This is a genomic window from Actinoplanes aureus, assembly GCF_015704865.1.
GTDB classification, from domain to species: Bacteria; Actinomycetota; Actinomycetes; order Mycobacteriales; family Micromonosporaceae; genus Actinoplanes; species Actinoplanes aureus.
Window position 1 is genome coordinate 225,164 of the sequence record NZ_JADQTO010000006.1, and the last position, 56,186, is coordinate 281,349.

Annotated in this window: 53 protein-coding genes (1 of these 53 cut by a window edge); 28 read left to right on the top strand and 25 right to left on the bottom strand. The window is 72.0% G+C overall.

All coding sequences use genetic code 11. The annotated features are described in order from the left end of the window. Window positions 1–832 carry the 3' portion of an acetyl-CoA C-acetyltransferase gene (locus I4J89_RS15075; RefSeq protein ID WP_196414573.1) on the top strand. It extends 446 nt beyond the left edge of the window, so 832 of the gene's 1,278 nt are visible here — the last part of the coding sequence; the start codon falls outside the window, past its left edge; its stop codon occupies window positions 830–832. Between the two features lie 133 nt (window positions 833–965). Here the strand turns inward: I4J89_RS15075 and I4J89_RS15080 are convergent, their stop codons facing one another. The 3 genes from I4J89_RS15080 to dhaM form a co-directional block, all read right to left on the bottom strand. After that, entirely contained in the window at window positions 966–2,342 is a 1,377-nt protein-coding gene (locus tag I4J89_RS15080) for a glycoside hydrolase family 10 protein (protein WP_196414574.1), read from the bottom strand. A 172-nt stretch (window positions 2,343–2,514) separates the two neighbouring features. Further along, window positions 2,515–2,775, bottom strand: coding sequence for an HPr family phosphocarrier protein (locus I4J89_RS15085; protein ID WP_196414575.1), 261 nt, complete (start codon window positions 2,773–2,775; stop codon window positions 2,515–2,517). Continuing rightward, window positions 2,759–3,145 carry a dihydroxyacetone kinase phosphoryl donor subunit DhaM gene (gene dhaM / locus I4J89_RS15090; RefSeq protein WP_196414576.1) on the bottom strand — a complete coding sequence of 129 codons (387 nt, stop codon included), beginning with the start codon at window positions 3,143–3,145 and terminating at the stop codon, window positions 2,759–2,761. Before dhaM ends, I4J89_RS15085 begins: the two co-directional genes overlap by 17 nt. A 138-nt stretch (window positions 3,146–3,283) precedes the next feature. Between dhaM and dhaK the strand changes: the two genes are divergently transcribed. The 5 genes from dhaK to I4J89_RS15115 all read left to right on the top strand — a co-directional run bounded on the left by dhaK (window position 3,284) and on the right by I4J89_RS15115 (window position 8,687). After that, window positions 3,284–4,285, top strand: a complete 1,002-nt coding sequence (dhaK, locus tag I4J89_RS15095) for a dihydroxyacetone kinase subunit DhaK (RefSeq protein ID WP_196414577.1) — start codon at window positions 3,284–3,286, stop codon at window positions 4,283–4,285. A gap of 1 nt (window position 4,286) precedes the next feature. Further along, window positions 4,287–4,910, top strand: coding sequence for a dihydroxyacetone kinase subunit DhaL (dhaL, locus tag I4J89_RS15100; RefSeq protein WP_196414578.1), 624 nt, complete (start codon window positions 4,287–4,289; stop codon window positions 4,908–4,910). Between the two features lie 195 nt (window positions 4,911–5,105). Continuing rightward, window positions 5,106–6,677: a methyl-accepting chemotaxis protein gene (locus I4J89_RS15105; protein ID WP_196414579.1), complete on the top strand. Its 1,572-nt coding sequence runs from the start codon at window positions 5,106–5,108 to the stop codon at window positions 6,675–6,677. A gap of 68 nt (window positions 6,678–6,745) precedes the next feature. Beyond that, window positions 6,746–7,426: an acetoacetate decarboxylase family protein gene (locus I4J89_RS15110; RefSeq protein ID WP_196414580.1), complete on the top strand. Its 681-nt coding sequence runs from the start codon at window positions 6,746–6,748 to the stop codon at window positions 7,424–7,426. A gap of 16 nt (window positions 7,427–7,442) precedes the next feature. After that, window positions 7,443–8,687 carry a YibE/F family protein gene (locus tag I4J89_RS15115; RefSeq protein WP_196414581.1) on the top strand — a complete coding sequence of 415 codons (1,245 nt, stop codon included), beginning with the start codon at window positions 7,443–7,445 and terminating at the stop codon, window positions 8,685–8,687. 4 nt (window positions 8,688–8,691) lie between these two features. On the opposite strand, the gene I4J89_RS15120 is transcribed toward I4J89_RS15115, so the two are convergent. Both I4J89_RS15120 and recD2 read right to left on the bottom strand, forming a co-directional pair. After that, window positions 8,692–9,336 (bottom strand): DUF4360 domain-containing protein, encoded by a 645-nt coding sequence (locus I4J89_RS15120; protein WP_196414582.1) that lies wholly within the window; start codon window positions 9,334–9,336, stop codon window positions 8,692–8,694. 205 nt (window positions 9,337–9,541) lie between these two features. Then, a complete protein-coding gene (recD2, locus tag I4J89_RS15125; protein WP_230858967.1) occupies window positions 9,542–11,788 on the bottom strand; it encodes an SF1B family DNA helicase RecD2 in 2,247 nt (748 codons plus the stop codon). On the opposite strand from recD2, the gene I4J89_RS15130 reads away from it, so the two are divergent. Next, window positions 11,787–12,761: an acetylxylan esterase gene (locus I4J89_RS15130; protein ID WP_196414584.1), complete on the top strand. Its 975-nt coding sequence runs from the start codon at window positions 11,787–11,789 to the stop codon at window positions 12,759–12,761. The genes recD2 and I4J89_RS15130 overlap by 2 nt on opposite strands. A gap of 40 nt (window positions 12,762–12,801) precedes the next feature. Here I4J89_RS15130 and I4J89_RS15135 read toward each other — a convergent pair whose 3' ends face one another. From I4J89_RS15135 to I4J89_RS15155, 5 genes are all read right to left on the bottom strand, one after another. Next, window positions 12,802–13,074 (bottom strand): YggT family protein, encoded by a 273-nt coding sequence (locus I4J89_RS15135; RefSeq protein WP_196414585.1) that lies wholly within the window; start codon window positions 13,072–13,074, stop codon window positions 12,802–12,804. A gap of 69 nt (window positions 13,075–13,143) precedes the next feature. Beyond that, a complete protein-coding gene (locus tag I4J89_RS15140; RefSeq protein WP_196414586.1) occupies window positions 13,144–13,968 on the bottom strand; it encodes an aldo/keto reductase in 825 nt (274 codons plus the stop codon). 875 nt (window positions 13,969–14,843) lie between these two features. After that, window positions 14,844–15,149, bottom strand: a complete 306-nt coding sequence (locus I4J89_RS15145; protein ID WP_196414587.1) for a hypothetical protein — start codon at window positions 15,147–15,149, stop codon at window positions 14,844–14,846. Between the two features lie 75 nt (window positions 15,150–15,224). Further along, window positions 15,225–16,685, bottom strand: coding sequence for a benzaldehyde dehydrogenase (locus I4J89_RS15150; RefSeq protein WP_196414588.1), 1,461 nt, complete (start codon window positions 16,683–16,685; stop codon window positions 15,225–15,227). A gap of 108 nt (window positions 16,686–16,793) precedes the next feature. Next, on the bottom strand, window positions 16,794–17,600 hold the full coding sequence (locus I4J89_RS15155) for an IclR family transcriptional regulator (protein ID WP_196414589.1): 807 nt from the start codon (window positions 17,598–17,600) through the stop codon (window positions 16,794–16,796). 55 nt (window positions 17,601–17,655) lie between these two features. Between I4J89_RS15155 and I4J89_RS15160 the strand changes: the two genes are divergently transcribed. Continuing rightward, window positions 17,656–19,122: an aldehyde dehydrogenase family protein gene (locus I4J89_RS15160; protein WP_196414590.1), complete on the top strand. Its 1,467-nt coding sequence runs from the start codon at window positions 17,656–17,658 to the stop codon at window positions 19,120–19,122. A gap of 13 nt (window positions 19,123–19,135) precedes the next feature. Here I4J89_RS15160 and I4J89_RS15165 read toward each other — a convergent pair whose 3' ends face one another. Both I4J89_RS15165 and I4J89_RS15170 read right to left on the bottom strand, forming a co-directional pair. After that, on the bottom strand, window positions 19,136–19,591 hold the full coding sequence (locus I4J89_RS15165; RefSeq protein WP_196414591.1) for a hypothetical protein: 456 nt from the start codon (window positions 19,589–19,591) through the stop codon (window positions 19,136–19,138). Next, complete coding sequence (locus tag I4J89_RS15170) at window positions 19,585–20,643, bottom strand: Glu/Leu/Phe/Val dehydrogenase family protein (protein ID WP_196414592.1); 1,059 nt, start codon at window positions 20,641–20,643, stop codon at window positions 19,585–19,587. Before I4J89_RS15170 ends, I4J89_RS15165 begins: the two co-directional genes overlap by 7 nt. A gap of 100 nt (window positions 20,644–20,743) precedes the next feature. On the opposite strand from I4J89_RS15170, the gene I4J89_RS15175 reads away from it, so the two are divergent. Continuing rightward, a complete protein-coding gene (locus I4J89_RS15175) occupies window positions 20,744–21,208 on the top strand; it encodes an Lrp/AsnC family transcriptional regulator (protein ID WP_230858968.1) in 465 nt (154 codons plus the stop codon). Window positions 21,209–21,211: 3 nt separating this feature from the next. On the opposite strand, the gene I4J89_RS15180 is transcribed toward I4J89_RS15175, so the two are convergent. Then, a complete protein-coding gene (locus I4J89_RS15180) occupies window positions 21,212–21,802 on the bottom strand; it encodes an HAD family hydrolase (protein WP_196414594.1) in 591 nt (196 codons plus the stop codon). Window positions 21,803–21,900: 98 nt separating this feature from the next. Here I4J89_RS15180 and I4J89_RS15185 point away from each other — a divergent pair, with 98 nt between their 5' ends. Next, window positions 21,901–22,524: a maleylpyruvate isomerase N-terminal domain-containing protein gene (locus I4J89_RS15185; protein ID WP_196414595.1), complete on the top strand. Its 624-nt coding sequence runs from the start codon at window positions 21,901–21,903 to the stop codon at window positions 22,522–22,524. 203 nt (window positions 22,525–22,727) lie between these two features. Here the strand turns inward: I4J89_RS15185 and I4J89_RS15190 are convergent, their stop codons facing one another. After that, window positions 22,728–26,078 (bottom strand): bifunctional proline dehydrogenase/L-glutamate gamma-semialdehyde dehydrogenase, encoded by a 3,351-nt coding sequence (locus I4J89_RS15190; RefSeq protein WP_196414596.1) that lies wholly within the window; start codon window positions 26,076–26,078, stop codon window positions 22,728–22,730. Between the two features lie 105 nt (window positions 26,079–26,183). On the opposite strand from I4J89_RS15190, the gene I4J89_RS15195 reads away from it, so the two are divergent. Beyond that, a complete protein-coding gene (locus I4J89_RS15195; RefSeq protein WP_196414597.1) occupies window positions 26,184–27,098 on the top strand; it encodes a LysR family transcriptional regulator in 915 nt (304 codons plus the stop codon). A 90-nt stretch (window positions 27,099–27,188) separates the two neighbouring features. Here I4J89_RS15195 and I4J89_RS15200 read toward each other — a convergent pair whose 3' ends face one another. Next, window positions 27,189–27,944, bottom strand: a complete 756-nt coding sequence (locus tag I4J89_RS15200; RefSeq protein WP_196414598.1) for a DeoR/GlpR family DNA-binding transcription regulator — start codon at window positions 27,942–27,944, stop codon at window positions 27,189–27,191. 58 nt (window positions 27,945–28,002) lie between these two features. Here I4J89_RS15200 and I4J89_RS15205 point away from each other — a divergent pair, with 58 nt between their 5' ends. From I4J89_RS15205 to I4J89_RS15220, 4 genes are all read left to right on the top strand, one after another. Then, window positions 28,003–28,689 carry an NUDIX domain-containing protein gene (locus I4J89_RS15205; protein ID WP_309238327.1) on the top strand — a complete coding sequence of 229 codons (687 nt, stop codon included), beginning with the start codon at window positions 28,003–28,005 and terminating at the stop codon, window positions 28,687–28,689. A 33-nt stretch (window positions 28,690–28,722) separates the two neighbouring features. Beyond that, window positions 28,723–30,081, top strand: a complete 1,359-nt coding sequence (locus I4J89_RS15210; protein ID WP_230858969.1) for an alpha/beta hydrolase family protein — start codon at window positions 28,723–28,725, stop codon at window positions 30,079–30,081. A 95-nt stretch (window positions 30,082–30,176) separates the two neighbouring features. After that, on the top strand, window positions 30,177–31,505 hold the full coding sequence (locus I4J89_RS15215) for a jacalin-like lectin (protein ID WP_196414600.1): 1,329 nt from the start codon (window positions 30,177–30,179) through the stop codon (window positions 31,503–31,505). 99 nt (window positions 31,506–31,604) lie between these two features. Beyond that, window positions 31,605–32,438 (top strand): DUF4394 domain-containing protein, encoded by an 834-nt coding sequence (locus tag I4J89_RS15220; RefSeq protein WP_196414601.1) that lies wholly within the window; start codon window positions 31,605–31,607, stop codon window positions 32,436–32,438. A gap of 77 nt (window positions 32,439–32,515) precedes the next feature. Here the strand turns inward: I4J89_RS15220 and I4J89_RS15225 are convergent, their stop codons facing one another. Next, window positions 32,516–32,911, bottom strand: a complete 396-nt coding sequence (locus tag I4J89_RS15225) for a hypothetical protein (RefSeq protein ID WP_196414602.1) — start codon at window positions 32,909–32,911, stop codon at window positions 32,516–32,518. Between the two features lie 154 nt (window positions 32,912–33,065). Here I4J89_RS15225 and I4J89_RS15230 point away from each other — a divergent pair, with 154 nt between their 5' ends. The 7 genes from I4J89_RS15230 (at window position 33,066) to I4J89_RS15260 (ending at window position 37,735) form a co-directional block, all read left to right on the top strand. Beyond that, window positions 33,066–33,740 (top strand): dienelactone hydrolase family protein, encoded by a 675-nt coding sequence (locus I4J89_RS15230; protein ID WP_196414603.1) that lies wholly within the window; start codon window positions 33,066–33,068, stop codon window positions 33,738–33,740. A gap of 5 nt (window positions 33,741–33,745) precedes the next feature. Then, window positions 33,746–34,402, top strand: coding sequence for a phosphoribosyltransferase (locus tag I4J89_RS15235; RefSeq protein ID WP_196414604.1), 657 nt, complete (start codon window positions 33,746–33,748; stop codon window positions 34,400–34,402). 90 nt (window positions 34,403–34,492) lie between these two features. After that, window positions 34,493–35,212: an ABC transporter ATP-binding protein gene (locus I4J89_RS15240; protein ID WP_196414605.1), complete on the top strand. Its 720-nt coding sequence runs from the start codon at window positions 34,493–34,495 to the stop codon at window positions 35,210–35,212. Next, complete coding sequence (locus I4J89_RS15245; protein ID WP_196414606.1) at window positions 35,209–35,937, top strand: ABC transporter permease; 729 nt, start codon at window positions 35,209–35,211, stop codon at window positions 35,935–35,937. Before I4J89_RS15240 ends, I4J89_RS15245 begins: the two co-directional genes overlap by 4 nt. An 18-nt stretch (window positions 35,938–35,955) precedes the next feature. Further along, window positions 35,956–36,567, top strand: a complete 612-nt coding sequence (locus I4J89_RS15250; protein ID WP_196414607.1) for a TetR/AcrR family transcriptional regulator — start codon at window positions 35,956–35,958, stop codon at window positions 36,565–36,567. Between the two features lie 30 nt (window positions 36,568–36,597). Then, on the top strand, window positions 36,598–36,975 hold the full coding sequence (locus tag I4J89_RS15255) for a hypothetical protein (RefSeq protein ID WP_309238328.1): 378 nt from the start codon (window positions 36,598–36,600) through the stop codon (window positions 36,973–36,975). 85 nt (window positions 36,976–37,060) lie between these two features. Further along, window positions 37,061–37,735, top strand: coding sequence for a DUF6766 family protein (locus I4J89_RS15260; protein ID WP_196414608.1), 675 nt, complete (start codon window positions 37,061–37,063; stop codon window positions 37,733–37,735). A 4-nt stretch (window positions 37,736–37,739) separates the two neighbouring features. On the opposite strand, the gene I4J89_RS15265 is transcribed toward I4J89_RS15260, so the two are convergent. The 3 genes from I4J89_RS15265 to I4J89_RS15275 form a co-directional block, all read right to left on the bottom strand. Beyond that, window positions 37,740–38,888: a methyl-accepting chemotaxis protein gene (locus I4J89_RS15265; protein WP_309238329.1), complete on the bottom strand. Its 1,149-nt coding sequence runs from the start codon at window positions 38,886–38,888 to the stop codon at window positions 37,740–37,742. Between the two features lie 108 nt (window positions 38,889–38,996). Further along, window positions 38,997–39,482: an SRPBCC family protein gene (locus I4J89_RS15270; protein ID WP_196414610.1), complete on the bottom strand. Its 486-nt coding sequence runs from the start codon at window positions 39,480–39,482 to the stop codon at window positions 38,997–38,999. Between the two features lie 3 nt (window positions 39,483–39,485). Next, complete coding sequence (locus tag I4J89_RS15275) at window positions 39,486–39,818, bottom strand: ArsR/SmtB family transcription factor (RefSeq protein ID WP_196414611.1); 333 nt, start codon at window positions 39,816–39,818, stop codon at window positions 39,486–39,488. 128 nt (window positions 39,819–39,946) lie between these two features. Here I4J89_RS15275 and I4J89_RS15280 point away from each other — a divergent pair, with 128 nt between their 5' ends. Next, window positions 39,947–40,102, top strand: coding sequence for a hypothetical protein (locus I4J89_RS15280; RefSeq protein WP_196414612.1), 156 nt, complete (start codon window positions 39,947–39,949; stop codon window positions 40,100–40,102). A gap of 7 nt (window positions 40,103–40,109) precedes the next feature. On the opposite strand, the gene I4J89_RS15285 is transcribed toward I4J89_RS15280, so the two are convergent. Both I4J89_RS15285 and I4J89_RS15290 read right to left on the bottom strand, forming a co-directional pair. Beyond that, window positions 40,110–40,883, bottom strand: coding sequence for an NADPH-dependent F420 reductase (locus I4J89_RS15285; RefSeq protein ID WP_196414613.1), 774 nt, complete (start codon window positions 40,881–40,883; stop codon window positions 40,110–40,112). Between the two features lie 21 nt (window positions 40,884–40,904). Then, window positions 40,905–41,522 carry a TetR/AcrR family transcriptional regulator gene (locus tag I4J89_RS15290; RefSeq protein ID WP_196414614.1) on the bottom strand — a complete coding sequence of 206 codons (618 nt, stop codon included), beginning with the start codon at window positions 41,520–41,522 and terminating at the stop codon, window positions 40,905–40,907. Between the two features lie 102 nt (window positions 41,523–41,624). On the opposite strand from I4J89_RS15290, the gene I4J89_RS15295 reads away from it, so the two are divergent. From I4J89_RS15295 to araD, 5 genes are all read left to right on the top strand, one after another. After that, window positions 41,625–42,620 (top strand): NADP-dependent oxidoreductase, encoded by a 996-nt coding sequence (locus I4J89_RS15295; RefSeq protein ID WP_196414615.1) that lies wholly within the window; start codon window positions 41,625–41,627, stop codon window positions 42,618–42,620. Between the two features lie 147 nt (window positions 42,621–42,767). After that, the gene (locus I4J89_RS15300; protein WP_196414616.1) at window positions 42,768–44,636 is read left to right on the top strand and encodes a hypothetical protein; all 1,869 of its coding nucleotides are present in this window, start codon (window positions 42,768–42,770) and stop codon (window positions 44,634–44,636) included. A 121-nt stretch (window positions 44,637–44,757) separates the two neighbouring features. Further along, window positions 44,758–50,718 (top strand): PDDEXK-like endonuclease domain-containing protein, encoded by a 5,961-nt coding sequence (locus I4J89_RS15305; protein WP_196414617.1) that lies wholly within the window; start codon window positions 44,758–44,760, stop codon window positions 50,716–50,718. 58 nt (window positions 50,719–50,776) lie between these two features. Next, entirely contained in the window at window positions 50,777–51,955 is a 1,179-nt protein-coding gene (locus I4J89_RS15310; RefSeq protein ID WP_196414618.1) for an esterase-like activity of phytase family protein, read from the top strand. A 96-nt stretch (window positions 51,956–52,051) separates the two neighbouring features. Then, window positions 52,052–52,759 carry an L-ribulose-5-phosphate 4-epimerase AraD gene (gene araD / locus I4J89_RS15315; RefSeq protein ID WP_196414619.1) on the top strand — a complete coding sequence of 236 codons (708 nt, stop codon included), beginning with the start codon at window positions 52,052–52,054 and terminating at the stop codon, window positions 52,757–52,759. Here the strand turns inward: araD and I4J89_RS15320 are convergent. From I4J89_RS15320 to I4J89_RS15335, 4 genes are all read right to left on the bottom strand, one after another. Further along, window positions 52,738–53,256: a DinB family protein gene (locus I4J89_RS15320; RefSeq protein WP_196414620.1), complete on the bottom strand. Its 519-nt coding sequence runs from the start codon at window positions 53,254–53,256 to the stop codon at window positions 52,738–52,740. The genes araD and I4J89_RS15320 overlap by 22 nt on opposite strands. 212 nt (window positions 53,257–53,468) lie before the next feature. Continuing rightward, window positions 53,469–53,954, bottom strand: coding sequence for a hypothetical protein (locus I4J89_RS15325; protein ID WP_196414621.1), 486 nt, complete (start codon window positions 53,952–53,954; stop codon window positions 53,469–53,471). Window positions 53,955–54,072: 118 nt separating this feature from the next. Continuing rightward, complete coding sequence (locus I4J89_RS15330) at window positions 54,073–54,945, bottom strand: alpha/beta fold hydrolase (protein WP_196414622.1); 873 nt, start codon at window positions 54,943–54,945, stop codon at window positions 54,073–54,075. 54 nt (window positions 54,946–54,999) lie between these two features. Further along, complete coding sequence (locus tag I4J89_RS15335) at window positions 55,000–56,001, bottom strand: LacI family DNA-binding transcriptional regulator (protein ID WP_196414783.1); 1,002 nt, start codon at window positions 55,999–56,001, stop codon at window positions 55,000–55,002. Between the last annotated feature and the right edge of the window lie 185 nt (window positions 56,002–56,186).

Consider the following 56,186-nt stretch of genomic DNA (forward strand, 5'->3'; position numbering starts at 1 on the left):
GAAGGCCGTCGCGAGACTGCGCCCGCAGCAGGCGTTCAAGCCGGAGCTGCCGCGCAACGCCGAGCCGCGGACCGGCCTGTCGATGGGCGAGCACGCGGCGGTCACCGCGCTGCGCTGGCACATCGACCGGGCGGCACAGGACGGGCTGGCCCTCACGTCGCACCAGCGGCTCGCGGCGGCGTACGAAAGCGGGTTCTTCGACGATCTCCTGACCCCCTACCTGGGGCTGACCCGCGACCAGAACCTGCGCGCCGACTCCAGCCTGGAGAAACTCGCCAAGCTCAAGCCGGTGTACGGCACGGAGAACGCGACGATGACCGCGGGCAACTCCACCCCGCTTACCGACGGCGCCTCCACCGTGCTGCTGGCCTCCGACGAGTGGGCCGAGGCGCGTTCGCTGCCGGTGCTGGCCTACTTCGCCGACTCGGAGACCGCCGCCGTCGACTACGTGCACGGCGACGAGGGTCTGCTGATGGCCCCGGCGTACGCGGTGCCGCGGATGCTCGCCCGCAACGGCCTGACGTTGCAGGACTTCGACTACTACGAGATCCACGAGGCGTTCGCGTCGCAGGTGCTGTCCACCCTGGCCGCCTGGGAGTCGCCGGAGTTCTGCAAGGAGAAGCTGGGCCTGGACGCCCCGCTCGGCTCGATCGACCGCGCCAAGCTCAACGTCAACGGCTCGTCCCTGGCGGCCGGCCACCCGTTCGCCGCGACCGGCGGCCGGATCGTGGCCTCGCTGGCCAAGCTGCTCGCCCAGAAGGGCGCGGGCCGCGGCCTGATCTCCATCTGCGCCGCCGGCGGCCAGGGCGTAGTGGCCATCCTGGAGCGCTAGCCAGCCCAGCGCCGTTGCTGCCTCACCGCCCCCGAGGCAGCACCCGTGTTGGACCCAAGCATGTTGGCCCAACGCGGGTGCTGGCTCGCTGGGGCTGAGGCAGCGCCCGCGTTGGGCCTGAGCGCGGCGCGGGTCAGGCGGCGGCGCAGGTGGGCGTACCGGAAGGGGCTGTGCCGGTGCCCTGGAAGCCGAACTCCGTGCTCTGCCCGGCCGCGACGCGGCCGTTGTAGCTCACGTTGCTGAAGGTGACCGCACCGCTGGTGCCGCTCGCCGACGCGTTCCAGGTGTTGGTGACCGCGCCGGGCACCGTGACGCTGACCCGCCAGCCGGTCAGCGCGGACGAGCCCGCGGTGACCTTCACGGTGGTGACGAAGCCGCCGGTCCAGGCGTTCACGCTGGTCGTCGCGGAGCAGGAGCCCGGGGTGGTCGGGCCGCTCGGCGACGGCGAAGAAGGCGAGGACGGCGACGGTGACGAGGGCGACGGCGAGGACGGCGACGACGGGGTGGTGCCGCCGTTGAGGGCGCTCAGCACCGCGTTGTACGCCGGCTTCGGGTTGCCGCTGCCGTCGAAGAGCAGCGGGGTACCGCTGGCCCGCCAGGAGTCGGTGTCCCGGATGCCCCACACGGTGATGCCGTTGCAGCGGGCGACGGCGAGGCAGTCCTTGACCACGTTGCCGTACGTGGTGGCCTGGGTGGTGCCGGAGCCTTCGATGTCGAGCTCGGTGATCTGCACGTCGACGCCGAGGGCGGCGAAGTTCTCCAGCGTGGTGCGGTAGTTGCTCGGGTACGGCGAGCCGCTGTTGAAGTGCGACTGCAGACCGACGCAGTCGATCGGCACGCCACGCGCCTTGAAGTCCCGGACCATGTTGTAGACGGCCTGCGTCTTGGCCCAGCTCCAGTTGTCGGTGTTGTAGTCGTTGTAGCAGAGCTTGGCGGCCGGGTCGGCGGTACGCGCGGTCCGGAACGCGTCCTCGATCCAGTCGTTGCCGGTGCGCTGCAGGTTGGAGTCGCGGCGGCCGCCGTTGCTGTCGTCGAACGCCTCGTTCACCACGTCCCAGGCGTAGATCTTGCCCTTGTAGTGGGTCATGACCTGGGTGATGTGGTTCTTCATCGCGTTGCGCAGTGCGGTGCCGCTGAGGTTCTGCATCCAGCCGGGCTGCTGCGAGTGCCAGGCCAGCGTGTGGCCGCGGACCTTGGCGCCGATCTCGTTGGCGCGGGTGATCAGCCGGTCGGCGGTGGTGAAGTTGAACTGGTTCTGCTGCGGCTCGAGAGCGTCGATCTTCATCTCGTTCTCGGCCGTGAGCATGTTGAACTCGCGGTTGAGGATGCTCGAATAGGTCGAGTCGCTCAGCTTGTTGATCGCCACCGCGGTGCCGAAGTAACGGCCCTTCTCGGCAGCGGCCGCGCCGAGGGTCGACGCCGCGCTCGCGGATGGGGACAGGACGAGGAACGAACCTGCCGCGACGAGGCCGGCGGCCAGCGCGACGAGGACGGTACGGGGACGGGTCATGACGGTCTGCCTTCGGTCCAGTCGACTCGGGGCATCGACGGATGGCTCTGGACGGCCGAAACTTTAGTAATCCGTCCCGTGATCCACCAAGGTCAAATTGTCCTTTCTCCCCGGTAATGATGAGGATGGGAGCGCGCCCATATCGCCAGGCGGCTCCGAAAGTTTCGGAATCTCACTCGGCGGAAGCCAAAGCCTCGGCGATCGCGGTGACCGCGGCGGAGGCGTCGTCGCCCTCCGCGTGCACGGTGACCGTGCTGCCGGCATCGGCGCCGAGCGACATCAGCCGCAGGGCGCTGCGGGCGCTCGCTGACTTCTCGCCGTACCGGATCTCGATCGTCGCGGTGAAGCCGGCGGCGGCCCGCACCACCTCGCCCGCCGGCCGGGCGTGCAGGGCCGCGGGGAGGACGACGGTGGCCTCAGAATTTGGGGACATCGCGGGCCTCCCGGGCGGCGCCGGCGACGGTCGCCAGGTCGGCGCCGGTCGAGGCGAGCACCGCGGCGGCGACCGCGCCCTCTACGAACGGCGCGTCCACCAGGAGCGGGCCGGGCGGCAGATCCTCCAGGACGGTCCTCGCGGTCAGCACCGCACTGCCCAGGTCGGCCAGCACGAGCACGCCCGCACCGGCGTCGGCCCGGCGCACGGCGGCCTCGATGAGAGCGGCGCTGGTGCCGAGATCACCGTCCTCGGTGCCGGCGGCCGGCTCTATCCGTACCTCCTCGGTCGCGACCTGCCGCAGCAGGTCGCGCAGGCCGAGGGCCAGTTTCTCGCTGTGCGACACCAGCACGATCCCTACGAGTGCCATGACTGTGGATGTTAGTCAGTTGCGGGCGGGTCACATGGTCTCCACCGTCGCGAACAAGGTTCACAGAAAGTCTTGGCCGAATCGCCCAGCGCGACAATGCTGGGGTCGAGGCACCGTCGCCCCTGGAAGGAGCCGGTCGTGAAGAAGTTCATCAACGATCCCGCCGATGTGGTGGCCGAGGCGCTCGCCGGGCTGGCCGCCGCCCACCCCGACGATCTGCGCGTGGACGTCTCGGAGCAGTACATCGCCCGGGCCGACGCGCCCCGCGGTGGCAAGGTCGCACTGGTGTCCGGTGGCGGTTCCGGTCACGAGCCGCTGCACGGCGGCTTCGTCGGCACCGGGATGCTCGACGCCGCCTGTCCCGGCGAGGTCTTCACCTCCCCGGTGCCGGACCAGATTCTCGCCGCGACCAAGGCCGTCGACGGTGGCGCCGGCGTGGTGCACGTGGTGAAGAACTACACCGGCGACGTGATGAACTTCCAGCTCGCCGCGGAGCTCGCCGCCGACGAGGGTATCGCCGTGGAGACGGTGCTGGTCGACGACGACGTGGCGGTGGAGAACTCGACGTGGACGGCGGGCCGGCGCGGCACCGGCGCCACCCTGCTGGTGGAGAAGATCGCCGGCGCGCGCGCCGAGGAGGGCGGCAAGCTCGCCGAGGTCGCGGCGATCGGGCGCGAGGTCAACACCGCTTCCGCCTCTTTCGCGTACGCGCTGACCGCCGGCACCACCCCCGCCGCGGGCCGTCCCGGGTTCGACCTGCCGGAGGACGAGATCGAGGTCGGCGTCGGCATCCACGGCGAACCGGGCCGCCGCCGGGAGAAGCTGCGCCCGGCGAGGGAACTGGTCCGCTCCGCCCTCGACGCCATCCTCGAGGCCAAGCCGGTGAACGACGGTGACCAGGTGATCGTGCTGGTGAACGGCCTGGGCGGCACCCCGCTGCTGGAGCTCTACCTGGTCTACGGTGAGGTCGCCACGGTGCTGGCCGAGCGCGGCGTGCGGGTCGCCCGCCGGCTGGTCGGCAACTACGTGACAAGCCTGGACATGGCCGGGATGTCGCTGACCGTCACCCGGGTCACCGACGAGATGATCCGGCTCTGGGACGCCCCGGTGCGTACCCCCGGCCTGCGCTGGGGCGCGTGACGTGGACGTCGCGCTCGCCCTCGCCTGGCTGCGCGCCTCGGCCGGTGCCGTCGCCGCCGAGTCCGACCGGCTCACCCGGCTGGACTCGGCGATCGGCGACGGCGACCACGGGGTGAACATGAACCGGGGCTTCGCCGCCGTCGTGGCCGCTCTGGACGCCACCCCGCCGGACGCGGTGGGCGCCCTGTTCGTCAAGGCCGGCGGGACACTGATCTCCAAAGTGGGCGGCGCGTCGGGCCCGCTCTACGGCAGCGCACTGCGAGCCCTCGGCAAGGCGTTGCCGCCCGGGCCGGAGGTGGAGCTCGCGGCGCTGGCCGGTGGGCTCGAGGCGGGCCTGGAGGCGGTGCGCAAACTGGGCGGGGCGGAACCGGGAGACAAGACCATCGTGGACGCGTACCGTCCGGCGCTCGACGCCTTCGAGGAAGCGGTGGCCGGCGGCGCGGATCTCGCCGGGGCCGCCGCGGCGGCCGCCCGGGCGGCGGACGAGGGCGCCCGCGCCACCACGGCGATGCAGGCCCGCAAGGGCCGCGCCTCCTACCTGGGCGAGCGCAGTATCGGCCACCAGGACCCCGGCGCCACCTCCACCGCGTTGATCTTCAAGGCGCTCGCCGACGTCACCGCATGACGAAAATGTGACGGCGAAGCACTGGTGGGGCCAACGAGCCTCCCGAGTCTCGCCGAGCCTGCCCTCCAGAGGGTGTCACCGGCCGACAATCACCTAGAGAGGCTCAGTCCCGCATCACCGGTTCCTCAAGCTCGCCGACGCGGTGCCGATCCTGCGGCCGTAGCGAGCGAACTCGGTGTAGAGGAGAGCATGGGAATGGGCTTCAGTGGGTTGTTCGACAACCGGTCCCTGCGGACGAAGATCGGTGCGGCCGCGATGACGGCGACGGTGAGCGGTCTGCTCGTCGGCGGTCTGGCCATCAACACGGTTGACAACCTCAACGAGGAGTCCGCCACGGCCCAGCGCCAATCGCTGGCGATCGAAGGGGCGGTCGGCGCGTACAGCACGAACATCGAGGCGTTCAGCGGCGGCATCTCCTCGCAACAGCTCTACCCGGCCATCAGCGGCCAGATCCAGCAGGGCATGGCGGCGAACCAGAAGGCGATCACCGAGGCGCTCACCACCCTGGCGAACACCCTGCCGGGCGACGCCACCGTGGCCAAGGCGAAGAAGGACTGGGAGGCGTACCTCGCGTTCATCGGCGCGACCAAGGGCTCCTCGGCCTCGCCCGAGGAGCTCGCCGAGGGACTGAAGACGTACACCGCGTTGCGCGCCGAGCTCACCGAGGACCAGGCGGCCCTCAAGGCGCGCGCCATGCAGCTCGCCGAGCAGAGCATCACCGATGCCGAGGAGGCCGGTACCCGGGCCACCTGGACCATCGGCCTGCTGCTCGGCGCCGGCGTGCTGCTCAGCCTGCTCATCGGCTTCCGGGTGGCGTCGCGGGTCGGCGAGACCGTGCGCGCCGTGTCGCACATCGCCGAAGGACTGGCCGAGGGCGACCTGACCCGTTCCTCCGGGGTGACCACCCAGGACGAGATCGGCCGGATGGCCGCCGCGATGGACCGGGGCATCTCCCGGCTGCGCGAGGACGTCGTGCAACTGGCCGGCAGCGTGACCACCCTGCAGACCGCGGCCGGCCAGCTCAGCTCGGTCTCGGTCTCGGTCGACGACGCCGCCAACCAGGCCTCCGCGCAGGCCGGCACGGTCGCGGCCGCCGCCGACGTGGTCTCCAACAACCTCCAGATCGTCTCGGCCGGCTCGCAGGAGATGGGCTCGGCGATCCGCGACATCAGCGTCTCGACCTCCGAGGCGACCGAGGTCGCCGCCCAGGCCGTGCGGGTCGCCGAGGCGACCAACGCGATCGTGTCCCGGCTCGGCGACTCCTCCGCGGAGATCGCCACCGTGGTCAAGGTGATCACCAGCATCGCGGAGCAGACCAACCTGCTGGCGCTCAACGCCACCATCGAGGCGGCCCGGGCCGGCGAGCTCGGCAAGGGCTTCGCGGTCGTCGCCGGCGAGGTCAAGGACCTGGCCCAGGAGACCGCCAAGGCGACCGAGGACATCTCCCAGCGGGTCCAGGCCATCCAGGCCGACACCAGCGGCGCGGTCACCGCGATCGGCGAGATCTCGACGATCATCGAGCGGATCAACGGCCTCCAGCTGACCATCGCCTCCGCGGTGGAGGAGCAGACCGCCACCACGCAGGAGATGAACCGTACGCTCACCGAGGCGGCCAGCGGCGCCGGCAACATCGCCGCGACGATCACCTCGGTCTCGGACGCCACCCGCCGGACCACCGACACGGTCGGCGACACCCGGCACGCGGCCGAGGACCTGACCGCCACCGCCGCGCAGCTCCAGACCGTGGTCTCCCGCTTCCGGTACTGACGTTCTGGTGCCTGCCGTCGACAACTGCCAATGTGTAGCTAGAGACGGCAGCATCGGAGGTCAGTGACATGTACCCGCCCGAGCCGTGGCATTTGCGCGGTCAGATGTTCCTGTCGGTCTTCCTGCTTCCCCGGAGGCGGCTCCCGCAGCTGCCCCCGGTCCTCGACGCCTCGGTCCGCCCGCTCACCATCGGCGGCCGGGGCGTCGTCGGCGCCGCCTGGGTCAAGTACGAGCCCGGCGGCGTCCTGCATTACCAGGAGCTGCTCAGCGCCGTGCTGGTGCACGAGCGTGGCCGTCCCCGGGTGAGCATCACCGACATCTGGGTGGACAGCGTCGCCTCGCTCCAGGGCGGCCGGCGGCTCTGGGGCATCCCCAAGGAGCTGGCCGAGTTCCAGATCGAGGCGGACGACGACCTGGTCGACGCGAACGCCAGCGCCACCGAGCCGCCGGGTGCGCCGATCTCCTCGGCCCTGATCCGCCTGAAGGGGCGGCTGCCGGGCCGGTTCCCGATCGGCTTCAAGGTGGCTCAGGCCTTCGGCGAGCAGGTACGGCGTACCCCGGTGCGCGGCCGCGCCGGAGTGCGTACGGCCAACGCGGCGTGGCGCCCCGACCCGGCCGGACCGCTCGGCTATCTCGCCGGCCGGCGTCCCGTGCTGAGCCTCGCGATCACCGACTTCTGGCTGGTCTTCGGCCGTTCCGCCACCGACCGGGCCCGGTCCGCCCCGCAGAAGGGCCGCGCCGGCATGTGAAGGTACCGTTCCGCGGGTGAACCACCATCACCATCACCACGCGCCCGGTGGCGGCCCGGTGCCGCCCGCGGCCCGCCGGCTCACCCTGCTCGTGCTGATCCCGGCGGTGCTGATCACCGTCGTGGGGATGCTGCTGCTCTGGCCACGGGACGCGCCGCAGGTGGACGGGGGCGAGGGCCCGGCACGTGTCTTCGGCGAGATCGTCGCGGTCGCCCCGGCGCAGTGCCCGCCCGTTCCGGAGGGGGAGACGCCGCTGGAGAACTGCGGCACCGTCACGGTACGGCTGGACGACGGCACCGAGATCACCACCGACATGCCCGGTGGCCCCGGTGCGCCGGAGGTGAGTGCCGGCGATCAGGTGGTCCTGCTGGCGCTCAACGATCAGGACGGCGCGGTCAGCTACTCCATCTCCGACCATCAGCGCTCCACCCAGCTCTGGCTGCTCGGGGCGGCGTTCGCCCTCGCCGTGATCGCGTTCGGACGCTGGCGGGGGGTCACCGCGCTGGCCGGCCTCGCGGTCACCTTCGGCATCCTGCTCTGGTTCATCGTCCCGGCGATCCTGGACGGGCGCTCGCCGGTGGCGGTCGCGGTGGTCGGTGCGGCCGCGATCATGCTGATCGTGCTGTACCTGACGCACGGGTTCTCCACCACGACGACCATCGCGGTGGCCGGCACCCTGGCCAGCCTCGCGATCACGGCGGTGCTGGCGGCGGTGGCGACCTCCGCGGTGAGCCTGTCCGGCGTGGCCGACGAGACGTCGAACTTCCTGACCATCACCCAGGGCGACGTGAACATGCGGGGCCTGCTGCTGGCCGGCATCGTGATCGGTTCGCTCGGTGTGCTCGACGACGTCACGGTCACCCAGTCGGCGACCGTGACCGAGCTGGCCGTGGCCAATCCCGCGTACGGCTTCCGGCAGCTCTACGGTGCCGCCACCCGGATCGGCCGGGCACACATCGCCTCGGTGATCAACACGATCGTGCTGGCGTACGCCGGCGCCTCGCTGCCGCTCATGCTGCTCTTCGCGGCCGGCGACACACCGGTCAGCGAACTGCTCACCTCCCAGCTGATCGCGCAGGAGCTGGTGCGCAGCGCGGTCGGCACGATCGGCCTGGTGGCGGCGGTGCCGATCACCACGGCCCTGGCCGCGTTCCTGGCCGCGCGCTCGCCGCGACCGGATCCGGGTGGCGGCGCCGCACCCACCGTGGAAGAGGTACGGCGCCCGCCGGAGGACCCCTGGGCCGCGTTCGTCGAGCGGTGAGGTGCTACTGCTTGGGGCACTTCTTCCAGGCGACCCGGTAGATGGTGTTGATGGCGGCGTCGGTGGAGTCCATCGAGATGAAACTCGTGTGCCTCTTCGCGTTCGAGCTGCCGCGGTTCACCCGCAATTCGGTGTTGATGTTAAGAAAGCGCCGTTCCCCGCAGGGCAGGAAGCTCAGCGACGCTACTCCGACCTTGTCGGTGCGCTGCCAGACATCGTCCATCGGGCCTTTGAAATCGTGCCGGATCCGGGTGCTCTGGGAATGGCCCTGGAAGTAATAGTTGGCCGCCTCCTGCGCTACCGCACCCTTCTGCAGGTTCGCGTATCCCCGGTAGTCGGCGCTGGCGATCGCGAAGGTGAAACCGGACGGCACCTTGATGTCCAGGGCGAGCTGACAGTTCTTCCGGAAGTCGAGCGGCGTCGCCTCCGGGCCGACCTGGGCGGTGTACTTGGAGTACGTCACGGTGAACGCGGTGTTGTCCGGCGAGACCGCGACTTCCGCGCTCTTCGGCGGGCAACCCGAGCCGTTGACGGTCACCACGTCGATGATCATCATCTCGTCCGGCGCGGGCGCCGGCGCCGCCTGGACCGGAGCGGCCACGGCCAGCGCGCAGAGGAGAGCCGCACCGGCAGTCATGGATCGCAACATGAGAAATACCCCCATTGGGTTCTGCATTCCATCAACCGAATCGGAGAAAGGTTCGGAAATGGTGCTCCCTAATCTTTTCCATTGCCTACCCTAGCGATATCGTGAAGGGCCGCGACCGGCGCTGTGAACAGCAGTACGGGAGTTTGGGAATGGCGGCCATTCGGCCCGAATTCCGGAATGGCCGCCCTGCCCGAAGTGATTTGTGCTATTCGGTCAGTCGCCGGGTCAGCCCGGTGTGCCGGCGGCCCGCGCCGACCGTGCGCACCGCGGCGGCCAGGGCGCGGCGGGAGCCGACGAGCACGACCAGCTTCTTCGCCCGGGTGATCGCGGTGTAAAGCAGGTTGCGTTGCAGCATCATCCAGGCGCTGGTGGTCAGCGGGATGACTACCGCCGGATACTCCGAGCCCTGTGAGCGGTGGATCGTGATCGCATAGGCGTGGACCAGTTCGTCAAGCTCGTCGAAGTCGTAGTCGATCAGTTCGTCTTCGTCCGTGCGTACGCTCAAGGTCTGCTCCTCGGGCGACAGCCCGGTCACGACGCCCACCGTGCCGTTGAAGACTCCCGCAACCCCCTTGTCGTAGTTGTTCCGGATCTGCGTGACCTTGTCGCCGACCCGGAACACCCGCCCGCCCACCCGCCGCTCCGGCAGGCCCTCGCGGCCCGGGGTGAGCTGTTGCTGGAGCAGCGTGTTGAGCGCGCCCGAGCCGGCCGGGCCGCGGTGCATCGGGGTGAGGATCTGGATGTCGCGGCGCGGGTCGAGGCCGAACTTGCGGGGGATCCGGGTGCACGCCACGTCCACGGTGAGTCCGGCCGTCGCCTCGGTGTCGTCGCACGGGAAGAGGAAGAAGTCGGCCAGGCCCTGCAGCAGCGGGGGTTTGCCCTGGTTGACGCGGTGCGCGTTGGTGACGACGCCGCTCTCCGCGGCCTGCCGGAAGATCTGGGTGAGCCGCACCCGCGGGATGACGTCGGCGGCCAGCAGGTCACGCAGCACCTCGCCCGCGCCGACCGACGGCAGCTGGTCGACGTCGCCGACGAGCAGCAGGTGCGCGCCCGGCGGGATGGCCTTGACCAGCTTGTTCGCCAGGATCAGGTCGAGCATCGAGGCCTCGTCGGCGACCACCAGATCGGCGTCGAGCGGGTTGTCCCGGTCGAACGTGGCGTCGCCGCCGGGCTGGAGTTTGAGCAGGCGGTGAACGGTGGCGGCCGGGTGGCCGGTCAGCTCGGCGAGCCGCTTCGCGGCCCGGCCGGTCGGCGCCACCAGCTGGATCTTGGCCCGTTTGGCGGCGGCGAGTTCGACGATCGAGCGTACGGTGAAGCTCTTGCCGCAGCCCGGCCCGCCGGTGAGGACCGCGACCTTCTCGGTGAGCGCGATCCTCACCGCCTGTTCCTGCTCTTTGGCCAGCGTCGAGCCGGTCCGCTTGTGCAGCCATGCCAGCGCTTTGCCCCAGTCCACGTCGGCGAAGTGCGGCATCCGGTCTGATCTATCCGACAAAAGTCGTATGAGCGTCGAGGCGAGAGACTGCTCGGCGCGGTGGAACGGGACCAGATAGACCGCGTCCTCTTCACGGACCACTCCCTCCTCCTCGACCAGCGCGTCGAGGCAGGCCGGAACGAGCCCGCCCGGCACGTCGAGGATCTTGGCGGCCTCAGCGATCAGGTGATCGGCGGGGAGGAAGCAGTGCCCGTTGTCGGTGGCCTGCGACAGCGTGTACTGCAGGCCGGCCTTCACCCGTTCGGGACTGTCGTGCGGGATGCCGACCGCCTGCGCGATCGTGTCAGCCGTCTTGAAGCCGATGCCCCACACGTCCGCAGCGAGTTTATAGGGCGAGTTCTTGACGATGCTGATCGAAGAATCCCCGTATTTCTTGTAAATCCGCACGGCGATCGACGTGGACACGCCGACCCCCTGGAGAAAGACCATCACCTCCTTGATCGCCTTCTGCTCGGCCCACGCCGAGGTGATCTTCTTGGTGCGTTTCGGGCCGAGCCCGGCCACCTCGATCAGCCGCTCCGGCGCCGTCTCGATGATCTCCAGGGTGTCCAGTCCGAAGTGGTCCACGATCCGTTCGGCGAAGACCGGCCCGATGCCCTTGACCAGCCCGGACCCCAGATAGCGGCGGATGCCCTGCACGGTCGCCGGTAGCACGGTCGTGTACGAGACCACCTCGAACTGCCGCCCGTACTGCGGATGCGACGACCACCAGCCACTCAGCCGCAGGCTCTCCCCGGGCTGGGCGCCGAGCAGCGCGCCGACCACCGTGAGCAGGTCGGAACTTCGGCCGACGGCGACCCGGGCCACGGTGTAGCCGGTCTCCTCGTTCACGTACGTCAGTCGTTCCAGCACCGCCTCGAGGACGTGCGGCGCCGGTCGTTGCTTGGCATCCGGAGACACGCGCCCATCGTGCCCGGCGCCTTTCCAAGCCGCGGCGGCAGGGCCTAGCGTGATCAACATGGCGCTCTTCGACCTCCCGCTGCCCGAGTTGCGTAGCTACCGCTCCCCGACCCCGGAGCCGCCCGGCTTCGACGCCTTCTGGTCCGGCACGCTGGCCTCGGCGCGCCGGGCCGCCACCCCGGCTAAGGTCACCGAGGTGAGCACGCCGCTGCGCGGGATCACCAGCTACGACGTCACGTTTTCCGGGTACGCAGGACAGCCGGTCAAGGCCTGGCTGAACCGTCCCGCCGGAGCGACCGGCCCGCTCCCCGTCGTCGTCGAGTTCATCGGCTACGGCGGCGGCCGCGGCCTGCCGATCGACTGGCTGCTCTGGGCCAGCGCCGGGTACGCCCACCTGGTGATGGACACCCGCGGACAGGGCGGCAGCTGGCGCGGCGGCGACACCCCCGATCCCGACGAGTCCGGCGCCGGCCCCTCCTCGCCCGGCTTCCTCACCCGTGGCGTGCTCGCCCCGGAGACGATGTACTACCGCCGGCTCTACACCGACGCGGCCCGGGCCGTCGAGGTCGCGGCCGAACTGCCCGGGGTCGACGCGTCCCGGCTCGTGGTGGCCGGCAAGAGCCAGGGCGGCGCGCTGTCGCTGGCGGCGGCCGGTCTGGTGCCCGAGAAGGTGTCGGCGGTGGCCTCCGGCGTACCGTTCCTCTGCGACATCCGCCGGTCCGTCACGATCACCGACAGCGACCCGTTCCATGAGGTGGTGCGTTTCCTGCGGGCCAACCCGCACCAGGCGTCGCGGGTCCTGGCGACGCTTGACCACATCGACGTGGTGCACTTCGCGAAGCGGATCACCGCGCCGGCCATCGTGTCGGTGGCGCTGATGGACGCGGTCTGCCCGCCGTCCGGGGTGTTCGCCGCCTACAACGCGATCCCGGCGGCGAAACAGATCGAGGTCTTCGAGTGGGACGGCCACGAGGGCGGCCGCGGGTTCTTCGACACCGCGGCGCTCGAGTTCGTCGACGACCGCCTGAGCTGAGAATGACGAGGGCCCCGGGTTTCCCCGGGGCCCTTCGAAATCAGATCAGTGCGCGCAGCACGCTGATGCCGAGGAAGAGCACGATGAAGGCCAGGTCGATCGAGACGCCGCCGACCCGCAGCGGCGGCAGCACCTTACGGACCGGAGCCAGGATCGGCTCGGTCACCGCGGTCACGCCGCTCGTCGCCCGCGACCGGAACGACCCCGGCATCGCCGGACCGGCCAAGGCCACGCTCCAGTCGAGGACCGCACGTGCGACCAGCAGCAGCTGAACGACGAGCAGAACCAGGTTGACCAGGGCGAGTAGACCCATCAGTACCTCCAGCTGGGGGATGTTCCTCAACTATGCGATGGGTTCCTGTGGGCTTGCTGAGCAGCGGTTTCAGTTGAAGTGATCCGGGTGCGGCCCGGTGCGGCCGTCACTCTCCAAGCCGTCGATCGCGACCATCTCATCGGCCGACAACTCGAAGTCGAACAGCGCCAGATTCTGCCGGATCCGGTCCGGCGTCACCGACTTCGGGATGATCACCCGGCCCTGCTGCACGTGCCAGCGCAGCACCACCTGCGCCGGGGTGCGGTCGTGGGCGGTGGCGATCCGGGTCACCGCCGGGTCGTCGAGCACCCCGGCCTGCGCCAGCGGGCTCCAGGCCTCGGTCACCACACCGAGCTCGGCGTTCGCCTCCTGCGCGGTCCGCTGCTGCAGTCGCGGGTGCACCTCGATCTGGTTTACCGCCGGGACGGTGCCGCCCAGGCCGGCGACGGCCCGCAGGTGCTCCGGCAGGAAGTTGGAGACGCCGATCGCGCGTATCCGGCCCTGCTGGTAGAGGTTCTCCATCGCCCGCCAGGTGTCCAGGTACTTGCCGTGCTTCGGGGTCGGCCAGTGGATCAGGTACAGATCGAGCACGTCCAGCCCGAGCCGGGCCACACTGGCGTCGAACGCGCGCAGCGTCTCGTCGTACCCCTGATCGCTGTTCCACAGCTTGGTGGTGATGAACAGTTCGTCCCGCGGGATCCCGGACGCCTTCAGCGCGGTGCCGACGCCGGTCTCGTTCCCGTAGGCCGACGCCGTGTCGATGCTGCGATACCCGGCCTCCAACGCGGTGGCGACGGCGGCGGTGGTCTCCGTCTCCGGGATCTGGAAGACGCCGAAGCCGACCTGCGGCATCGAGATGCCGTTGTTGAGCGTGATGTCTGGCGTGGCCGCCATGCGGGCCCTCCCGAATTGGTCGCGGGCGCACCCTCCAGGCGCGCGAACGCCTCTACTTCTACCCCTTTTGGGTACGCGCTACCGCCGTCCCGCCCGCACGGCCCCGTCCCGCCGAGCCGCGCGACCCGGCAGGTGAGCCGGGCCGCACCGCGACCGCCGGGCCCATGCAGCGGGTCCGGCTCGCGGCGCCGCAGGCGGCCGGCCCGCCAGCGCGGCCGCCGGGTTTCCGGGCCGGGGTGGTGGGCGGCCGGCGTGGCCGGCGGGTGCGGGGGGTGTCGCGGTGCGCGGCCCGCGCCAGGTGCGGAGGGGGAACGCGAGTGCGAGCGGCGCCCGGGATCCGCCGTGCGGGCGCTCGGGGGAGGCGATCCCGGTGGGGCGGCGGCCGGTCGTGTCACCGGGGGCCGCAGCGGGCTGGTCGCCGGGGTGGTGCGCGGCGCGATCTGGTTGACCGCCGGGTTCGTCGGTCGCGGGACTTTCGGTGCTGCCGGGCAGGGGTGGTCGGACACGCCGCGTCAGGCTGTGTGCGTGAGCGCTCAGCAGACGCTCGGCCGGCCGTGGTGGCCCGCCGCGCCCTCTGCGGGAGATGAGCCCGCGCCGGAGCCCGCATGACGCGGTTGCGCCTGGCGGCAGCGGACCGGGAATCAGGCTCCGCGCGTGCCGGCTGGTGGCGGCGGCGGATCGCGGGAGTGATCGGGGGATGGGGCCGCGCGCGGTGGGGTGTGCCGCGGGGGCCGGGGGGATGGTGCCGCGCGCGGTGGGGTGTGCCGCGGGAGCCGGGGGGATGGTGCCGCGCGCCGTGGGGAGTGGCGGGGCGGCTGGGGGGATGGGGGATAGGCGGTCCGCCGGTGCGAGAGCCGGTGGCCGCGCCGGTGGGCTCACAGCCCGACCAGTCTGCGCGTCGGGGGCTGTCTCCGGCGGCCGGGCCGGTCCACTTCGCGGGACCGGACCTCCAGGTCGTGCGTCCGGCCGTCCGGTCCGGAGCGGACCTCCAGGTCGCGGGTGCGGCCGTCCGGACCGGGTGCGGGCGGTCGGATCGGTGCGGGTAGGCCACCGCCACCGGCGGTGACCTGCGGATTCAGGGGGCGGCCGGCCTCCCCGGAAGCCCCCGGCGGAGCGCCTTCGCCGGGGGTCGCGGTCGTGCTCCGGGATCCGTCAACCGGCATCGCCTCGGCTCGATTCATGGCGCTCATTATTGAGGAACGTCCATTTAACGCAAGGGCCTCATGGGGGCGTTTACGGCGCGGAAACAACTTTCCTCAGAACGGGTACGCCGGCGGCTTGTCCCGGACGGTGACCCAGCGGGTCTCGGTGAACGCCTCCACGTTGGCCGCCGCGCCACCGAAACGGGAACCGGTTCCGGAGGCCGAGACGCCGCCGAACGGGCTGTTCGCCTCGTCGCTGACGGTCTGGTCGTTGATGTGCACGATGCCGGTCGGGATCTGGTCGGCCAGGGCCAGGCCGCGCATCACGTCGCGGGTCACGATGCCGAGCGAGAGGCCGTACTCGCTGGCGGTGGCGAGCCGGACCGCCTCCTCGGTGTCGCGGAACCGCAGCACCGGCGCGACCGGCCCGAAGATCTCCTCGGTGAAGGCCGGGGTGTCGTCGGCGACGTCGGCGAGCACCGTGGGGGAGTAGAAGAGATCCTCGTACCGGCCGCCGGCCGCGACCCGGGCGCCGCGTTCGCCGGAACGGGTCACCACACTGTGGATCTTGTCGCGCTGCCCGGCGTCGATGATCGGGCCGAGCACCACGGTCTCCCGGTTCGGGTCGCCGACCGGCAGGGCCTCCGCCTTCGCCGCCAGCCGGGCCACGAACTCGTCGTAGATCCGCTCGTGGACCAGGTGCCGGCCGGTCGTCATGCAGATCTGGCCCTGATGGAACCAGGAACCGAAGGCCGCCGCGTCCACGGCCGCGCCGACGTCCGCGTCGTCCAGCACGACGAGCGCCGAGTTGCCGCCCAGTTCCAGGTGGGCTCGCTTGAGGTGCTGACCGGCCAGCGCGCCGACCCGGCGACCGGCCGCGGTGGAACCGGTGAACGAGATGACCCGTACCAGCGGGTGGGTGACCAGGGCCTCGCCGACGTCGGCGGCGCCGGGCAGCATCTGGAGGACGCCCTCCGGCAGGCCGGCCTCCTCGAAGATGCGGGCCAGGGTGACGCCGCCGGTCACCGCGGTCCGCGGATCCGGCTTGAGCAGCACCGCGTTGCCCAGCGCGAGGGCCGGCGCCACGGACCGGATGGCCAGGATGATCGGCACGTTGAACGGGGCGATCACGGCGACCACGCCGGCCGGGACCCGCCGGGACATCGAGAGGCGCGGCTCCTCGCTGGGCAGCAGCTCGCCGTACGGCCGGCTGGGCAGCCCGGCCGCCTCGTAGCACTCCTGCTCGGCGACGTGCAGCGCGAACCCGGCCATCGGCGGGATGGCGCCGACCTCGCGGACGTTCCACCGGGAGATCTCCTCGGCGTGCTCGGTCCACAGCCGGGCGGCCCGCCGGAGCACCGCCGCGCGGGCCGGGTGCGGGGTGGCGGCCCAGCTCTTCTGCGCCTCGGCGGCGCGCCGGGCGGCCTCGTCGACGTCTTCGGGCGTGGCCCGCCCGATCCGCCCGAGCACGTCGCCGGTCGCGGGTTCGACGACGTCGTACGCGTCACCTCGCCCCGGCTTCCACTCGCCGCCGATGAAGATGTTGCCGGTCCAGATTTTCTCGTCGAGGAGCATGGTCGCTCGCCTCCCGGTGCGCAGGGTGCGCTGACGGTAAGCCCATGTTTCCGGCAGATCAACGAGTTGTTCGGCTGATCCGAACGCGGATTCGGAGAATCAGAACCATCAGCGGTGACCGAGCCGGGTGGAGATCTCCGCGGCGGTGTGCCGCAGCGGCCGCTCCAGACGGGCGACCACGGTGTCCGCGGTGGTCGACCAGACGGTCAGGTGCACCGCGATGTTGACCGCGGCGACCACCTGCCCGGTCCGGTCGCGGACCGGTGCGGCGACCGAGCGCAGTCCCGACGCCAGCTCCTCGTCGTTCACCGCCACCCCGGACTGCCGGATCCTCGCCAGCGCGGCGGTGAGCTGCTCCCGGTTGGTGAGCGTCTTCGGCCCGCGGCGCGCGAAGTCGGTACGGTCCAGCAGCCCTCGCAGCACGCCCGGCTCCTGGTACGCCAGCAGCACCTTCCCCATCGACGTGCAGTACGCCGGCAGCCGCGACCCGACGTGCAGGTTCAGCCCCATCGCGAACCCGCCGGCCCGGCAGCTGCGCCGCCGCTCCACGTAGATGATGTCGGTGCCGTCGAGCACCGCCATGCTCACCGTGTACCCGGTCTCGTCCGCGAGCGCCTGCAGATACGGCGCCGCCACCCGGTTGATCTCCAGGGAGTTGACCGCGGCGAACCCGAGGTCGACCACCCGTGGCCCCAGCGAGTACTTCTTGGTCTCCGGGTCCTGCTCCAGGTAACCGAGCCGGGCCAGGGTGGCCACGTACCGGTGGGTGGTGCTCTTGTTCAGCGAGACGGCGCGGGACAGGTCGGCGATGCCGAGCACCGGCCGGGACTCGCTGAACGACGACAGGATCGTCAGGCCGCGCTCCAGGGACTGGGAGAACGCGGCGCTGGAGGTGGCTTCCTCGTCGGCGGTCATGCCGCATGGTAGCCACGCGTTCGGACAGCCGGAACGCGCTACCATCGCGAACGCTATGGACGGGGAGATCAGATCGCTGCGGCATCACCTGGATGGTCGCTGGGCGGCGGGCGCCAACGGGCGCACCTACGACAAGCGGAACCCGTGGACCGGCGAGGTCTTCGCCCAGGTCGCGGCGGGTGACGCCGACGACGCGACGGCGGCCGTCGAGGCCGCCCAGCGGGCCTTTCCGGCCTGGGCGGAAACCCCGCCGGTCCAGCGGCAGCAGATCATGTTGCGCGCGGCCGAGGCCCTGGACCGGCGGCGTGCCGAGGTACGCGCGCTGCTCGCCGCCGAGACCGGATGCGGCGTGCACTTCGCCACGATCCAGCTCGACTTCTGCGTCAACATGCTGCGGCAGGCGGCCGGTCTGGCGTACGCGCCGGCCGGCCAGATCCTCCCGTCGGACCTGGCCGGCACCCGCGCCCTCGCGATGCGCCGCCCGGTCGGCGTGGTCGCCGCGATCGCGCCGTGGAACGCCTCGCTGGTGCTGGCCGGCCGTGCCGTGGTGGCCCCGATCGCGGTCGGCAACACCGTCGTGCTGAAACCCTCCGAGGAGGCGCCGCTGACCGGCGGCACCCTCTGGGCCGAGCTGCTCGCCGAGGCCGGGCTGCCGGCCGGCGTACTCAACGTGGTCACCCACGCGCCCGGTGAGGCCGGCGCGATCGCCGACGTCCTGATCGCCGACCCGCGGGTACGCCGGATCAGCTTCACCGGCTCCACGGTCACCGGCCGGCGGCTCGCCGAGCAGGCCGGGCGCCACCTCAAGCGGGTGGTGCTCCAGCTCGGCGGCCACAACCCGCTGCTGGTGCTCGCCGACGCGGACCTGGCGTACGCCGTCGACGCCGCCACCTACGGCGCCTTCGTGCACACCGGCCAGACCTGCATGTGTGCCCGCCGGATCATCGTGGACTCCTCGATCGCCGCCGAGTTCACTGAACGGTTCGTCGAGCGGGCCGCCGCGCTGCCGGTCGGCGACCCGTCCGACCCCGGCACGGTGATCGGGCCGGTGATCAACGAATGGGCGTTGTCGCTGCTGGAACGCCGGGTCCACGAGGCCGTCGCGATGGGCGCCCGACTGCTCACCGGCGGTGTGCCGTCCGGTCGCTGCTTCCCGCCGACCGTGCTGACCGGTGTGCCGGCCACCGCCGAGCTGGCCTTCGACGAGACGTTCGGGCCGGTCGTGCTCCTGGAGGGGGCGGACGGTGCGGACGACGCGGTACGCCGGGCCAACGCCACCGACTTCGGGCTGACCGCGGGTGTCATCACCGGCGACACGTACCGGGGTCTCGACCTGGCCCGGCACCTGCAGGCCGGGATCGTGCACGTCAACGACCAGCCGGTCAACGACGAGCCGCAGATGCCGTTCGGCGGGGTGAAGGACAGCGGCGCGGGCCGGTTCGGGATGGGCTTCGCCGCCGAGGAGTTCACCCAGGTGCAGTGGGTGACCGCCCGTCAGGACCGGCGTACGTTCCCCTTCTAGGTGATCGAGCGGGCTAGGCGGCGGCCGCGGCCTGGTTGTTCCAGTTGGTGACCACGACGCCGAGCACGAAGATCTGCACCGGCAGCGGCAGGCCGGGCAGTTCGGCGGCGACGTCGCCGCGCCAGGCGCTGGTCCGCTTGATCCGGCCGATCACGGTTTCGCCGTCCATCAGCTGCTCGTCGCTGCCGCGCCACAGCGAGTCGCGCTTGAACTCGTAGGTCCGCCCACCGGCGTGCACCCGCCACTGCTTACGGCCGACCCGCTCGGCCTCGGCGAGCACCGCGTCCCGTGAGTCGGTCATCGTGTACCGCGTGCCCCAGCCGTTGGCGCCGATCCGGTAGGCGTGCCCGTCGAGTTCGAACCGTCCGCCGCTGGTCCAGGAGTTGCCGTCCCAGACCGCGATCGGGGTGGCGTCGTTGCTGATCTCGTACCGGTTCCGCCACATGCTCGTACGTCGCGCCTTCAGCATGCCGCCAGCATAGAAGCCGTTCGCTCGCTGGCGAGGAACTCGGCGAGCCGGGTGGCCGCGGCGGCCGGGGTGGACGAGGTCTCCCGGGCGGCGTGCAGGATCTTCGCCAGGGTGTCGCCGATCCCGTCGATCCGGGCGCTGATCTGTGCTTCGGTCTCGTGGTGCAGTTCGGCGGCGACGGCGTGCACGATGCCGCCGGCGCTGACCACCACGTCCGGCGCCCAGAGGATGCCCCGCTCGTGCAGCAGATCGGCGGTCGACAGGACGTCGAGCTGGTTGTTGGCCGGACCGGCGATCGCCGAGCAGCTCAGCCGCGGCACGGTGTCCGGGGTGAGCAGCCCGCCGAGCGCGGCGGGGATCAGCACGTCGACCTCGGCGGTCAGGCAGTCGTGCGGGTCGGTCCAGGTGGCACCGTACTCGGCGGCCACCTCGCGCCGGGACGGGTCGACGTCGGCGGCCACCAGGTGGGCCGCGCCGGCCGACGCGAGCAGCCGGAGCACATGCGTGCCGACGCGGCCCAGCCCGAGCACGGCGAAGCTGCGGCCGGTCAGGTCCGGCGAGCCGAACCGCTCGACGGCGACGGCGCGCAGGGCGGCCAGGACACCGGCGGCGGTGTGCGGGGAGGAGTCGCCGCTGCCGCCGGCCTCCGCCGGGCGGCAGAAGACGTGCTGGGTACGCTCGCCGATCGTCACCATGTCGGCGGGCCCGGTGCCCACGTCCGGGCCGGTGGCGTACGTCCCGTGCAGCCCGGCGATCACGTCCCCGGCGTCGAGCAGCGCGTCCCGCCGCCGGGCCGGGGTGAGAATATGCCCGGCCGGCAGCGCGATCACGGTCTTCCCGCCGCCGTGTGGCAGCCCGGCGAGGGCCGCTTTCCCGGTCATCGCGGCGGACAGGCGCAACGCGTCGTCGAGCCCGTCCCGCCAGTCCGGGTAGGCGGCCAGCCGGCATCCGCCGATCGCCTGCCCGAGGACCGTGGAGTGGACCGCGACGACGATCGGCACGCCGGACCGGTGGCCCCGCTCGACGACGACACGCTGGGGCTGGAACGACATGGCGGCCTCCCGTACATCTGCTGCTCGGTCGGCGTCGACGCTAGGACGTTGCCCGGACCCGGAACGAAGTCGCCGAACGAAATTCGGCTTGAGTGCGAAGATGGCGGCCGTGGACGACATTGATTCGGCGCTGGTACGAGAACTCCAGACGAACGCCCGGCAGACCAACCGGGACCTGGCGAGCGCGGTCGGCATCGCGCCGTCGACCTGCCTGGAACGGGTGCGGCTGCTGCGCGACCGGGGTGTGATCACCGGCTACCACGCGGAGGTGAGCCTGACCGCGCTCGGCCGGGAGGTCCAGGCGCTGCTGCATGTGCAGGTCCGGCCGCTGACCCGGGCGGTGATCGAGGGCTTCAAGTCGTACGCGGCCGGCCTGCCCGAGGTGCTGAGCGTCTTCGTGCTGGCCGGCGGCGACGACTTCCTGGTGCACGTCGCGGTGCCCAGTGTGGACAGCCTGCACGCGTTCCTGATGGACCGGTTCTCCGACCGCCGGGAGATCGTCGGGTTCCGCAGCTCGATCATCTACCAGCACGCCCGGAACCGGGTGATGGAGCCGCTCGACTAGATCTCAGCGCAACCAGGGCGGCGGGACCCGCACCGAGGCCATCCCCGCCGCCGTCGCCGCCTGCACGCCGAGGTCGGTGTCCTCGAAGACCAGGCACGCCTCCGGCGGCACGCCGATCAGCCGGGCGCCGAGCAGGTACGCCTCCGGGTCCGGCTTCGGGGTCACGTAGTCGCCCGCACAGACCAGCACCTCGAACCGATCCAGCAGCCCGAGCGCCTCGAGGGAGGCGACCACGGCCGGCCGGGTGCTGCCGGACACCACCCCGAACGGCACCCGCCGGTACGCGTCCTCGATGTGCCAGAGCACCCCCGGCACGGCTCGCATGTCGGCCAGCCCCGCCTGGAACACCTCTTCCTGCCGGGCGGCGACCGCCGCGACCGGCATCCGCAGGCCCTGCCGCTCGTTCAGTTCGGCGATGATGTCCGCCACCGGCCGGCCGCCCCACGCGTAGAACTGTTCCTCGGGAAAGTCGCACCCCCACTCGCCGAGCACGGTCTGCCAGGCGCGGTAGTGCACCGGCATCGAGTCGGTGATGGTGCCGTCGCAGTCGAAGAGGTAGGCCCGGAACTCGCCCGGAGGCAGGGGAAGCAGCACCGGCGCAGGGTAGCGGGCAGCGTCGATACCGCCCGGCGCGACGCTTCGGACAGTGGCGCGGCTTACCCGCGGCCCCGCGGCGTGGCAGGTTTGACGGCATGGACTATCGCCGAACGTACCGGTCCGCGGCCATCGCCTTCGCCGACCTGGTCTCCCGCATCCCGCCGGACCGCCTGGACGGCCCGGGTCTCGGCGACTGGACGCTGCGGGACCTGCTCGGGCACACCGTCAGCTCGGCGCTGCGCCAGGTGCCGGTGGTGCTGTCCGAGAAGGCACCCACGCTGCTGGTCGGTTCCCCGGAGGGCTACTTCGCGGTGGCCCGCAGCGCCCCGCCGGAACTCGTAGCGGCCGCCCGGTCGGCGTCCACCGACGACGCCCGGGACACCGGAAAGGCGCTCGGCGACCAGCCGTCGACCCTCATCAGCGACTACATCGGCCGCGCCACGTCGGCCCTGGCCGGCGCCGGCGACGACGACCTGGTGGCCACGCCGGCCGGCGGCATGCGGGTCCGCGACTGGTTGCCGACCCGCACGTTCGAGCTGGTCGTGCACGGCACCGACATAGCGGCGGCGGCCTCCGAGCCGATCTCCTTCGACGCCGGCACCCTCGCCGAGGCCGCATCACTCGCGGCCCGCATGGCCGTCGCCGCCGGCGACGGCCCCGAGCTCCTGCGCGCCCTCACCGGCCGCACATCCCTCCCGGCGGGCTTCTCCGTGATCTAAAACATCCTCGGTACGCGTGACCGCCCGTCCGGTGAAACCGGGACCGTCCCGCCCTACCACCAGCCGACCGCAACCGGCCCTGCAAACCGCAAGCGAACGGCTCCACCCGGCCCGGCGGTCGCGGTAAGGCCGTGCGGCTGCGGCTGGTCGCGTGGCTCGGCGGGACGGTGCGGAGCGGCCGGGACGGCCGCTCCGCGTACCCCTCAAAGAACCTGCTCAGCCAACGGCAGAGGGTTACCGAACCGGTGTGCGGTGATGCTGACCGCCTGCTCGCGCAGGAACGGCAGCAGCTCCACCCGCCCGGCCTCGGTCACCGGGCCGGACCAGACCGCCAGGTCGGGCCGTCCGGCGGTGGCCTCGGCCAGCGCGGCGGCGTCGCCGCCGATCAGCCGGAGCCGGCCCGCGCCGAGCTTCGCGGTGAAGGTCGCGTCGTCCTCGACCACCGCGTCGCGCAGCTTCGCGGCGAGCACGGCGGGCAGCGGCTCCGCGGTGGAGACGTGCGGGTCGGCGCCGGCCAGGGTGCCAGCGGCCAGGACACGGATCAGGTCGGCGATCGAGCCGCCGGCGGCCAGCCGGACCGTCACCGGGCAGGGCAGGTAGCGCAGGACGTTGCGTTCCGACTGGAGCCCGGAGACGTCGGCGGCCGCGATCGGGAAGGCCGCGTCGCTGCGGGCGGCGCGCTGGAGGGCGGCGAACTCGTCGGCGGTGACCAGCGGCTCGGCCGCGGCGAGCAGTTCCCGCACGCCGGGGTGGTCGATCGAGGCGGTGGCGGTGGCCGGGCGGGACTCCCAGCCGGTGAGGCCGACCAGGTAGTTCGGGCCGCCGGCCTTGGTGCCGGGGCCGACCGCCGAGCGCTTCCAGCCGCCGAACGGCTGCCGCTGGACGATGGCGCCGGTGATGCCCCGGTTGACGTAGAGGTTGCCCGCCTGCACCCGGTCCAGCCAGGTGCGGATCTCCGTCTCGTCGAGCGAGTGCAGGCCCGACGTGAGACCGAAGTCCACGTCGTTGACCAGGTCGATCGCCTCATCCAGCGTGTCGGCCGTCATGATGCCGAGGATCGGTCCGAAGTACTCGGTCCGGTGGTACTCCGAACCGCGCCGCACCCCGTCCCGGACACCCGGGCTCCACAGCTTGCCGGTGTCGTCCAGCTTGCGCGGCTCGAGCAGCCACTTCTCGCCGGGGCCGAGCGTAGTGAGGCCGTCCAGGAGTTTGCCGGCGGCCGGTTCCACGACCGGGCCGACCTGGCTGCGCGGGTTCGCGGGGTAGCCGACCTCCAGCGACGACACCGCGTCGAGGAGCTGGGTGCGGAACCGCGCGGAGCGGGCCACCGAACCGACCAGCACGACCAGGGAGGCGGCCGAGCACTTCTGGCCGGCGTGGCCGAACGCGGACGACACCACGTCCTTGACGGCCAGGTCAAGGTCGGCGCTCGGGGTCACGATTATCGCGTTCTTGCCGCTGGTCTCGGCGAGCAGCGGCAGGTCGCGGCGGAACGAGCGGAACAGTTCGGCGGTCTCGTACGCGCCGGTCAGGATCACCCGGTCGACGAGCGGGTGGGCGATCAGTTCCCGGCCCAGCGTGGCCTCGTCGACCTGGACCAGCGTGACCATGTCCGGGTCGGCGCCGGCGGCGGAGAGCGCGTCACGCACGATGCCGGCCAGGACGGTGCCGCAGCGTTCGGCCGGGCCGGCCGGCTTGAGCACCACCGAGGAGCCGGCGGCGAGGGCGGCCAGCACCGAACCGGCCGGAATGGCGACCGGGAAGTTCCACGGCGGCGTGACCAGGGTGAGCCGGACCGGGACCGGGACGGCGCCGTCGGTCCGCTGCAACTCGGCGGAGAGCTCGGCGTAGTAGTGGGCGAAGTCGATCGCCTCGGAGATCTCCGGGTCGGCCTGGTCGACGGTCTTGCCGGCCTCGGCGGCCATCACCTCCAGCAGCGTGTCCCGCTGCTTCTCCAGGGCGTCACCGATGAGGTGCAGCACGGCACGGCGGTCGGCGCCACCCCAGTTCGCCGCGGCGGCCTTCTCCAGGGTCTCGTCGAGGTGCTCACGGCTGGTGATCCGGGGGACCGCCAGGCCGAGGGTGGACTCCTCGACGCGGCCCAGGATCGCGCGGAACTGGTCCCGGTTGACGGCCACGGCCGGGTCGGTGTCCGGTGAGTTGACGAACCTGCCGGGCTCGCTGCGCGGGACGGCGGCGTAGCGTTCGGCGACCCGCTTCGGCGCGGGCACCGTCTCGTCCAGGTCACGCAGTGAGGCGAGGAACCGCTCCTGCTCGCGGGCGAAGAGCTGCTCGTTCTGGTGCAGCTCGAACACGGCGGACATGAAGTTGTCCGAGCTGGCGCCCTCTTCGAGACGGCGGATCAGGTAGGCGATGGCTACGTCGAACTGCTCCGGGCGTACCACCGGGGTGTAAAGCAGCAGCCCGCCCACCTCGCGCCGGACCGCCTCGGCCTGGCCTTCGGCCATGCCGAGCAGCATCTCGAACTCGATGCCGGCACGCACGTCGCGCTCACCCGCCAGAACCCAGGCGTACGCGACATCGAACAGGTTGTGCCCGGCCACACCGAGCCGCACGTTGCGGATCCGGTCCGGGTGCAGCGCGTAGTTCAGGACCCGCTTGTAGTTGGTGTCGGTGGCCTGCTTGCTGTCGCAGGTCGCCACCGGCCAGCCGTGCAGTTCCGCCTCCACCCGCTCCATCGGCAGGTTGGCGCCCTTGACCAGGCGTACCTTGATCCCGGCGCCACCACGCTCGCGCCGCGCCGCGGACCAGGCCTGCAGGCGCATCATGGCGCTCAGCGCGTCCGGCAGATACGCCTGGAGCACGATCCCGGCCTCCAGGCCGAGCATGTCCGGCCGGTCGAGCAGCCGGGTGAAGACCGCGATCGTCAGGTCGAGATCCTTGTACTCCTCCATGTCCAGGTTGACGAACTTGCCGGTCCGCGCGGCCAGGGTGAACAGCGGAGTCAGTTCCTCGACGATGTCCGTGACGGACTCGTCGAACGCCCACGGGTTGTGCGGTGCGACCGTCGACGACACCTTGATCGACACGTAGTCGACGTCGTCGCGGGCCAGCAGGCGCTCGGTGCTCTTCAGCCGCTGGGCGGCTTCCCGGCGGCCGAGGACGGCTTCGCCGAGCAGGTTGACGTTGAGCCGGACGTCGCGCTTCTTGATGCGCTTGATGGCTCTGCCCAGGCGCGCGTCGGTGGCGTCGACGATCAGGTGGCCGACCATGTGCCGGAGCACGCGGCGGGCGATCGGGACCACCACGCCGGGCAGCACCGGCGCGAGCCGGCCGCCGAGCTTCACCGCGGCGCGCTGGTACGCCGGCAGGAACGTGGGGATGTCCTTGGCCAGCGTATTGAGGGCGCGGGCGCTGACCCGCAGATCCTCCGGGCGGACCACACCGTCGACGAAGCCGACGGTGAACGCCAGCCCCTTCGGGTCGCGCAGCACGCCGGCGAGCTGCGCTGCCGAACCGCCGACGGGGACGTCCGCCGCCTCGCGCAGCCAGCGCCGGACCAGGGCGATCGTCTCTTCGGCGATCTCAGACATCGGGATGCTCCTTCCGGTTTCCGCCACAGTGTGTTCCCTGTTCTCCGGTTAGGAAAAGCGATGCTTTATGACCGGTGTTCTTAAGTTCAGCTAACCTATGGGCTCATGCTGGAGATTCGCCGCCTCGTGCTGCTCCGCGAGCTCGCCATCCGCGGCACCATCGCCGCCGTCGCCGAGGCGCTGAACTTCACCCCGTCCGCGGTGAGCCAGCAGCTCAGCCAGCTGGAGAAGGAGACCGGCACCCAGCTGTTGCGCAAAGCCGGCCGCCGGGTCCAGCTCACCCCGCAGGCCGAGGTGCTCGTCGCCTCCGTCGGCGAGGTCCTGGACACCCTCGAACGGGCCGAGGCCCGCCTGCAGGCCGCCGCCACCCGGGTCACCGGCCGGGTCCGGGTCGCGGTCTTCCAGTCCGCGGCCCTGGCCTTCATGCCGGCCACCCTGCGCGCCATGGCCCTGCGCCACCCCGACGTACGCGTGGAGATGGTCCAGCGCGAACCCGAGGAAGCCCTCCGGGAAACCTGGGCGCGCGACTTCGACATGGTCGTGGCTGAGCAGTACCCGGCACACGCCGCGCCACACCACCCCGGCCTGGACCGCCGCGACCTCACCACCGACGCGATCCGGCTGGCCCTGCCGTCGGTCGCGTCCTCCCTGCACCCGGTCGACTCGCTCTCCTCCGCGCGGCACATGCCCTGGGTGATGGAACCGCGTGGCGCCGCCTCCCGGCACTTCGCCGAACAGGCCTGCCGCCGCGCCGGTTTCGAACCGGACGTGCGCTACGAGACCGCGGACCTGCAGGCCCACATGCGCCTGGTCGAGTCCGGCAACGCGGTGGCGCTGATCCCGGACCTGGTGTGGGCGGGCCGCTCGACCTCCTGCCGCCTGCTGGAGCTGGCGGAGCAGCCACGCCGCACCATCTTCACCGCCCAGCGCCTGGCCGGTGCGGCCTCGCCGGCCGCCCGCGCCTTCCGCGACACCCTGCAACAGGTGGTCCGGGAGGCCCAGCCGGCCGGCCCGGCCTAGCGGTGATCTCGGCCCAACCTCAATGCTGTCTCAACGGCCTCAAGACAACACTCAGGTTGGGCCCGAGAAGATCCGGCCGGCAGGCCGTGCTCAGGCCGGGATGATGGCGACGCCGGCGGTGCGCAGGGCGCGCAGCACCGGATGGTCCGCCGGAGCGTCGGTGATGACGCCGCTCACCGCGTCGGGGGTCAGCACGGTGAAGGGTGAGGCGGCGCCGATCTTCTCGCTGGAGGCCAGCACGTACGTGTCGGCGGCCCGGCCGGCGAGGGTGCGTTTCATGGCGGCCTCGTCGGCGTCGCCGGTGGTGAGGCCGGCCTCGTGGTGGACGCCGGTGACGCCGAGCAGGAACAGGTCGGCGGAGATCCGCTGGGCGGCTTCGGCGGCGGCCGCTCCGCAGGTGACCGCGGAGTGCTTGAAGAGCCGGCCGCCCAGGACGTAGACGTCGACGGCGGCGTGGGTGACCAGTGCGGCGGCGACGGTGGGGCTGTGGGTGACCACGGTGGCGTGCAGGTCGGCGGGCAGGGCGGCGGTGACGGCGAGAGCGGTGGTGCCGCCGTCGAGCAGGACCGTGCTGCCGGGCCGGATCAGGGCGGCGGCCGCGGCGGCGACCCGGTCCTTGCTGGAGGTGGCGACGGTGGTCCGGGCCGCGTAGTCGGCGACTGCCGGCGAGACGGGCAGGGCACCGCCGTAGACGCGCTGGCACAGGCCGGCGGCGGCGAGCTCGCGCAGGTCGCGCCGGATGCTGTCCTCGGCCACGCCGAGCTCGGCGGCGATCTCCTTGGCCACCAGCTTGCCGTCGGTGTGCAGCCGGGCCAGGAGGAAGTCACGTCGTTCCGCCGCCAGCATCCGTGATTCTCCTTATTGTTGTCGACTGTTGCGCGTTTTGCAGTGTAGGTTCCCGGTCGTGACGAAGCCAATGCCGAACCATCCCGGCCTCGACGTGCCGGACGCCCGCGGTCGTACCGGGCTGGATCAAGTAGGCCGGGATCTGGCCGGCAACCCGGACGTGGTGATCCGCGATGTGGAATTGCTGGCGGCGGCCTGGCATGTGCTGCGCCGGACCACGTACGACTACCGGCGGCGGGACGGGAGCTGGAGCCGTGAGCAGCGGGAGACCTACGACCGTGGGGACGGCGCGACCGTGCTGCTCTACGACCCGCACCGGGAGACCGTGCTGCTGACCAGGCAGTTCCGGTTCCCGGTGTACGTGAACGGCCACCCTGACGGGATGTTCCTGGAGACCGCGGCCGGCCTGCTCGACGGCGACGACCCGGCCGCGGCGATCCGGCGGGAGGCGAGCGAGGAGCTGGGCGTCGAGGTGGGCGCGCTGGAGCCGGTCTTCGCCGTGTGGACCAGTCCGGGCTCGGTGACCGAGCGGGTGCACTGCTTCGCGGCGGCGTACAGCGCGGAGTCGCGGGTCGGTGCCGGCGGTGGGCTGGCCGGCGACGGCGAGGACATCGAGGCGGTGGAGTTGCCGTTCGCCGAGGCGCTGAGGCGGATCGACTCCGGAGAGATCGCCGACGCCAAGACGATCATGCTGGTGCAGTGGGCCGCGCTGCGTGGGCCGTTTCGCCACTTGACATCGATCTGAACGAATCATTGGATGTTACCGGGAGGTAACGCGATGATCGTTCGTGCCGCCGCAGTCGTGGTTTCCCTGATCGCCGGGATGTTGTTCGGCGTACCGGCAGCCGCCGCCGAGGTCTGTACCGCACCGACACCGAGCACTACACAGCCCGGCTATCTGGTGGCCGATCCGGACTGCGATGTGGACGGTACGCCGTTCACCGCACTGCCCGGAGCGCGTACGCGTACCGGGATCCGGGACGGCGCCGCCTACCGGATCGAGATACCGGAGCGCTGGAACGGCCGGCTGGTGCTGTACGCGCACGGCTACCGGGGTACCGGCACCACGGTGTACGTCGGCAGCCCGGACCTGCGCCAGCACTACGTGAGCAACGGGTACGCCTGGGCCGCGTCCAGCTACGCCACCAACGGTTACGACGTGGGGCAGGGCGTCCGCGACTCGTACGCGTTGATCGGCCTCTTCAAGGAGGTGACCGGCCACTCGGCACGCAAGGTCTACATGACCGGCGACTCGATGGGCGGTCACATCACCGCGGTGGCGATCGAGGAGTATCCGCGGGCGTTCGCCGGTGCCATGCCGACCTGCGGGGTGCTCGGCGACGTGGAGCTCTTCGACTACTTCCTGGACGCCAGCGTGACGGCCGCCGCGCTCGCCGGGGTGCCGACCTCCTTCCCGGTGGAGCCGGCCGCGTGGGCCGCGCAGGTCGCACAGATCAAGCCCGCGCTCGGCCTCCCGGCACCGCTGACCGGCGCCGGGCAGGTCTGGTCCGACGTGGTGGAGCGGCGCAGCGGCGGCGAGCGGCCGGGATTCGAGTCGTCGTTCCGGTACTGGAACACCGCACAGCAGGGTGGGCTGCCGTTCCTGTTCAGCGTGAACCCGGCCACCTCCGGCGGCACGGCGGGCATCGCGCCCGGCAACCTCACCGACAACCGGCACACGTTCTACCGGGCCACCGACAAGGCCTGGCCGACCGCCGTGGAGTGGCAGCTCAACCGGGACGTGCTGCGGGTACGGCGTACCGCGGTGGCGGATCCGGGTCTGGCCGGCGTGCCCCGGATCGACGGCCGGCCGCCGGTGCCGGTGCTGTCCCTGCACGGCATCGGCGACCTGTTCGTGCCGTTCTCGATGGAGCAGGAGTACGCCCGGGAGGCGCGCCGCAACGGGCGGTCGCATCTGTTCGTCTCGCGGGCGATCCGTGACGTGGCGCACTGCGGGTTCGCCCTGGCCGAGCGGCAGCGCGGCTTCGACGACCTGGTCCGCTGGGTGGAGACCGGCCGCCGGCCGGCCGGGGACGCGATCCTGGACCGGCGCGCGGTGGCGAGCGCGAGCTTCGGCTGCCGGTTCACCGAGGCGGTACGCCCGCTGTTCGTCGCACCCGCCTGCCCGGCCCGCTGACGCCGGCGCGCCGGCCGGGCTCCTCCGGCCGGCGCGCTGTGCGGGTCGATCAGGCGGCGCGTGCGTAACTCGATGCCGGTGGATACCTTCCGGTCATGCTTCGTCAGGGAATCCTCGCGACCGGCGTCCTCGCCGCCGCCCTGCTCGTCGTCCCCGCTCCCGCCCGGGCCGCCACCGGCGGCTCCTTCGATCTGCTCACCTACAACATCGCCGGGCTGCCCGAGCTGATCTCCAGCGCGGAGACCGACCGGAAGACCGCCACCACCGCGATCGGCCAGCGGCTCGCGCCCTACGAGATCGTGCAGGTTCAGGAGGACTTCAACTACCACGCGTACCTCTACGCGGCCGACACGGCGCACGCACACCGGACCCCGACCAGTGGTGGCGCCGGGATCGGATCCGGGCTCAACACCCTTTCCGCGTACGCCTACGACACCGGTGACTTCGAGCGCGGCGACTGGAACGCCTGCCAGTTCGACTCCGGTGACTGCCTCACCCCGAAGGGCTTCACCTTCCAGCGGATCCGGCTCGCCGAGGGCGTCTACGCCGACTTCTACAACCTGCACACCAACGCCGGCACCAGCACGGGCGACCAGCAGGCCCGGGCCGACAACCTGAATCAGCTCGGCGCGTTCATCGCCACCCACTCGGCCGGCAACGCGGTCGTCGTCGCGGGCGACACCAACACCCGCTACACCCGGGCGGCCGACACGATCCGGGACTTCGTCGCGGCCAACGGGCTGACCGACGCCTGGGTGCAACTGGAACGCGGCGGCGTCGCCCCGCCGGCCGGTTCCGGGGCGCTGCTCTGCGACGCGGCGGCGATCACCGACACCTGCGAGGTGGTCGACAAGGTCCTCTACCGGAGCAGCCGGTTCGTCACGCTCGAGGCGACCGGTTACCACAACGAGCATCTCGGGTTCCGCACCGCGGACGGGCTGATGCTGTCCGACCACTTCCCGATCAGCACCGCGTTCAGCTGGTCGGTGAACCCGGCGTACCAGTTCAGCGAGCAGTTCGGCGGGCCGCACGGCGCGTACTACAACGACATCACCGCGGTGCCGGCCGGCGCGCGGGCCACCACGGTCGGACTGCGGGCCGGGTCGCGCCTGGACCAGCTGTCGCTGACTCTCGCCGGTGGCACCACGCTGAACCACGGCGGGACCGGCGGCACGGCCCGGTCGCTGACGCTGGGCAGCGCGGAGTACCTGACCAGCGCCTACCTGTGCCAGGGCAAGTACAGCGGGCACACCCGGATCTTCTACGCCAGGTTCACCACGAACCTGGGCAACAGCATCGCGGGTGGCACCACGACCGCGGACTGCGTGACCCGGACCGCCCCGGACGGCTGGCAGATCGCCGGATTCCACGGCAGGTCGGGCACCGCGGTCGACAAGATCGGGCTCATCTACACGCGTCGCTGACTCGGGCGAGCATGTGTCGTCTGGCCGACGCTTCCCATCCGCTGCCCCGCGGGCCGCGAATCGCCTGCGATGTCCCAACGGAGCAAGCGGAGGCACAAGATGAACCGATGGATCACCGCCGGCCTGGGTACCGCGGCCGCGGTCGCCCTGACGCTCGGGGCGGCCGGGGCCGCGTTCGCGGGTAGCGATGACGACGACCGGCGCCTGCAGGCTGTCGGGCTGACCGCCGACCAGCAGCTGGTCACGTTCGCCGTGGACAAGCCGGGCCGGGTCCGTACGGCCGGGAAGGTCACCGGTCTACAGAGCGACACCCGGCTGGTCGGCGTCGACTACCGGGTACAGGACGGCAAGCTGTACGGCGTCGGTGACGCGGGTGGCGTCTACACCCTGGTGGTGCGCGGGGCGAAGGCCACCAAGGTCAGCCAGTTGGCGGTGGCGCTGAACGGCACGAGCTTCGGCGTCGACTTCAACCCGGCCGCCGACCGGCTGCGGATCGTCAGCGACACCGGCCAGAACCTGCGGCACGACGTCAACGCCGGCGGCACCACGGTCGCCGACGCCACCCTGACGATTCCGCCGGCCACCACGCCCGCGACCGGTGTGACGGCGGTCGCGTACACCAACAACGACCTGAGCCCGGACACCGCCACCACGTTGTTCGACCTGGACACCACCCTGGACCAGATCGCCGTTCAAGCGCCGGCCAACGCGGGCCTGCTCAGCCCGACCGGCAAGCTCGGCGTCGACGCCGGTGCGGAGGCCGGCTTCGACATCTACACCGATGCCGACGCCACCGGTTTCGCCGCTCTCCAGGTGGGCGGTCGCAACGTCCTGTACCGGATCTCGCTGCTCAGCGGCCGGGCCGACCAGCTGGGCCGGTTCCCCGCCACGGTCACGGTGACCGACCTCGCGCTGCCGCTCGGCCAGAGCTGAGGTCCCGTTGATCCCGGGCCGGGGTGGTGCACCCAGGCGGCACTCCGGCCCGGCGCCAGCACACCGACGAGGAGCGGTCAGGCGGTCACGTCGAGCCGGCCGCCACCGCCGCCCTGCTGGGACAGGTGGCGCAGCGCCGGCTCCAGATAGCCGGTGACCGGGTTCCGGCCGGTCGGGTTCTGGTCGTACCGGCGGGCCAGGTCCTTGAGGTAGACCGCGGTCACCTCCTGGCCCGGGGCCAGCTTCCCGGCCGCCCGGTCGGCGGCGATCGCCGCGGCCAGCGCGTTGATCCACCCCGGGTTGGGCTCGCCGGGCCGGATCCGCTGGCCGGTGGCCTGATAGATGAGCTCCCGGTCGCGATCGGTCAGCGACTCCGCGTCCTGGCGGGCGTGCTGGTTGCGTTCCCGGGCGGCGGTCCGGACCGGGGTGGCCGGCAGTGGTTGCGAGCTGCGATTCAGCCGGGACACGGACATGGCAGACCCCCGAAGGCCGTGGTGCCTCTTCCTCCTCCTGATCGGCAACCGGTCGCCGAACCTGAGAGCTTTTCCGGCCCCTCCGGCTTACCGTGGTGGTGAGGCCCCTGTCCCTCCGGACTCCGACCGATGAAACGGACCGAGAGGACGGACGATGACCACCTGGACAACCCAAGAACGGATCGATGCCGGCACGGTACGCCTCGACGGCGACCTGACCCTGCCGGAGCATCCGGCCGGCGTGGTCCTCTTCGCGCACGGCAGCGGCAGTTCCCGGCACAGCCCGCGTAACCGGGCGGTGGCGCAGGAGCTGAACCGGCGCGGGCTGGCCACGTTGCTCGCCGATCTGCTGACCCGGGAGGAAGAGGCCGCCGACTCGCGTACCGGTGATCTGCGCTTCGACATCGGCCTGCTCGCCGACCGGCTAGTCGCCATGATCGACTGGACGCGGAACCAGCCGCCCACCGCGTCGCTGCCGATCGGCCTGTTCGGCGCCAGCACCGGCGGGGGAGCGGCGCTGGTCGCCGCCGCGGCCCGGCCCGAGGCGGTACGCGCGGTGGTGTCCCGCGGTGGCCGCCCCGACCTGGCCGGACCGGCCCTGGTCGAGGTGCGGGCCCCGACGCTGCTGATCGTCGGCGAGCGGGATCAGCGCGTGGTCGACATGAACGAGCAGGCACGCAACACCATGCGGATCCGCGCCGAGTTGCGGATCATCCCGAGCGCCACGCACCTGTTCGAGGAGCCCGGCGCCCTGGAGCAGGTGGCGGAGGAGGCCGGGGACTGGTTCAGCATGCATCTGGCGGCCGCGTCCCGGGAGCCGGTGAGGTGAGTCTGATGATCTTCGCGAATCGCACCGAGGCCGGGCGGGCCCTGGCCGGCCGTGTCGCCGAGGTGATCGGCGCGGCGGGGGAGGGCCGGCCGCTGGTCCTGGCTCTGCCGCGGGGCGGCCTGCCGGTCGCCGCGCCGGTCGCTGAGCGGATCGGTGGCGACCTGGACATCGTGGTGGCCCGCAAGATCGGCGCTCCGGGGCATGCCGAGTTCGGCGTCGGTGCGGTGGCCGAGGACGGCCCGCCGGTGTACGACCGGCAGAACCTGCGGTACGCCGGGATCACCGAAAAGGACGTCGCCGCCACCCTGGCCGGCGAGCGCGCCGAGCTGAGCCGCCGGATCCGGCGGTACCGGGGCGACCGCCCGCCGCCGCCGGTCCGGGGCCGGACGGTGGTGCTGATCGACGACGGTCTGGCCACCGGGGTGACCGCGCACGCCGCGCTGCGCTGGGTACGCGAGCACGACCCGCAGCGGCTGATCCTGGCCGTGCCGGTGTGCGCGCCGCAGGCCCGGGACGCGCTCGCGCCGGAGACCGACGCGCTCGTCTACCTGAGTGCGCCGGAGCAGTTCCTCGCGGTGGGCCGCTGGTACGCGGACTTCACCCAGCTCACCGACGAGGACGTGGACGAGGTGCTGTCCCGCTTCCACCCCGCCGGGGTCTAATTCTTCATCTGTTGAAATCGGCACTTGTGTGTGCCCGGGAAATTCATCTAGCGTTGAGTTCAACACCTGATGAGTTTCCGGGGAGGAAATATGGACACCGCGATCGAGGTCACCGACCTCGTCGTCAAACGCGGGAAGCGGGTCGTGCTCGACGGCTTCTCCTGCGTCATCCCGCGCGGCAGCGTCACCGGCCTGCTGGGCCCCAGCGGCAGCGGCAAGACCACCCTGATGCGCGCGATCGTCGGCGTGCAGGTCGTCGAGTCCGGCGGGGTGACCGTCCTCGGCCACCCCGCCGGCTCCACCCCGCTGCGCCGCAAGATCGGTTACCTGACCCAGGCGCCCAGCGTCTACGCCGACCTCACCGTGCGGGAGAACACCCGCTACTTCGCCAGCCTCTACCGCCTCAAGGCGGCGGTGGCCGACGAGGCGATCGCGGCGGTCGGGCTGACCGGCGCGGCCGGCCAGCTGGTGGCCGACCTCTCCGGCGGGCAGCGCAGCCGCGCCTCCCTCGCCTGCGCGATCGTCGGCCGGCCCGAGGTCCTGGTCCTGGACGAGCCGACCGTCGGGCAGGACCCGGTGCTGCGCGACGAGCTGTGGGACCACTTCCGCCGCCTCGCCGCGGACGGCACCACCGTGCTGGTCTCCAGCCACGTGATGGACGAGGCGAACCGGTGTGACCGGCTGCTGCTGATCCGCGAGGGCGCGCTGATCGCCGACGACACCCCCGCGGGGGTCAAACACGCGGCCGGTGCCGACGACCTGGACCAGGCCTTCCTGCAATTGATCAAGCGACAGGCGGTGGCGGCGTGATTCTCTCCAGCACGATCAAGCGGATCCTCACCCAGCTGCGGCACGACCCGCGCACCATCGCGCTGATCATCGTGGTGCCGACGCTGCTGATCACCCTGATCTACTTCATGTACGACGAGCAGCCCGCGGTCTTCGACCGGATCGCGCTGACCATGCTCGGCGTCTTCCCGTTCATCGTGATGTTCCTGATCACCAGCATCGCGATGCTGCGCGAGCGCACCACCGGCACGCTGGAGCGGCTCTTCACCACCCCGGTCGGCAAGCTCGACCTGCTCTTCGGTTACGGGGTGGCGTTCGGTCTGGCGGCGGCGGCGCAGGCCACCGTCGCGGCCGGCTTCGCGTACTGGGTGCTGGACATGACGACCGCGGGCAGTCTCTCGCTGGTCATCCTGATCGCCGTGGCCAACGCCGTGCTCGGGGTGGCCCTCGGGCTGCTGTGCAGCGCGTTCGCGCGTACCGAGTTCCAGGCGGTGCAGTTCATGCCGCTCGTCGTGGCGCCGCAGCTGCTGCTCTGCGGTCTGTTCGTGCCGCGCGCCGCGATGGCCGGCTGGTTGCAGGCGATCAGCGACGTGCTGCCGATGTCCTACTCAGTGGAGGCGCTGACCGAGGTGGGCGCCAACGCCGAGCCGACCGGCATCATGTGGCGAGACCTCGCCGTCGTGGTGGGGGCGGTCGTGGTGGCGCTCACCCTGGGTGCGGCCACCCTCCGGCGCAGGACGCCTTGAGCGGTACGAAGGAGAACGATGGTGCGACGGACCGGACGCCGGCCCGGAAACCCGGACACGCGCGAGGCGATCCTGGCGGCGGCGCGCAGCGCGTTCGCCGAGAAGGGGTACGACGGCGCCTCGATCCGTGCCATCGCGACCGGCGCCGGGGTCGACCCGGCGCTGGTTCATCACTACTTCGGCACCAAGGACAAGCTCTTCCTGGCCACCATGAACTCGCCGATCGACCCGATCGACATCATCACCGAGGCGACCGACGGTGACCGCGACGAGATCGGCGTCCGGTTCGTGCGCGCGTTCCTGCGCATGTGGGACGGGCCGCGCGGCGCGGCCGCGGTGGCGCTGCTGCGGTCGGTGGTCGGCACCGAGTGGACCACCAAGCTGTTCCGCGAGTTCATCATCACCCAGGTCCTGCGCCGGGCCGTACCCAGGCTCGGTCTCGACCCGGCCGAGGCCAGCCTGCGGGTCACCCTCGCGGCCAGCCACCTGGTCGGCCTGGCCATGGCCCGCTATGTGATCAAGGTGGAACCGCTGGCCTCCGTGCCGTCGGAGACTCTGGTCGCCGCGATCGGCCCGACCGTCCAGCGCTACCTCACCGAAGATCTTCCGGGAGTCTTTCCCGAGGCATGAAACGTGGCCCTTCGGGGCAAGCCGCGTGTCGTGCGACTTGCGATGGTGCTGGTGCCGGCCCTGTTGCTGGCCGGATGCGGATCGGTCCAGGAGCGGGCCTCGGCCGCCGGAGACACCGCTACGCGGTTCCTCGAGGCGGTGGCCGGCGGTGACGGCGAGGCCGCCTGCGCCCTGCTGGCACCGGAGACCGAGGCGGAGATCGACGCGCCCTGCGCGGAGAGCATTCTGAGCGAGGCGCTTCCGGCGCCGGCGCCGGTCACCGATTCCGAGGTGTACGGCCAGCGCGCGCTGGTCCGGCTCGGCGGTGAGACGGTGTTCCTCGCCGTCTTCCCGGACGGCTGGCGGGTCGTGGCCGCCGGATGCACCCCGCGCGGTGAGCGTCCCTACGACTGCGAGATCGAGGGGTGACGCCGATGCGAGCCCAATACGTGCTGCTCCTGCTGGTGGTCACCACCGGCCTTCTCTACTTCGCGACGCTCGGGGTGCTGCACCGATGAGCAGGGCACTGAGGGACAACTCGCTCGGCCTGGTCTTCGGCAGCCTCTTCCTGATCGTGCTGGTCGGGCAGGCGTTCGCCGGGCACGCCGACTTCAACCACCAGCAGCTCGCCGCGGGCATGGAGCCGATCTCGCTCGGCCGCTACCTGACCTCGGCGTCGTTCGCCGCCGACGTGGCGGAGAACTGGCAGTCCGAGTACCTCCAGTTCTTCCTCTACATCTTCCTGACGGTCTGGCTGGTGCAGAAGGGCTCGCCCGAGTCGAAGAAGCCGGGCGACGAGGGCCGGGAGTCGGACCGCGAGCAGAAGGTCGGCCGGTACGCCACCGAGGACTCGCCGAGCTGGGCGCGGGCCGGCGGGCTGCGCCGGACACTGTTGTCCAACTCGCTCGGTCTGGTGATGGGCCTGCTCTTCGTCGCGTCCTGGCTCACCCAGTCGATCGCCGGGATGGCCGCCTTCAACGAGGAGCAGCTGCGCGACCTCCAGGAACCGGTCTCCTGGGCGCGGTACCTGACCGAGCCGGACTTCTGGAACCGCACCCTGCAGAACTGGCAGTCCGAGCTGCTCGCCGTCGCGTCGATGGTGATCCTCTCGATCTACCTGCGGCAGCGCGGCTCCCCGGAGTCGAAGCCGGTGGGCAGCCCGCACGACTCGACCGGCGTCGAGGGGTGACCGGTCAGGTGTGCTGGGCGCTGAGACTGGCCAGGTAGGCGTCGACCTTGTCGCGCAGCGCGTCCGGCAACTCGTCGAAGTGCAGGCCGATCTCGATGGCGTCGTCCCGGACCAGCCGGCGCACCACCCGCGCGTCGAGCGTCCCGCGGAAGCCGTCGAAGGTGCAGTCGGCGCGTACCGGATCGCCGACCTTGAGGGCCGTGCCCGGCGGGACCGTGCAGCCCAGGCCGTCGGCACTCAGGTCCGTCATCCGTGCGGTGATGGTCTGACCGGACACCGTCTGCAGCATCGCCGTGCCCGGCACCGGGATCCGGTCGTGGCGCCGGCGTTCCAGGCGTTCGGCCACGTCGGACAGATCGCCGATCTGGTGCATCGTGGCGTCCACGCTCTGGTGCAGCTGCATGACGATGCCGTGCTGCTGGTCGGCGATCCCGCCGAGCTGGCGCAGCGCGTCCTCGATGTCACCGACGTCCCGGACGATCGCGTTCAGCGTCTGGCCCATCTGCGCGACGTCCGCCTCCAGGGTCGCGATCGTGCTGGTGATCTGCTCGGTGGAGTCGGCCGTGGTGTCGGCCAGGCTCTTCACCTCGTCGGCCACCACGGCGAACCCGCTGCCGGCGGCACCGGCCCGGACCGCCTCGATGGTGGCGTTCAGCGCGAGCAGCCGGGTCTGCGAGGCGATCCCGGAGATCACGCTGGCGATGCCGGCCACCTGGCGGAGACTGGCGTTCAGCGCGGTGGCCGCCTCGTCGGCGCTGTGCGCGCGCTGGACCAGGGCCTCCGCGGCGTCGTTGGTGAGGGTCACCCGCTCGTGCGTGGCGGTCGCCGCGTTGCGGGCCGCGTCCACCTGGAGCACGACGTCCTCCAGCTTGCCGCCGATCACGGCCGCGGTGCTGTCGATCGCCTCCTTGGCGCGGCGGCGGAGCCGGTGGTTGAGCTGGCGCTGCTCCACCTGGGCGGCCTCGGCGCTGGCGTCCTGATCGGCCCGCAACCGCTCCAGTTCGGCGTCACGCTCGCGCAGCGCCTCGGCGAGCGAGGCGATCTCCCGCTGGGCGCCGGCGTCCCCGGCCGTGGTGATCCGGCGGCTCCTCAGGATCAGCCAGATGCCGGTGGCCAGCACCAGCAGGGCGGCGGCCAGGACGGACCACACCACGGTCCTCCTCCCGTCCCGGCACATTGTGGGTGAACCGACGCTACCGTGCCGCGGTGTCCGGCGTAGGTGGTTCGGCCCGCCCCGCCGGTCAGCGGGGCGGGCCGTCGATCACTCCTTGAGCAGCGCGTCGATCTGGCCCATGCCCTCGCGCATGCCCTCCTCCATGCCCATCGCGGCCATCCGCTCCAGCTGCTCGGCACTGACGAACGTCGAGACCGTGGTCATCCGCGTCCCGCTGCCGGTCGCCTCGAGGGTGACCACGCCGTGCGTGATGTCCTTCGGGTCGACCGGCTCGCCCTTGTCGTCGGCGAAACCGTCGTCGAACTCCAGGCGGTGCGGCGCCTCGACCGCGGTGATCGTCCACCAGCCGTGCGCCTTCTCCCCGTCCGGGCCGGTCATGAAGTACCGCACCTGGCCGCCGGGCTGGAACTCGTACCGCTCGAAGGTGGCCGGCCAGGTCGGCGGACCCCACCAGCGCTCCAGCTTGCGCGGGTCGGACCAGACCCGCCAGACCCGCTCCACGGGGGCGTCGAACTCGGCCACGAAGGTCAGAGTGAGTTTGTCCACGTCCTTGGTCGAACTGATCACGGTCATTTCCTACTCCTCGTCCAGGATGGCGGAGATCTGCTCGACCCGCTGACGCCAGATCTCCTCGTACGCGTCGAGCAGCAGCGACACCCGCCGCAGTGCCCCGACCTCACCGTTCACGATCTGCTCCCGCCCTCGCCGCGTCTTGCTGACCAGGGCCGCCCGCTCCAGCACCGCGACGTGTTTCTGCACCGCCGCGAAGCTCATCGGATAGAGCCGCGCCAGCTCCGACACGGACTGCCCGGAACGGATCACCCGGATCAGGATGTCCCGCCGGGTCGCGTCCGCGAGCGCGTGGAAAACGCGGTCCGTGTCGGCGCCGGAAAGCGAACCTACAACCATGTGGTTGTACGTTAGGCGCGACCGCGGGACACCGCAACCCCTTCGATACCTAACGGGTGACTCGAATTCCTGGTGTGACCCGGGCCGGCGCCGATAGGCGGTGCACTCGTCGTGAACAGGAGCCCGCCATGACCATCGCCATCGGTACGTCCACCCCGTCCACCGTCCGGGAGACGCACGCCGCCTGGCTGCGTCGCCGTGAGGACAGCCGGCCGCACCCGTGGCGGCTGATGACCGAGCCCGCAGCGCGGGACGAGCAGGCCGCCGGCGCGGAGCAGGACTGAGAGGCGCTCAGCGCAGCGCGGTCAGCGCCTCGGCGAGGACGTCCGTGGCGTCCTGGACGTCGACCTCGCGGCTCTGCAACGGGCCGCCGGTCTCGGTGAGCCGCGCCGCCTTGGCGCCGCCGGCGTAGAACGGGGCGAAGCCCAGCTCGCGGATGATCCGCGAGGCGGCCGCCCGGGCGTCCGGCTGGTCGGTGCAGACGAACTCGGCCAGCAGCGGGTCGTGCCCGCGGCGGCGGTTGAGCACCTCGGCCGGGATGGTGTTGAACGCCTTCACCCAGTGCGCCTCGGGCGCCCACTCGATGAGCGTCTCCAGGCCGCTCTTGCCGCCGGCCCGGGCCAGCATCCGGTCGGCCGCCTCACCCGGCGGACCGGTGACCGCGGCCGCCACCTCGACCGAGCTCTTGCTGCTGGCGCCCTCGTCGGTGAAGCCGCCCCCGCCGGAGAAGACCCCGGGCATCCCGGCGAGCCCGCCGGGACCGGGCGCGCCCGGCACCGGATCGGCCGGATTGGTGGCGTCGATGACCACCTTGCCCTCGATGCCGCCCAGCGTCAGGTCGACCGCTTCCTTCGCGGAGGCCCAGTTCGGCGCGAAGATCACCATCTCGCCGAAGGAGGCCGCCTCGGGGACCGGCATCACCCGCATCCGCCAGTTCATCCGGTCCACCAGCTCGCGCAGCTGCTCCGGATGCCGGGAGGTGACCGCCACGTCGTGGCCGCTTTCGGCGCACCAAGCCGCGAGAGTGCCGCCGAGCCGGCCTGCTCCGATCACACCGATCCGCATGATTTCAGGGTGCCTGGCCGGTCACCCGGGCGAGTGGAGAACGCGCAAATCCCCGTACAGCATCCGCAGCTCGACGGTGACCAGGTCGTCCACCAGGCGTTCCGGGTCGGTGGCACCGGCGAAGGCCGCCGTCCGCAGATCGTCGATCATCCCGGCCAGCACGTGCGGCTCCGGCCCGTCCGGTGCCAGTCCGGCGGCGCGCTCCCGCTCGATGCGTGCGGCGAGCCGGGACACGTGCGCCGCACGCAGGCTGTTCCGCCACTCGCCGATCGGTGGGCAGCCGGGCGCCGCGGCCAGGGCGCCGGCGAGCAGGCGGCCGTGCGTACGCCAGATCGCGGCCAGAGCGGTGAGTGACCGGCGCAGGGCCGGCTCGTCCGGGCCGGTGCCGTCCAGCCAGGGGCCGGCATCGGCATCCAGCTCGCCGGCGAGGCCGTGCAGCAGCGCCACCACGACGGCGAGCTTGGAGTCGAAGTAGAAGTAGAAGCTGGACCGGGAGATCTCCGCCCCGGCGGCCAGCTCGTCGATGGTGATCTCGGCGAGCGGCTTGCGGGCCAGCAGGGTGCGGGCGGTGTCCAGGATCGCCTGCTCGCGCCGATCGCCCTTGCTGGGGCCGCGCCGCCGGCCGGGGGGAGGGCTCATGCGATCAACCGTAACCCTTCCCACAGACGGACTCGACGCGCTGTCGACTTTTTCGACGTACTGTCGACTAACCACGACCAGTCGTCCCCCAGGAGGAACATCGTGAAAGAGATCCGCCTCGCGAGCCGCCCCACCGGCTGGCCGACCGCCGCGAACTTCGAGATCGCCGAGACGCCGGTCCCCGCGGCCGGCGACGGTCAGGTGCTGATCCGCAACCTCTACATGTCGGTCGACCCGTACATGCGGGGGCGGATGAACGACGCCAAGTCCTACATCGCACCGTTCCAGGTCGGCGCGCCGCTGGACGGCGCCGCGATCGGCGAGGTGGTCGAGTCCCGCGCCGAGGGCATCGAGGTGGGCGCGGTGGTCGCGCACGGCTACGGCTGGCGGGAGTACGCGGTGGCCGACGCGAACCGGGTACGCGTGGTCGACCCGGCCGCGGCGCCGACCCTGTCCGCGTACCTCGGTCTGCTCGGGATGACCGGGCTCACGGCGTACGTCGGTCTCCTGGACATCGCGCGGTTCCGCGAGGGCGACACCGTCTTCGTCTCCGGCGCCGCCGGCGCCGTCGGCAGCGTCGCCGGGCAGATCGCCCGGCTTCGCGGAGCGAAGCGCGTCATCGGCAGCGCCGGCTCCGCCGAGAAGGTCCGCCACCTGGTCGAGGATCTCGGCTTCGACGCCGCCTTCAACTACAAGGACGCACCGGTACGCGACCAGCTGCGCGCCGCCGCCCCGGACGGGATCGACGTGTACTTCGACAACGTCGGCGGCGACCATCTGGAGGCGGCCCTCGGCTCGCTGAACAAGTTCGGGCGGGTCGCGCTCTGCGGTGCCATCGCTCAGTACAACGAGGAGGTTCCGCCGGCCGGGCCGCGCAACCTGGGCCTCGCCGTCGGCAAGGAGCTCAACCTGCGCGGTTTCATCGTCGGCAACCACAACCACCGGATGCCCGACTTCCTCGCCGAGGCGAGCGCCTGGCTGCGGGACGGGCAGATCTCGGCCCGGGAAACAGTGGTGGAAGGCCTGGTGAACGCTCCGGAAGCGTTCCTCGGCGTGCTGCGCGGCGAGAACATCGGCAAGATGGTCGTGCGCCTTTGATCGGTTTCGGACGGAGCGTCGGATATTTCCGCCGCTGAACGATGGTTTGGTCGCTCTGGCGAGCCGAGTCGATACGGAACGTATGGTTGATCGCACTCGTCCGTACGGGTGAGGTCACTGACGGAAAGCAGACACTAGCGTTCCCGTGTGGCGAATCGGTTCCCACTTTGGGGTCAAGCGGGCTGGGCAAGCGCCGAGGTGGTCGGCGAGACGCACTACGCGAAGGCGATACGTGCGCTCTTCGGCAACGACTTCAACCCCCAGGGAACCGACATAACCGTCCCGGTGCAGCTGATCCCGGACCGCGCCAACCGGCACGACCGTAACGCCGTCGGCGTCTGGTCCGGTTCCAGCCTGCTCGGCCACCTGCCCCGGCCGGAGGCCGCCCGCTACGCCCAGGTGCTCACCTCGCTCACCACCCGCGGCCTGCTGCCCGAGGTGAACGCCCGCATCCACGGGCGCGAGTGGGGTGAGTACGACGGGCGCCCGCCGGCCTTCGACGCGACCATCCGGCTCGACCTGGCCGAGCCGCACATGCTGGTCCCGGCCAACTCGCCGCCGGCCCAGGAGCACCGGGTGCTGCCGACCGGCTCGGCCGTCCAGGTGATCGGCCAGCAGCAGTTCCTCGACGCGTTGCGGCCGCTGCTGCGCCGGGAGGGCGAGTGCTGGGCGTACGTGACCCTGCACGAGATGGCCGACCACCTGATCGAGGTCCGCGTCGGCGACGCGCGGGTCGGCGACCTCAGCCCGAAGATGAGCGGCGAGCTGCTGCCCGCCCTGCGGCACCTGGCCGAGCGGGGCCTGGTCACCGCGGCCCGGGCGATCGTCAAGGGCATCGACGGCAAGGCCGAGGTCATGCTCTACCTGGCCCGCGTCCACGACCTGCCGGAGAGCTGGCAGGGTACGGCGGCCCGGCAGGCCGCGGCCGCCGCGATCTCCCCGGCCGGCCCGCGGGCGTCCACGCTCGCCGCGGCCGTCGGGGGCGGAGCGTCCGGCCGGGCCCAGGCGAGCTTCCCGCACTCGGGCGTGGCCACCACGGGATCGGCCGCGACCGGGGCGGGAGCCGCAGCGGGCCCGGCCGGCACCCCGCCGGCGGCACCCGGCTGGGCCGCACCCGACGAGCCGGTGCCCAGCTGGGCGGCACCGAGCGAGCCGGTGCCGAGCTGGGCCGCGTCCGAATCCACGCCGGCCTGGGCCGCGTCCGCTGAGCAGGCGCCGGCCTGGGACCCGGCGGCCGGGGACCCGGCCGGTACGCCCAGCTGGGCGGTGCCCAGCACCGGCAAGCCGAGCTGGGCCGTGTCGTCGTCGAGCGCCCTGCCGACGCTGCCGTCCGCCGGTGCGCTGCCGGGTGGGCCGGCGCCGCGCCTGGACGCGCCGTCGACGTCCACCGGTTCGATCCCGCGGGTGGAGGCCAACGGGGCGGTCGGCAACTCCTGGCTGGACCGGGCCGGTGCGGTCGGTGGCTCGACGGCACGGATGGACCTCATGGGCGCGCACTCCGGATCGCTCGGCGTCACCGAGCCGGTCGCCTCGGTCGCGAGCGCCCAGGGTGCTTCCGCCTTCCCCGGCTCGCCGTCCGCTCTCTCCGGCCCGGCGTCCGCTTTCGCCGGCTCGCCGGCGGGGTCGCGGCAGTCCGAGTCGTCGGCTTTCGCCGGCTCGCCGGCCGTGTCGCGGCTGGCCGAGCCGTCGACGAGCGACCCCTCCGCGCACCCGGTCAGCCCGGCCCCGCTGGACGGTTCGGGAGCGACGATCGCCGAGACCACGGTCATTCCCGCGCTGGCCGCCGTCGTCAAGGGCAACGCCGGCCGGCGCGGCGGCGTCGCACCGGTGTCCCCGGCCGCGGACGGCAACCCGCACCCGGCGATCCCTCCGGCGCCCACCGGGATCCGGTTCGCGGTCCCGCCGGGCTGGCCGGTCCCGCCCAGCGGGTGGTACCCGCCGGCCGGATGGCGCCCGGACCCGAGCTGGCCGCTCGCTCCGTCCGGCTGGCAGTGGTGGGTGCCCACCTGGGATTGACCCGCCAGAATGGGCGGTTTGGGCGGTTTTCCGGGGCGAATCTGATCGGTATACGTCCGGAACGTCGGATTAACCCGGAAAATCGCCACGGTGACCCACCTCGCCTTGTTGGAATGGGCGAATGCGGTGGGATGATGCGGATGGCCTGACCGGACGGCCGGACGCGCGTGTACGAGGCGTGCTCGAAGCCTGGCGTTCCGGTTTGCTCGACCTCACCGGCACCAACCCCCTGATCGACGTCGATCCGGCCGGTACGGGCGTGGTGCCGATCGTCAGCCCGTCACCACGCAGCGTGGTGGAGGCGCTCCAGCAGGGCCGGGAGTGCGGCTTCCTCGGCATCGAGGAGCAGGCCGAGGGGCCCCGTCCGCGCGCCGCGCACGTGTTCCAGACCGAGATGGCCGACGCGGACATGGACGCGACCCTGCATGCGCTGCGGCGTACCGCCCGGCGGGATCAGCTGGAGCACGGCCTGGCGGCGCTCTACCTGACGCTCGGCACGCTGCACTGGCGCGACGGCGAGCAGCCGTACGCCAGCCCGATCCTGCTGCTCCCGGTCGACCTCGTGGACACCGACCCGCTGGACTACCCGCGGCTGCGGCCCCGCCCGGACGAGCCGATCGTGAACCCGGCCCTCACCGTCCGGCTACGCCTGTACGGCGTGGAACTGCCGGCCGTGGAGAGCCTGGCCGGCCTGGACGTGACCGTCTTCTGGGCCCGCCTGGACGCGGCGATCAGCGAGCACCAGGAGTGGCGGACCGACGAGGCCATCATGCTGGCCCGGTTCGCCGTGGACCGCGAGGTGATGTACGGCGACCTGGTCGGCAACGAGCGGCAGATCCTCGCCCACCCGGTGGTCCGCGCGCTGGCCACCGACCCGAAGTCGCAGATCGACGCGTTCCACTTCGACCCGATCCCGGCGCGCCGCATCGACGAGGTGGCCGCGCCGGACGACGTACCGCTCGTGCTCGACGCCGACGCGGCGCAGCGGGCCTGCGTCGCCGCCGCCGTGGCCGGGCGCAGTTTCGTGATGCGCGGCGCACCCGGCACCGGCAAGACGCAGACCGTCGCCAACATGATCGCCTGCCTGCTGCACGCCGGGAAACGCGTCCTGGTGGTCTCCGAGAAGGCGGCCGCCCTGGACAAGGTGAAGGAGCGGCTGGCCCGGGCCGGTCTCGAGGACTACCTGCTCGAGCTGCACAGCGACCGGACCGGCCGGACCCAGGTGGCGGCCACTCTGGCCGCCGCGCTGGACTTCATCCCGCTGCCGCCGCCCGGCCTCTCCACCGACGAGCGCGAGGAGTTGCGCGAGCACCGGCGGCGGCTGAACGCGTACGCGGAGGCGATGAACGAGGTCCGGGAACCGCTCGGCCACCGGCTGCACGACGTGCTCGGCATGTGCGCGCAGATGATCGACGTGCCGGCCGCGCCGGTGCCGCCGGCCCTGCCGATCCCGCTCACCACCCAGTCGCTGCAACACGTCCGGAACGCGGCGGAACGTCTCGGCCGGGCCTGGCGTCCGGCCGTGCAGGGCGAGGACTTCCTCTGGCGCGAGGTGGTCGACCGCAACCGGCTCGACGCCCGGCTGCACCAGGCGCAGACCGCCCTGGAACATCTCACCGAAGCGGTCGCCAAGGATCCGGTCGCCGCCGCTTTCGACGCGCACACCATGGCCGACGCGACCATCCTGACCACCCTGATCGGGCACGCCGCCCGGCGGCCGGCCGAGGCCGCCGACGAGTGGCTCACCCTGCCCAGCCTGGAGCCGGTGGCCCGGGCCGCCGAGGGGCTGGTGCGCCACCTCAGGGCGTTGCACCAGGCCGAGGAGGCGGTCCGGACCCGGTCCGGGGTGACCTGGTCGACGCTGCCCAACCCGGCCAAGCTGCCGATCGTCCCGAGCCTGGCCCACCTCAACCCGCCGCCGGTCGAGCTGCTCCCGCTGACCGCCGCCCAGGCCCGCGGCCTGGCCCGCCGGTTCGCCGACGACGCCGACCGCCTCGAGCAGCACCAGCACAGCCTGGACCGGGTCACCGCCCGGCTCGGGCTGCCGAACGTGGTCGCGTTCACCGACATCGGGCGGGTCGCGGACATCGTCAACCTGCTGTCCCGGCCGCACAAGCCGGAGCCGGCCTGGTTCGACAGCGTCGGTACGACCGCCGCGCGGACTTCGGCGCGGATGCTGAAGCGTGCCGTCGAGGGGGCCCAGGCGGCCGAGTCCCGGGCCCGGGAGCACTTCAACGACGCGGCCCTCGCCGAGCCGGTGGACGAGCTGGCCGAACGGTTCGCCACCGTGCACAAGGGCCTGCGCAAGCTGCGGGCGCCGTACCGGCGGGACAAGCGGGCCGCCGCGGAGATCGCCCGGCCGGACGTGAAGCGCAAGCAGGCGGTCGCCAATCTGGGCGCCGCGGCCGCGTGGAAGCGGTCCCTTCAAGAGCTGGACACGGCCGAGCGGGAGTACGCCCGGATCCTCGGCCGGCACTGGAAACGGCTCGACACCGACTTCGAGGCGATCGAGGAGGCGCTGCGCACCGCCGAGGAGGTGATGCGGGTGACCCCGCCGGAGGCACTGCCGGCGGTGATCGAGCGGGTCAGCGCACCCACCCCGAACAGCGCGATTATCCGGATCGTCACCGAGGCGCGCAAGGAGTTCGACCGGTGGACCGCGGCCCTGCGCCCGGCACCCGAGCCGGCGCCCCGGCCGCAGCTCGCCGCCGGCCCGATCCACGACGCGGTCACCTGGCTGCGGGCGCACGTGGAGCCGTTCACCGCGGCGGCGGAGCTGGTGCAGGCGTACAGCGCGGCGGCCGGGCGGGACTTCACGCTCGCCGAGTCGGCCGCGATCGGCATGCTGCGGGAGACCGCCGCCGACGCGGCCGGGGCGCTGGCCGCCAACGCCACCGAGTACGCCCGGGTGCTGGGTGCCGCGTACCGGGGAACCCAGACCGACGTGGACGCCCTGTCCACCGCGATGGCCTGGACCTCCGAGGCGCGCCGGGTACGCACCGGCGGCGACATCGCGTTCACCCCGGAACAGGCCGAGGTGCTCCGCAAGGCCCGGGCCACCGACACCCTGCCGTCCCGAGTGGCCGAGTGGCAGGCCGCCCGGGACTGGATCCTGCGTGCCTTCGCGCCCCGCCGGCACCCGTCGCTGACCGCCGTGCTGGACGACTACGAGCACGCCCGCGAGCTGATCCGGGCGCTGCTCGAGGACAGCCGCGGCCAGCAGGAGTGGTTCGAGTACCAGGCGGCCCACACGGTCCTGTCCGAGCACGGCCTGGACGCCGTGGTGGACTTCTGCGCCCGGGAGGACCTGCCGACCGAGCAGATCCTGCCGGTGCTGGGCCGGGCGCTGTTCCAGTCCTGGGTGGACACCGTCATCCGCGAGGACGACCGGCTCCCGCCGCTCGACGCGGCCGGCCGGGACCGCCTGATCGAGGAGTTCCGGGTCTGGGACACCCGGCTGCAGCGCGCCGCGGCCGCGGACGTGATGAACGCGGTCGACGCGATGCAGCCCTCCGAGGCCGCCGCCGGTGAGGCCGCCCTGCTGCGCGCCACCGCCGCCCAGCAGGGCCGGCGGATGCCGGTGCACGAGCTGATCGCGCAGACCCGGCACGCCACCCTCGCCGTCAAGCCGTGCTTTTTGACCGTGCCCGCCGAGGCCAGCCGGCTGCTCCCGGCCGACCTGCACTTCGATGTGGTGATCGTCGACGAGGCGTCCCGGATGCCGGTTCCGGACGCGGTCACCTGCGCGTACCGGGGCGCCGCGCTGGTCGTGGTCGGCGACGACCGGCAGATCACCGCGGCCGGCCTGCCCGGCGGTGACGGCCAGTCGATCCTGGACCTGGCCGTCGGCTGCGGCGCTTTCCGGGTGATCGACCTCGGCACGCACTATCGCAGCCGGCACGAGTCGCTGATCGCCTTCGCCAACCACAGCTTCTACCAGGGGCGGCTGAACACGTTCCCGGCCGCCGGTCCGCCCGGGCCGGACGCCGGGGTGCAGCTCTTCCCGGCCACCGGGGAGACGCCGCTCGCCGGCATGGTCGCCAGCCGGGTGGCGCACCACCTGGTCACCCGCCCCGACCTGACCCTCGGCGTGGTGGCCTGCTCGCCCGAGCAGGCCCACGAGATCGAGACCGCGGTGCACGACATGGTCGAGGCGGCGGACGACGACCGGCTGCGCGGGTTCTTCGTCAAGGACCTCGACACTGTGCAGGGCGACGAGCGGGACGTGGTCATCCTCGCGATCAGCGAGGAGCTCGGCGGCCTGGCCGGCACCGACGGCTGGCGGCGGCTCAACGTCGCCACCACCCGCGCCGCCCGCCGCCTGGAGGTGGTCTCCGCGGTACGCGGCCGCGACCTGCCGGAGACCGGGGAGTTGCGGCACCTGGCCGCCTACCTGGACTACGCGGTACGCGGTGACGCGGCCCTCAACCTCGACGACACGCTCCCGGACGAGCAGACGCCGTTCGAGGACTCGGTACGCGACGTGATCCGCTCTTGGGGCTACCAGGTGCGGACCCGGGTCGGTACCGGCTCCTTTCGGATCGACCTGGCCGTCAGCCGCAACGCCCGGCGCAACGCCCCGTTCGCGCTCGGCATCGAGTGCGACGGCACCACGTACGATTCCGCGCACGCCGCACGGGACCGGGACCGGCTGCGCGAGCAGGAACTGCAGCGGCTCGGCTGGCGGCTGCACCGGATCTGGGGCACCGCCTGGTACCTGGACCGGCCGAACGAGGAGGAGCGGCTGCGCGCCGCCATCGACGCGGCCTTCGCCGAGTTCCCCGAGGAACAGACGCCGGAGCTGACCGTGACCGTCACCGACGTGCCGGTCGAGGCCCCGGTCTCGCCCGCGCCGACCGCCGAGGCCCGCACCGAGTTCACCGAAGGCGAGTTCGCCGGCGCCGAGTTCGCGGCGACGACGGCCGGCTTCGCCGAGCCGGAGACGACCTTCGAGGACGAGTTCCCTCCGGCCGCCGAGGCCGCCGGGTTCGAGGAGGTCGCGGTCGAGGACGCCGATCAGTACGCGACCCCGGCCGGCCTCGCCGAGGAAGAGCCCGCCTACCACGAGGTCGTCGCGGAACAGGCCGGCGCGTACCTCGCCGGGGTGGACGACACCGACCGGCAGGCCGCCGGCACGCCGCTCGCCGAGGCGTTGCCCGAGCCCGGGGTGGCGGAGCCGGAGCCCGCGGTGGCGGAGCCGCACACGGTCTGGCCGGCCGCCACCGGCATGGAGTTCGACGCCGACCTGGAGCCCACGTACGACGAGCAGCCCGACGTGGTAGCCGCCGTCGAGGACTACCAGGGCGTCTTTCCGGCCACGTTCGAGCACGTCGCCCGCATCGACGAGGACGTGCACCCGTACCAGGCGACTCCGCCGGCACCCGAGCCGGTCGCCGCGGAATTCCCGCCGGAGCCGGTGACGGCCCAGCGGCGCACGGGACAGCCGGCTCCGGGGGACTGGGCTCACCCGTACCGGAAAGCGCGTCTGGACCCGCTGCCGCCCGGCGCCGGCCTGACCGATCCCGGCACGCACGACCACCTGGTCGCCGCCGTCCGGCGGATCGCCGAGGCCGAAGGCCCGGTCCACGTCAGCGTCGCCCTCCAGCGCATGCGCGAGGAGTGGGCCCTGGTCCGGATCAGCAAGCCGGCCCGGCTCGCCGTCGAAGCGGTCCTGCCGGAGGCCGGGATCGCCTGGGACGGCACCTTCCTCAGCGATCCGGACCAGCCGGTGCCGGCGGTGCGCTACCGCGCCGACGGCGTGGCCCGCAAGCCGGACCAGGTCGCCGACGCCGAGGTACGGGTCGCGCTGGAGCACCTGGTCCACGACGGCGGTGTGCTGACCGAGGACGAGTTGCTCGCCGCCACCGCCCGCCTGTACGGCTGGGCGGCGCGCCGGCCCGCCGAGCTGGACGACCGCCTCACCGGCCTGATCGGCGACCTGGTCGAGGAGGGCCGGCTGCTCCAGCAGGCCGACGGGCTGACCATCGGTCACGGCCTGCCCGATCCCACCTCGCTGCCACGGCACGAGGCGGCGCCGAAACGCCGCGCGTCCCGGCCCCGCCGCACGGCCGTCCGCAAGTGACCTGCAGGCCATCGTCGCGTGGGCCCCGGTTCACCCGCGATCCCTATCGTCCGGCCCCATGAGAAAGATCAACAAGATCCTCGCCGGCGCGGGTGTCCTGACGCTCACCCTGACGCTGGCCGGCAACGCCTCGTACGCCGGCGGCCCCGGCAAGGTCACCACACCGACCCTGACCGGGTTCGCGTCGCTGCCGGCCACCACGTTCGTGCCCGGCAGCGAGCCGTCCGGCACTCTGGTCACCGGCAACACCAACGGCGTCCCGGTGCCCTTCGCCGACCAGCCGGTCCAGGGCTTCAGCGGGATCGCCGACAACGGCGACGGCACCTTCGACGTGCTCTCCGACAACGGCTACGGCAATCAGGCCAACTCGGCCGACTTCCTGCTGCGCGTCCAGCGGCTCGCCCCGGCGTTCGCCACGAACACCGTCGACGTGCTCGGCGGCGTGCACCTGACCGACCCGCGCGGGCTCGTCCCGTGGAAGCTGACCCGCGAGGACCGGGTGCTCACCGGTGCCGACTTCGACGTCGAGTCGATCGTCAAGGGCGACGACGGCAGCTACTGGATCGGTGACGAGTTCGGCCCGTACCTCCTGCACTTCGACCGTGCCGGACGCCTGCTCGCGGCACCCGCGCCGCTGGACGGCGTGATCGCGCCGGAGACCGCCACCCGCACCGGCGTCACCGCGACCCTCGGCGGCAGCAAGGGTTTCGAGGGCCTGGCCGAGTCGCCCGACGGCCGCTACCTGTACCCGCTCCTGGAGGGCACGGTCACCGGTGACCCCGCAGGGCGGCTGCGGCTCAACGAATTCGACAAGCGGGCCGGCAGGTACACCGGCAAGCGCTACGCCTACCAGCTGGAAAGCCCGGCCAACGCGATCGGTGACGCCATCAGCGTCGACCGGAACCGCTTCCTGATCATCGAGCGGGACAACGGGCAGGGCGCCACCGCCGTGTTCAAGAAGATCTACCTGGCCGACAAGCGGGACCGCAACCACGACGGCCTGCTGGACAAGATCCTGCTCGTCGACCTGATGAACATCGCCAACCCGCGCAAGCTCGGCGGTTTCGGCACCACGTTCACCTTCCCGTTCCAGACCATCGAGGACGTCGTGATCCTGGACGAGAAGACCATCGCGGTGCTGAACGACAACAACTTCCCGTTCTCCAACGGCCGTACCCCCGGCGTGGCCGACAACAATGAGTGGATCACCATCGCGCTGCCGCACTCGCTGCGCTGATGACCTGGGGGTTCGTCCGTTTCGCGGGCGAACCCCGCTGTTTGCGCTGACAGCGGTTATGGTTAGCGCTAACATTCCCGGTGCCGAGGAGAAGAAGTGACGTACGGTTCCAACGCCCTGCGCCAGGCCGTCCTGCGGGCCAACCAGGTGATTCCCGAGGCCGGACTGGCCCAGCTGACCTGGGGCAACGTCAGTGGCGTGGACCGCGAGGGCGGCTACTACCTGATCAAGCCGTCCGGTGTGCGCTACGACGATCTGACCGAGGACCAGCTGGTGCCGGTCGACCTGCGGACCGGCCAGGTCCTCGCCGGCGACCTGCGCCCGTCCGTGGACAGCGAGTCACACCGCGCCTTCTACCTGGCCTGGCCGTCGATCGGCGGCGTCACGCACACCCACTCCACCCACGCGGTCGCTTTCGCCCAGGCCAATCGGGACATCCCGCTGCTCGGCACCACGCACGCCGACACGTTCAACGGTCCGGTGCCGGTGACCCGGGGTCTCACCGCGGATGAGTGCGCCACCGACTACGAGCTGAACACCGGCCGCGTCATCGTCGAGCTCATCGGCGACGACGCGTCCGCCGCCGCCATGCCGGCCGCCCTGGTGGCCAACCACGGCCCGTTCACCTGGGGCGCCACCCCCGGCAAGTCGGTCGAGCACGCCATCATCTGCGAGGCCGTCGCCGAGATGGCGCTCAAGACCCTGGCGCTGAACCCGGCCGCGACCATCCCCGACCACCTCGCCGAGCGCCACTTCAAACGCAAGCACGGCCCGGGCGCCTACTACGGCAACCCCAAGGCCTGACCTCCGCGGTCGCTCCGGACCACGTCCATGAGGTGGTGCTCCACCTCATGGACGGTGTGCCGTCCCAGCCAGAGCAGCGTCCGGGACGCGGCCACCGGCCAGTTGTAGACCCCGGTGCGGGCCCACTGCGCGGGCGCCAGCGCACCGAAGTCCCGGGCCAGTTCCTCCGCCGCGCCCGCGAGCTCGGCCAGGACGACCCGCGGATCCTGATCGTTGTAGGCGTCCGCGACCACCCGCTCCTCCCGCCCCATCGGAGCGAACTCGGGCTCATCGGCCGCCAGCGCCAGTGCGACCCGCTCACCCTGCACGCGCAGCACGTCCCGCACGTGACACACGTACTCCAGCGGCGACCACACGTCCGGCTCCGGCCGCCGGCGCGGCCCCGGCACTGCCGCGAGGGCCGCGGCGAAGCGCGGCCCGGCCTCGCGAAGCCGGCCCGGAATCGCCTCGGCCGAGACCTCCGCATAGGTGAAACCACACTCCCCGCAATGTTCCATCCCGGCAGGATAGGGGTCTCTTCCGCGAAACGCGGGAGCCGGCGATTCGGTCCCGCTCGCCGATGGCCCGGCATGCTGATTTTCGGTACGCGCACGCGCCGTGCCGCCGAATCGCGGCCGTCCCGCCCAGCCACGTCCCCGTGGAGGGTCGCGCGGGAGAGCGGGGACGGTCCGATTCCGGCGCGACTGTGGGAACGCGTACCCCGAAAGGGTTAATGCCGGGGCGGCTGGGTGACCACGCGGACCATGTTCTGCAGACGCCGGCGCAAGCCGGCGGCCGGCTGCGGCTCGTCCCGGGTGTTGCTCGCCTTGGCCGATGATGTCCGCACGTTTCGGGGCAGGCCGGGCGCCCGCGGGCGGGGGACCGTCACCGGCGGCACCTGCCGCCAGGTGAAACGAACGCCGCCCAGCTCGATCGTCGCGCCGGCGGCGCAGAGGCCGGACTGCCGGCAGTCCGGTGATCCGTCCGGACCGTAACTGATCATCAGGCTGGTCTCCGTGGCGGAGGCCGTGGTGTGGACGGCCCACACCTCGCCGTAGCCGGTGAGGCCGGTTCCGCCGGCGGTGAGCACCGATGCCCGGCCGCGCAGCGGCACGGTGAGTTCGAAGCCGTTGGGGTCCTGGATGTACAGCGTGCCGGAGAGCCGCGGCTGGCCGCGCCGGCGTAGCCGGCCGGTGAACCCGGCTCCCACGGTCACCGCCCCGTCGCTGTCTGCGGCGGGGGTGCCGGGAGCCGTGTGTCGTCGTCGAACACCTTTCGGACTGTAACGGCTCCCGGGCCCGGATCGGCTCTCCGTCACCGGGGAGAGTGAGCCTCTAGCTGTCGGATTCCAGACGTGCCAGAAAGCCGCGTACCGCGTCCTGGAAGATCGCCGGCTCCTCGCTGAACGGGAAGTGCCCGGCCTCGGCGATCTCGACGAGCTCCGCGCCGGGTATCCCGGCGGCGATGCCGCGGGACGCGGACGGCGGGCACACCCAGTCGTAGGCGCCGGCCACCACGAGCGCCGGAGCCGTGATCCGCGACAGGTCCTGGCGCAGGTCGTACTTCGGGGCCAGCTCGCCGAAGAAATACCCGGCCACGTCCGACGCGAAACCGCTCAGCGGGAGCAGGCGGCCGGGCACGTCGGTGTGGCGCGGTCCGGCGTACGTCGGGGCCACCTGCTCCTCGAACGCGCGCAGGGTCGCCGGACTGAAGTCGCCGCCGAACATCCGGGCGGCCACCGCGGTCGCCTCGGGGGACGCGCGTTCCGCCAGGCTGGGCGGCGGGTCCGGGTCGTCGAAGGGCCGCAGGGTGGCGCTGGTGGAGCAGAGGATCAGCGCACGCACCGCGTCCGGCCGCCGCAGCGCGAGGTGCAGCGCCACGAACCCGCCGCCGGAGTGGCCCAGCACGATCGGGTCGGCGATGCCCAGCCGATCGCAGAGTTCGGCCACGTCGTCGGCCATCTGCTCGAGGGTGCAGGTGGCCACCGGTGGGCGTCCCGAGCGGCCCTGCCCGCGCAGATCGACGTAGACCAGCTGGGCGTACGCGCTGAGCGCGCTCAGCCCCGGCCGCAGATAGCCCTGGTCGAAGCCGGGGCCGCCGTGCAGAACCAGGATGACCGGCCGTTCGGTCAGCCCGGTCCCGTCGACCGCGAGCTGTGATCCTTCCACGTCGAAGTAGAGCGTCGTCCCGCCGATTTCGGTGCGCATGTGGTCCTCCCTATAGGCGTGTCATCTACCAGATGCACGACACGGGAGGAAAGTTCATTTCCGGGCCGACGGCGCCGCCGCGCTCACCCGGGGCACCAGCAGGGGAGCGACCACCACGTCCTCCGGCGGCGCGTCGCCCGGTGGACGGCCCAGATGGCGCAGGAGCAGGGCGAGGGCGCGCCGCCCGAGTTCGGCGAAGTCCTGATGCACCGTGGTGAGCGGGGGCAGGAAGTATCCCGAGTCCGGCATGTCGTCGAAACCGACCACGCTGACGTCCTGCGGCACCCGGCGCCCGGCCTCGTGCATGGCGCGCAGCACGCCCAGGGCGATCCGGTCGTTGGCGCAGAAGACCGCGGTGACCGCCGGGTCGGCGGCCAGGCGCAGGCCCTGTTCGTAGCCGGCGGCGGCGTCCCACCAGCCGGCGGTGACCTCGGGGACCACGGCACCCGCCGCGTAGAGGGCTTCCCGCCAGCCGTCGACGCGGGCCTGCGCCTCCGGCCAGTCGGACGGTCCGGCCACGTGGTGGACCGTGGCGTGCCCGAGGTCGAGCAGGTGCCGGGTGACCAGGGCGGCGCCGGCCTTGTTGTCGACGCGCACGGTCGGGAACGGGTCGCCGTGCCCGGCGCCGCCCACGGCGACGCAGGCCAGACCGGCGGGCGCGTGCGTCAACGCCATGATCACCGACGGCTTGGGTGCGATGGCGATGATGCCGTCCACGTCGTGCTGGGCCAGCCGGTCGACGGCTTCCAGGACCGGGCGGTGCGCGAGGTCGCGGACGGTGGCGACGCTGACCAGGTATCCGGCGGCGCGGGCGGCACTCTCGATGCCGTAGAGCATGGACTCCGGACCGAACAGCGTGGTCTCGAAGCCGATGATGCCGAGCGTGTGCGACTCGCGGGTGGCGAGCGTACGCGCCGCCAGGTTCCGCCGGTAGTTGAGCGACCGCATCGCGGCCAGGACGCGTTCCCGGGTCTCGGCACGGACGTTGGGATGGTCATTTATCACTCGGGAGACCGTTTGGTGGGACACCCCGGCCAATTTCGCCACGTCGCGCATGACTGTCCCGCGCTCCTTGCCGGATCGCGACATCCGCCGGGAGCGTGGCTCGGTGCGGACCGGGTCGGTGGGCTGGTGGCCGGCCGGTTCGAGGCCCGGCGTGGGTGCAGGTGTCGCCATTGGAGGACTTGTAGCAGGTGACGGTTCGATGACCATGAGCGATACCGCCGTTCTTGCAACCAGTC

Bases quoted from the DNA above. Each gene is read 5' to 3' on its own strand.
- I4J89_RS15080 (WP_196414574.1), bottom strand. From the start codon at position 2,342: ATGACCCGTCCCCGTACCGTCCTCGTCGCGCTGGCCGCCGGCCTCGTC.
- I4J89_RS15085 (WP_196414575.1), bottom strand. From the start codon at position 2,775: ATGTCCCCAAATTCTGAGGCCACCGTCGTCCTCCCCGCGGCCCTGCAC.
- dhaM (WP_196414576.1), bottom strand. From the start codon at position 3,145: ATGGCACTCGTAGGGATCGTGCTGGTGTCGCACAGCGAGAAACTGGCC.
- I4J89_RS15105 (WP_196414579.1), top strand. From the start codon at position 5,106: ATGGGCTTCAGTGGGTTGTTCGACAACCGGTCCCTGCGGACGAAGATC.
- I4J89_RS15110 (WP_196414580.1), top strand. From the start codon at position 6,746: ATGTACCCGCCCGAGCCGTGGCATTTGCGCGGTCAGATGTTCCTGTCG.
- I4J89_RS15120 (WP_196414582.1), bottom strand. From the start codon at position 9,336: ATGTTGCGATCCATGACTGCCGGTGCGGCTCTCCTCTGCGCGCTGGCC.
- I4J89_RS15130 (WP_196414584.1), top strand. From the start codon at position 11,787: ATGGCGCTCTTCGACCTCCCGCTGCCCGAGTTGCGTAGCTACCGCTCC.
- recD2 (WP_230858967.1), bottom strand. From the start codon at position 11,788: ATGTTGATCACGCTAGGCCCTGCCGCCGCGGCTTGGAAAGGCGCCGGG.
- I4J89_RS15135 (WP_196414585.1), bottom strand. From the start codon at position 13,074: ATGGGTCTACTCGCCCTGGTCAACCTGGTTCTGCTCGTCGTTCAGCTG.
- I4J89_RS15140 (WP_196414586.1), bottom strand. From the start codon at position 13,968: ATGGCGGCCACGCCAGACATCACGCTCAACAACGGCATCTCGATGCCG.
- I4J89_RS15145 (WP_196414587.1), bottom strand. From the start codon at position 15,149: ATGAATCGAGCCGAGGCGATGCCGGTTGACGGATCCCGGAGCACGACC.
- I4J89_RS15150 (WP_196414588.1), bottom strand. From the start codon at position 16,685: ATGCTCCTCGACGAGAAAATCTGGACCGGCAACATCTTCATCGGCGGC.
- I4J89_RS15155 (WP_196414589.1), bottom strand. From the start codon at position 17,600: ATGACCGCCGACGAGGAAGCCACCTCCAGCGCCGCGTTCTCCCAGTCC.
- I4J89_RS15160 (WP_196414590.1), top strand. From the start codon at position 17,656: ATGGACGGGGAGATCAGATCGCTGCGGCATCACCTGGATGGTCGCTGG.
- I4J89_RS15165 (WP_196414591.1), bottom strand. From the start codon at position 19,591: ATGCTGAAGGCGCGACGTACGAGCATGTGGCGGAACCGGTACGAGATC.
- I4J89_RS15170 (WP_196414592.1), bottom strand. From the start codon at position 20,643: ATGTCGTTCCAGCCCCAGCGTGTCGTCGTCGAGCGGGGCCACCGGTCC.
- I4J89_RS15175 (WP_230858968.1), top strand. From the start codon at position 20,744: ATGGCGGCCGTGGACGACATTGATTCGGCGCTGGTACGAGAACTCCAG.
- I4J89_RS15185 (WP_196414595.1), top strand. From the start codon at position 21,901: ATGGACTATCGCCGAACGTACCGGTCCGCGGCCATCGCCTTCGCCGAC.
- I4J89_RS15190 (WP_196414596.1), bottom strand. From the start codon at position 26,078: ATGTCTGAGATCGCCGAAGAGACGATCGCCCTGGTCCGGCGCTGGCTG.
- I4J89_RS15195 (WP_196414597.1), top strand. From the start codon at position 26,184: ATGCTGGAGATTCGCCGCCTCGTGCTGCTCCGCGAGCTCGCCATCCGC.
- I4J89_RS15200 (WP_196414598.1), bottom strand. From the start codon at position 27,944: ATGCTGGCGGCGGAACGACGTGACTTCCTCCTGGCCCGGCTGCACACC.
- I4J89_RS15210 (WP_230858969.1), top strand. From the start codon at position 28,723: ATGATCGTTCGTGCCGCCGCAGTCGTGGTTTCCCTGATCGCCGGGATG.
- I4J89_RS15215 (WP_196414600.1), top strand. From the start codon at position 30,177: ATGCTTCGTCAGGGAATCCTCGCGACCGGCGTCCTCGCCGCCGCCCTG.
- I4J89_RS15220 (WP_196414601.1), top strand. From the start codon at position 31,605: ATGAACCGATGGATCACCGCCGGCCTGGGTACCGCGGCCGCGGTCGCC.
- I4J89_RS15225 (WP_196414602.1), bottom strand. From the start codon at position 32,911: ATGTCCGTGTCCCGGCTGAATCGCAGCTCGCAACCACTGCCGGCCACC.
- I4J89_RS15230 (WP_196414603.1), top strand. From the start codon at position 33,066: ATGACCACCTGGACAACCCAAGAACGGATCGATGCCGGCACGGTACGC.
- I4J89_RS15235 (WP_196414604.1), top strand. From the start codon at position 33,746: ATGATCTTCGCGAATCGCACCGAGGCCGGGCGGGCCCTGGCCGGCCGT.
- I4J89_RS15240 (WP_196414605.1), top strand. From the start codon at position 34,493: ATGGACACCGCGATCGAGGTCACCGACCTCGTCGTCAAACGCGGGAAG.
- I4J89_RS15250 (WP_196414607.1), top strand. From the start codon at position 35,956: ATGGTGCGACGGACCGGACGCCGGCCCGGAAACCCGGACACGCGCGAG.
- I4J89_RS15260 (WP_196414608.1), top strand. From the start codon at position 37,061: ATGAGCAGGGCACTGAGGGACAACTCGCTCGGCCTGGTCTTCGGCAGC.
- I4J89_RS15270 (WP_196414610.1), bottom strand. From the start codon at position 39,482: ATGACCGTGATCAGTTCGACCAAGGACGTGGACAAACTCACTCTGACC.
- I4J89_RS15275 (WP_196414611.1), bottom strand. From the start codon at position 39,818: ATGGTTGTAGGTTCGCTTTCCGGCGCCGACACGGACCGCGTTTTCCAC.
- I4J89_RS15280 (WP_196414612.1), top strand. From the start codon at position 39,947: ATGACCATCGCCATCGGTACGTCCACCCCGTCCACCGTCCGGGAGACG.
- I4J89_RS15285 (WP_196414613.1), bottom strand. From the start codon at position 40,883: ATGCGGATCGGTGTGATCGGAGCAGGCCGGCTCGGCGGCACTCTCGCG.
- I4J89_RS15290 (WP_196414614.1), bottom strand. From the start codon at position 41,522: ATGAGCCCTCCCCCCGGCCGGCGGCGCGGCCCCAGCAAGGGCGATCGG.
- I4J89_RS15305 (WP_196414617.1), top strand. From the start codon at position 44,758: ATGCGGTGGGATGATGCGGATGGCCTGACCGGACGGCCGGACGCGCGT.
- I4J89_RS15310 (WP_196414618.1), top strand. From the start codon at position 50,777: ATGAGAAAGATCAACAAGATCCTCGCCGGCGCGGGTGTCCTGACGCTC.
- I4J89_RS15320 (WP_196414620.1), bottom strand. From the start codon at position 53,256: ATGGAACATTGCGGGGAGTGTGGTTTCACCTATGCGGAGGTCTCGGCC.
- I4J89_RS15330 (WP_196414622.1), bottom strand. From the start codon at position 54,945: ATGCGCACCGAAATCGGCGGGACGACGCTCTACTTCGACGTGGAAGGA.
- I4J89_RS15335 (WP_196414783.1), bottom strand. From the start codon at position 56,001: ATGCGCGACGTGGCGAAATTGGCCGGGGTGTCCCACCAAACGGTCTCC.